The organism is Plantactinospora siamensis (assembly GCF_042434095.1).
Lineage (GTDB): Bacteria > Actinomycetota > Actinomycetes > Mycobacteriales > Micromonosporaceae > KBS50.
Map to the genome: position 1 here is coordinate 55,715 of NZ_JBHLUE010000008.1, position 54,933 is coordinate 110,647.

A 54,933-nucleotide genomic window follows, 5' to 3' on the forward strand; every position below is an offset into this window, starting at 1 on the left:
GTGACATCCGCGTGCAATCGCTATACCTCTGAGGCATAAAAATGCCGTAGAGGCATAGGGATTGCTGATCCACTGGCCCGCACTCAGGACATTCGGCGCCTGGTGCCCGGTTTGGCCCGCAGGCCTTGGGCGGGGTGCTGCGCCACCTCGACCAGGCGGTCACCGACGGCAAGGCGCGCGCCCCCAGCCCAGACACGGCACGGCACGCGTCCGTCTACCGGCACGTCCCGGACCGGCGCGCGTCCGTGTACCGGCACGTCCCCGGACCGGCGCGCGTCCGTGTACCGGCACGTCCCCGGACCGGCACGGCACGCGTCCGCAGCCCGGCACGGCACGCGTTGGTAGCGTCGGTGCCCGTGAGCACGCACAGCGGTGGCGATCCCGACGAGGTCTGGCGACGACCGTCGACCGGTCCCGGCGACCCGGTGACCCCGGTTGCCGGTCCCGGCGACCCGGTGGCCCCAAGTGGATCGGGCGAGGAGCCCCCCCGACCGGCCCCCGCCGATCCGGAAGGCGAAGGTAGCGGCCCGCTCCCCCCGACCGGAGACCCGACCCCGGCCCGACCCGCCGCACCGACCGGGGATTTGGCCGCACCGGACGGGACCGCCACCGCACCCGGCGGCCCATTCCCGCCACCACCAGCGACCACCGCCGCCGCACCCGGCGGCCCCTTCGCGCCACCACCGGCCACCACCGCCGCCGGACCGGGCGGGGCGGGCGGGCCGGGGTCTGCCGCACCGGACGCCTGGCGCGCTCCCGGGGGCTATGCCGGGCCGCCGGTGAGCACCCCGCCGCCGCCGGGCTGGCGGCCCCCCGTACACGTCGAGGCCGCCCCGCCGCGACCGCTTCCCCCGCAGGACGCCGCGGCGCTGGATGCCGAGGAGCGCGGCGCCAGGACGATCACCACCGGCGTCGCGCTGGTGGCGACCGCCATCCTGGTCGTGGTGGTCTGCCTGCTCTGCTCGCGGCTGCTGTTCTGACCGGCGCCGGCAAAGCCCAGTCCTCGCCTCCGCGCACGGTCGGCATGATGCCGTACCCGCTCGGTTTCTAGAGGACGCCCCGCCAGACCGCCTGGGCGCCGGAGTCACCCGTCAGGTAGACGTACACGGCGGCCGCCACGCCCAGCGCGACCACGGCGCCGGATAGCAGCCAGCCCAGCCAGCCCGGCACGGCCCGCGCCCGCGGACCGGTGGCGGCGAGCAGCAGCAGGGTCATCACGCCCAGCCCCAGCGTCCACCAGAACAGCTTGTCCGCGTACCCCTGGTGTTTGGCGACCTGGTCGAGGATCTCGGCCTGGTAGCCCCGCGCGACCAGGACCCGCTGGAGCTCCTCGCCGGATTCCTTGGCCAGATAGACGGCGCCCACCGCGCCCACCGCGAGGATCCCGGCCAGCCAGCCGACCCGGGGCCGGAACCGCGGCACGAGCGCGTACGCGATGGCGGCCAGCACCAGCAGCGGCACCGAGGCCACGGCGGCGTGCACCAGCAGGGCGTGCGCCGGAAGGCCCATGATCTCCCTGAACATTCGTACCTCCCGGCTGTGTGCGGCCGCCGGACGATGAACGGCGTACGACGGTTCGGGGCGCCTCGTTCGAGCACACGCAGCCGGGGCCGGTCCGGTTCACCGGCGTGTGGCCCTGGCCACCTCCGGGCTCGGGGAATCGAACCAGAGTGGTCGATCCGTGCTCCAATGGGAGCATGTCCAGCGAGGAGCTGCTCCGGTCCAGGGGGCTGCGGGTCACCCGCCCCCGGCTGGCCGTGCTGGACGTGCTGGCCGAGGGCGGCCACCTGGAGGTCGACGAGATCGCCCGGCGGGTACGCGGGCGCCTCGACTCGGTGTCCATCCAGGCCGTGTACGACGTGCTCGCCGCCCTCGCCCGGGCCGGCCTGTCCCGGCGGATCGAACCCGCCGGCAGCCCCGCCCGGTACGAGGCACGGGCGGGAGACAACCACCACCACATCGTGTGCCGCGGCTGCGGGTTGATCAGCGACGTGGACTGCGCGCACGGCGGCGCGCCCTGCCTGGATCCGGCCGACGGGCACGGCTTCGAGGTGGACGAGGCCGAGATCACCTTCTGGGGCCTCTGCCCGGACTGCCAGATGCGGCGCGCGGCCGACGACTGAGCGCGACCGCTCGGCCCGACCGCTCGGCCCGGCCGCTCCCGGCCGGCGCGTGGCACCCTAGACGGATGGACCGCGAGGACGATCTCGGACTGTTCGGCCCCGGCTCGGTGACCTGGAAGGTGCACGACGAGCCGGTGCTGCTGGTCGCCGGTCTGCGCTCGCTCTATCTCCAGGCGCTGCACCCCCGGGCGATGGCCGGGGTGGCGCAGAACAGCAACTACCGGGCCGACCCGTGGGGCCGGCTGCTGCGGACCGCGACCTACGTGGCCACCACGGTCTATGGCACGACCGCCGAGGCCGAGGAGGCCGGTCGGCGGCTGCGCGCCCTGCACGCCCGGATGCGGGCCCGGGACCCGTTCACCGGCGAGGAGTTCCGGATCGACGGGCCGGATCTGCTCCGCTGGGTACACGTGACCGAGGTGGAGTCGTTCATCGACACCGCTCGGCGGGCCGGGGTGGCGCTGACCGGCGCGGAGATCGACGCGTACTACGCCGAACAGCGCCGGACCGCCACGCTGGTCGGGCTGGACCCCGAGACCGTGCCCGGCTCGGCGGCCGAGGTGGAGGAGTTCTACCTGCGGGTCCGCCCGGAACTGCGGCTGACCCGCGCGGCCGCCGAGACCGGCTTCTTCCTGGCGGCGCCCCCGGCGCCGAAGACGCTCAGCCGGCCGTTGCGGCTCGGCCTGGACCTGGGACCGGCCCGGCTGGCCTATCTCGGGGTGGCCGGCACCGCGTTCGGGCTGCTGCCGGCCTGGGCCCGCCGGCTGTACGGCGCGCCGGGCCTGCCCACCACCGACCTCTCCGCCGGCCTGGGGATCCGTACCCTGCGGCTGGCCCTGAACTCGGTGCCGCGCCGGCTCGTCGAGGGGCCGCTCTACAAGGCCGCGATGGAGCGCGCGGCCTGGGCCGACCGCGCGGCGGCCCGGCTGAGCTGACCGTGCGACTGGCCGGGCCAGCCCGCCCCGGCCGGCTCAGCCCCCGGCCGGCTCAGCCCCCGGCCGGCTCAGCCCCCGGCCGGATCGGCGGCGCCCGGCTCGGCGGCGCCCGGGGCGGGCGTCAGGGCTCGGGCCACGGCCGCCCAGGGTTCCTCGCCGGGCGCCCGGGCACCGTCCGGACAGGTCCGCCGATAGTCGCACCAGGCGCACCGGCCGCCGGGCCGGGTCGGGAACGCCTCGTCGGGGTCGCCGCCGTCGGACACCGTCCGCTCGGCCGCGATGATGTCCCGGGCGGTCTCCTCGGCCCGGGTGACCTGGCGGGCCAGGGACTCCGGCGTGTGCTCGTGCGCCGCCACCGTGGCGGTGGGCAGGTGGTGCAGCTCGACCCGCCGGCAGGGGCGCCGGAAGACCCGTTCGGCCGCGAACGCGTACAGCGCCAGCGCCGACGAGCCGCGGGCGTCGTCGGCGTCCAGACCGGACCGGCCGGTCTTGTAGTCGACGATCACCGCCTCGGGACCCGTGGGGCCGGACCGGGCGTCGATCCGGTCGGCGCGGCCGTTGAAGGCCAGCACGGCCGTCTTGACCGCGACCACCCGTTCGACGCCGAGCGGGTCGGCCTCCGGGTCGAGCGTCGCCACATAGGACTCCAGCCAGCCCAGCGCCCGCCGGAACGCAAGCCGTTCCTGGTCGGGGTCGCGGTAGCCCTCACCCACCCAGGTGGCCCGCAGCAGCCGGGGCAGCGCCTCCGGACGGCGGTCGGACGCGGCGAGGGAGAACCAGTTCCGCAGGGCGGTGTGCACGCTCGCGCCGAGCGAGTTGTGGGCCCACGGTGGACCCTTCGGCGGCGCCGGCCGGTCGAGGTAGCCGTACCGGTAGCGGCGCGGACAGTCCTCGTACGCTCCCAGCTTGCTGGGCGTGCACACGAAGAGCCGCTCCGGCATGCCGGCGAAGCCCAACTGTTCCGGTTCGGCGCGGGGGCGTGGGGGGCGCCCACCCCCGGTGGAGGATCGTCGCACGTGACGATCCTGCCATCCGGCACCGACAGCCCCGCGCCCCCGCGCGGACCCCGGCGGCTCAGTCCGCGCCCCCGCGCGGACCCCGGCCGCTCAGCGGGCGTTGAGGTACGCGGTGACGAACGAGCCGATCGCGTCGGCGATCAGCTGCACCGCGATGGCCGCCAGCAACAGACCGGCGATCCGGGTGAGCACTTCGATGCCGCCCGGCCGGAGAATCTTCACGATCACCCCGGAGAACCGCAGCACCAACCAGACGGCCACCATCACCGCCACGATCGCCGCGCCGATCTGCAGGTAGTCGACCAGCCCGGTGGACCGCTGCACGAACAGCATGGTGGCGACGATCGCGCCCGGCCCGGCCAGCAGCGGCGTGCCGAGCGGGACCAGCGCGATGTTCGCGGTCGAGGACTGCTGCTCCGGGTCGTCCGCCTTGCCGGTCAGCAGCTCGAGGGCGACCAGGACGAGCAGCAGCCCGCCGGCGGCCTGCAGCGCGGGCAGCGAGACGTGCAGGTACGCCAGCAGCGTCTGGCCGGCCACCGCGAACACCACGATCACCCCGAGCGCGAGCGCCACCGCCTGCCAGGCGGCACGGTTGCGGTCCCGGGCCGACAGCGGCCCGGTCAGGGCCAGGAAGATCGGCATCATGCCCGGCGGGTCGGTGATGACGAGCAACGTCAGGAAGACCTCGCCGAACAGCTTGATACCCACCCGGACACGGTATCGGCGTGATCTGGCGCGCCGACGCGGATCAGCCGGAAGCGACCCCGGTCACGCCGCTGGCCGCGGCCACCAGCCGCTCGTACGCCGGCTCCGCGGTGGTCCAGGCGCCCAGGGCCACGCTCTTGTGACTGCCGTGGAAGTCCGACGAGCCGGTGACGAACAGCCCCAGCTCCGCGGCCAGGGCCCGGACGTGCGCCCGCTCGGTCGGGGAGTGGTCCTCGTGGTCGGCCTCCAGCCCGGCCAGGCCGGCCGCGGCCAGCTCGGCGATCAGCGTGTCCGGCACCACCCGCCCGCGCCGGGTGGCCCGCGGGTGGGCGAAGACCGGCACTCCGCCGGCCCGGCGGACCAGCTCGACGGCCCGGAATACGTCGATGTCGTCCTTGGGCAGCTGGTACCGCCCGCCCAGCCAGTTTCGCCCGAACGCCTCCCTGGTGGAGCCGACCAACCCGGCCCGGATCAGCGCCTGGGCGATGTGCGGCCGGCCGACGGCGCCACCGGCCGCCCGGTCCAGCACGTCGGGCCAGCTGATGTCGAATCCGTCGGCCCGGAGCAGGTCCACGATCCGCTCCCCGCGCAGCTCCCGGTCGGCCCGGACCCGGCGCAGCTCAGCCGCGAGCTCCGGCTCCGCCGGGTCGAACAGGTACGCGAGCAGGTGCAGCGGCACCGCCGGCCGGCCGCCGTGCCAGCGGCAGGACAGCTCGGCGCCGCGTACCAGGTCGAGACCGGGCGGTAGCGCGGCGAGCGCGGCGGCCCAGCCCTCGGTGGTGTCGTGGTCGGTGATGGCCAGCACGCTGAGGCCCGCCGTCGCCGCCGCGCCGACCAGCTCGGCCGGGGTGAGGGTGCCGTCGCTGGCCGTGGAATGGGTGTGCAGGTCGATGCGGCGCCCCCCGGCGGGCTGCCGGCCGTCCGGGCCGGCCCAGCGGAGCGCCGTTGATCCGTCGTCCGGGCCGGTCAACCGCCGACCGCCGGTGTGCCGGCCGGGGCCGCCGCGCCGGTGGCGCGGCCCACGAGCACGACGGGGGCGCTGCGCAGCGGCAGTTGGGCCACGGCCCGACCGTCGCTCACCTTCCCGACCGACACGACGTCGAGGCTGCCCTGGCCGTCCACGTGCACGGCCGTCCGGTCGTCGGTCCAGACCGGTTGGGCCCGCAGGGTCGGCCCGGCCGGCCACACCGACGGGATCGACCCGAAGGCGCCGTGCAGGTCGACCAGCAGCGCGCCGTCCGGCGTGCCGCCGCCGGCCCCCGGGCTGAGGGTCGTGCCGGGGTCGCCGCTCACCGTAACCGCCGGGTTGGCCAGCAGCCACCGGCCGTCCGGGGAGATCGCCGCCGGACCGGGTGCCAGCCGCACCTGGCAGGCGGTGCTGGTCGGCGCGAGGTCGCGGCCCAGGTCGAGCAGGGCCAGGCAGGGTACGTCGCGGGCGTCCCGGACCACGCCCACCGCCTGCCGACCGTCCGGAAGCGGCCCGTACACCGCCAGCGGGCCGGCCTGCCACCTCGGGCTCCGGTCGGCGGTCGGCCACCAGAGCCGGAAGCCGGCCGGCTCGGCACGGCGCAACAGCAGGGCGGCGCCGAGGAAGCGGACTGGTTCCGCCCCCGCGACCCGGATCTGCTCGGGCACCCCCAGCGTCCCTTCGGCCAGGCTGCCCATGAAGAGCCGATCGTCGAACCGCCAGGCCACCCGCCGGCCGTCGGGCGCGAGCACCAGGGCGCTCACCCCGTTGAGCAGCCGCCGGACCGCCCCGGAGCTCGTGCCGTACCAGAGCGCTGACCGGGCGGCCGTCCCGGTGACCAGCAACCAGCCGTCCCCGGTACGCAGCGCCGCGGTCACCGGCGAGTCGACCGCGAAGTCGATGCGCCCGGTGCCGATCAGGGTGTGCTCGTTGATCAGCTCGACGGTCGGCGGGGCGCCGGTGGGCAGGGCCAGCGGATCGGCGTCCGACGGGTCGGGGCCGAACGGCAACGTGGGCGCATCGGGCGAGTCGTCGAGCATCACCACGCCCGGTCCGGGCCCGGGCGCCGGCGTTCCCACCTGGACGATCCCGACGCTCACCAGGACGATGGCCAGTGCGGCCGAGGTGACCCCGCCGACCGCACGTAACCGGCGGGCCCGCCGGCCTCGGCGGATCGCCACGCCCGCCGGGTCCAACGGGGACCGGGCGGCGGCCACCCGCTGGGACAGGGTGTCCCGCAGGGCCCGCTCGAGCTCGTCCTGTTCCACGTTCGTCAGACGCCGGTGGCGGCGCGGAAGGTTGCCAGCCGGGCGGGTACGGACCGCGCCGGCCTCGGCATCTCAGACCTCCATCCGGGCCGCGCGGCCCGCCGGAACGGCCGAGGCGGGGACCGTCGCCACCGGGGCCGGTGGCACCGGCCGCAGGGCGGACGTCCTCGCCGGCTCGCCGCCAGCCACCGGCGCGGGCCGGCGTACCCGGGTCGGCGGACCGGCCGGCGGCGGACCCGCCGGGACGTGCGTCGGCCCGACCGGCGCGGGCGCCGTCGGCCGGACCAGCGCGGGCGCCGTCGGGCGGACCGGCGCGGACCCGACCGGCGTGGGCGCCGTCGGGCGGCCGGCCCGCGGGCCGGCGGCCGACCCGCGGGCCGTCCCGGTCGCCGCCGGTACGTCCCGGGCCCGCTCCACCGCCTCCTCGGCGGCGAGCCGCCGGCGCAGCGTGGCCAGCGCCCGGGAGGTCTGGCTCTTGACCGTGCCCGCCGAGATGTTCAGCAACGCCGCCGTCTGCGCCTCGGAAAGATCCTCGTAGAAGCGGAGCACCAGCACCGCGCGCTGCCGGGCCGGCAGGTCCTGTACGTGTCGCCAGAGCGCGTCCCGCTCCAGCTGCTCGTGGATCCGGTCCCGGGCCGGCTGCTCGGGCAGCACCTCGGTGGGCCGTTCCCCGTGCCACCGCCGCCGCCACCAGCTGGTGGCGGTGTTGACCAGGACCCGACGGGCGTACGGCTCGACCGCCTCGATGCCGCCCAGCCGCTTCCACGCCAGGTAGGTCTTGGTGAGCGCGGTCTGCAGCAGGTCCTCGGCGGTCGCCCAGTCCCCGGCGAGCAGGTAGGCGGTCCGCAGCAGGGCGCCGGAGCGAGCCGCGACGAACTCGCGGAACTCTTCCTCCAGAGCGTCGCTGGCCGCCACCGTCGGTCCTTCCTGCCGGTCGTGCCAACCGAGGCTGCCACAGCGGGCGCACAAGGTCCATGGCGCTTCGGTGCGGAATCGTCGATGTTTGGACAGAACCGCGCAGCCGCGACCGCGGCCCGGTCAGGCGCCGTCGTCCGCCTTGGCCTCGTCGGCCTCCTTGCCCAGCCGCGCCTCGACCGCCTGCGGCTCGTACATCTCCTCGACCACCCGCAGGTAGAGCTCGTTGGGGTTGGGCAGGTGCTTGACCTCGCGCAACGCCTGCTCCTGGCCGGCCGACTCCAGCACGAACGTGCCGTAGTTGAGGGTCCGGCCCAGCGGGGACTGCTCGTACTTCATGTCGGTGACCCGGGCCAGCGGCATCATCGCCACGTGCCGGGTGACGATGCCGTTGACCACCATCACCCGCTTGTTGGTGAGGATGAAGCGGTCGTGATACCAGTCGGCCACCCGCCAGGCCACCCAGCCGATCACGACAAACCAGAGGATCACCGCCACCGTGGTCAGCGCGCCGACGTTCTGGCCGGCGAGGAACCCGGAAAGGTAGCCGAGGATGAAGGTGGCCAGGATGCCGACCACCAGCGGCGTGGCCAGGTGCACCCAGTGCCGCTTCCACTCGCCGCGGTACCGCTCGGTGGGGAAGAGATAGCGGGCCACCAGCGGGGTCGGCTCGTCCTCCAGCGGCAGGACGCGCCGGGTGCCCAGCGGCATGCCCGAGGCGTCCACCCGGAGACCGGCCAGCTCGTCCTCGGTGATCCGCGGCGCCGAGCGGTAGCCCTCCTCGTCCCGGTAGCCCTCCGACCCCCAGGCGCCGGAGCCCGCCGCGCCGTAGCCCGCGGCCTCCGGATAGGGCGAGGATCCCGGGTACGGGCCATCGTCGGGCGGCGGCCCGTCCTCCGGTCGGATCCGCGGGATCGGTTCGGTGTCCCGCTCACGCCGGAAGCGATCGTCGTCTTCGGGATCGAGAGGTGGCGGGCCCGGCGGGGTGGTCATGGGGCGCTACGCGACGAGGTTGCTGAAGAACTCGCCGAACCCGGAGGCGATGTCGACCAGGCCACCGCCGAGCGACTTGAAGACGTCGGCCGCCGAGTTCGGTCGGAAGGCGACGAAGAAGATGAGAAATGCGACCCCAAGCCAGGTGAGAACCTTCTTGACCATGACGGGCCATCCCCTCCGTGCGGCTCCGCACCGGCACCGCAGCGATACCGAGAGTGTCAGTCAGACGCCTAACAGTGAACAGACTACCCATGCCCTACGGCACCGGCGCAAGCCCCGATCAGGCCTTGCCGTGCAGGTAGGGACAGGGCGCCCCGAACACGAGCTCGGGCGGTGTCCACTCGGCAAGGTCCTGCAGGACGACCTCGTCGGCGAGGACGTAGCCCGCGCTTGCCGGCCAGGTTATCGCATAGAGCCACATTCCCCGAGCTTCACCGACGTAGGCGCTCCGGTCTGTCGCGGATCCAACGGACCACAGTGGAGTTGGGTGGCCGCCAGCACGAATCTTCGCGTGTGCCGTGACCTCGGCGTGTCCCGGCGGCGGCTGGGTCATCACGTCGGCCAGCTCGGCGCCGGGATCCGGACCGGACAGTGCGGCGAACCGGTTGCCCAGGCCCACGCCCGGCTCCTCGGCCACCAGCACCAGGTCGGCCGGACCGCCGCCCAGCGGCGCCGGGCCGCTGCACGCCACGGCGGCGGCACGTACCCCGGTGCGATCGTCGCCCGCCCACGCCACGCCGGTCACCGTCCACCCGGGCAGCAGCGGCCACGGGCACCAGAGCGGCACGGCGGGCCGGCCCGCCTGCGCCGCGGTGACCGCGACCCGCTCGGCCGCCGCCGCCACGATCTCCGCACCGACATGCTCGGCCGTGTGCAGCGGGGGCACCGGCCCGCAGTCCGGACACCGCCACTCCGTATGCATCAGGTCCGGTTCACGTACCGGTCCACCACAGCGGGGGCAACTCACTGAAACACCCATGGCCTCTACGGTCTCGGCCGTGGCCGGCCGCGTCAACCGAACCGGCTCTTTTGGTCATCTTCCGGGAGCCCTAGGCCCGCGGACACGACCGACGTTCACCCGGCGGGCGGGGCCTCGGCGTGCGCGCGGATCCAGGCGTGCATGGCGATTCCGCTCGCCACCCCGGCGTTGATCGACCGGGTCGAGCCGTACTGGGCGATGGAGAAGACCTGGTCGCAGGACCGCCGGGCCGGCTGGGAGAGACCCGGTCCCTCCTGGCCGAACAGCAGCACGCAGCGCCGCGGCAGGGTCACCGTCTCCAGGGGACGCGCCCCGGGCAGGTTGTCGATGCCGACCAACGGCAGCCCGGCCGCGGCGGCCCAGGCCAGCAGGTCGGTGATCGTCTCGTGGTGCCGCACGTGCTGGTAGCGGTCGGTCACCATGGCGCCCCGGCGGTTCCACCGGCGCCGGCCGACGATGTGCACCTCGGCCGCCAGGAACGCGTTCGCGTTGCGGACCACGGTCCCGATGTTGAGGTCGTGCTGCCAGTTCTCGATCGCCACGTGGAACCCGTGCCGCCGCTCGTCCAGGTCGGCGACGATCGCCTCCCGCCGCCAGTAGCGGTACCGGTCCACCACGTTGCGCCGGTCGCCGGCCGCCAGCAACTCCGGGTCGTACCGCGGATCGGCGGGCGGCTCCCCCGGCCACGGACCGACCCCGACCTCCGGCTGCGCAGGCTCCACGAGCGGTCAGCGTACGGTCCGCGTCCCAGCCGGACCCGTCGACCCGGCCAGCATCGCGGTCAGCCCAGCGCCAGGGCGCGGCGGAGTTCGCCGAGGAAGCCGGTCCGCCGGACCGGGCCCAGGCGGGCGACCGGCGCCACGTCCTCGCCGGCCCGGCACACCCGGACGGCCACCGACTGCACCCACTGCCGGTACGCGGCCGAGTCGGCCGGGTCGGCGTGCTCGGCCAGGATCGCCACGGCGCGCCGGCAGGCCGACAGGGTCGCGGCGGCCCGCCGGGCCGGGTCCCGGCGATCGACCAGCGGATGCGGGTCGGCCGATTCGGCGTAGATGGCCGCGACGACGGCGCGGACCAGGTCGCTGTCGAAGGCCCGGCCGGCGGCGATGCCCTCGAGACCGGCCAGGCTCTCCCCGACCATCAACCGCGGATCGTCCGGTCCGGCCGACGCGGCGGCCACCATCACCTGGCCCGGCAGCCGGACCAGCAGTCCCCAGTCGGCCTCGGCAAAGGTCGCGGTGTCGGCGGGACCGGCACGCCGGCCCGTCGGCGGTTCTCCGGCAGCGGAGTGGCTCATCGGGACCTCCGAAATCAGCATAGGTCCCGGTGGTCGAAATGTGCCCCAGCCACCGGGATGAGCCGTCGTCAGTCGGTAAGCGGTCGCGGGAAGCTGGGCCGATCCGGGTCCACCCCGTCGGGCGTGTTGGCCATCACGTACTCGCGCTTCGGCACCATGACCCGGCGCTTGAAGACGCAGACCAGCGTCCCGTCCTGGTTGAATCCCCGGGTCTGCACGGAGACCACGCCCCGGTCCGGCTTGGACCCGGATTCCCGCTTGTCCAGCACGGTGGTCTCGCCGTAGATCGTGTCGCCGTGAAAGGTGGGCGCGACGTGCCGCAACGACTCGACCTCGAGGTTCGCGATGGCCCGGCCGCTCACGTCGGGCACGGACATGCCCAGCAGGAGCGAATAGATGTAGTTGCCAACCACCACGTTGCGGCGGAACTGGCTGGCCTGCTCGGCGTAGTGCGCGTCCAGGTGCAGCGGGTGGTGATTCATCGTGAGCAGGCAGAAGAGGTGGTCGTCGTACTCGGTGACCGTCTTGCCCGGCCAGTGCCGGTAGACCGCACCGACCTCGAACTCCTCGAAGTAGCGGCCGAACTGCATCCTTGAGCCCTTCGACGGACGGCGATGAAGTACGGCTCAGCATGCCCTACCGACGAGTAGCGTCGCGTCCGGGGCGATCGGCGGGTCGAATCCGCGGACCGGCCGTCGAGGGTTTCCGCGATGCGGATCAACCGGAGGCGGACGCAATGAGCGGCGGGGCCCTCCCCGGCACCCGCCGCCCACGCTTGATGGAAAAGATTCTGCCCCAGCGGCACCCGAACAGAAAGAGTCGGACCCGAGACGGAGGTCACAGTTATTAATTTGTTACCTCACGTTCCGTGAATCGGCGGAGAGCCGTAACCGACCGTCACTAACGCCATCCGCCCACGTCCGAGGGCAAGTTACCGATAAGTATGAATGGGACGCCGATGACACCGTGGGCACGCTCCCATCACTAACGGTGGTGGCCTGATCATGGTCGTCACGGACCGCAAGTCGATCAAATCCATCGACGGTCGCCACCTGCCGGTCGCCGGCCGCCGGGCGTTTCGGCTCACCGGGGCACGGGAATTCCCGAGGGACTGGCCGAGTTCTTCCAGATGTACGTGAGCCACTCAGATCGGAGACTTCAATGGCGACCGTTGAGCTGACCTCGACCAACTTCGACGAGGTGACGGGCCAGGACGGCATCGTGCTGGTGGACTTCTGGGCGAGCTGGTGCGGTCCGTGTCTGCGGTTCGCTCCGATTTACGAGCGCTCGTCCGAAAAGCACCAGGACATCACCTTCGGCAAGGTGGACACCGAGGCCCAGCAGGACCTGGCGGCGAAGTTCGACATCCGGTCGATCCCGACGATCATGGCCGTTCGGGATGGCGTCATCGTCTTTGCCCAGCCGGGCGCGCTGCCCGAGTCGGCCCTGGAGTCGCTCATCGAGCAGGTTCAGGCGCTGGACATGGACGAGGTGCGGACCCAGCTCGCCGGCCATCAGCACTGAGCCACGACCATTCACAGCGGCCGGACCCTCGCGGGGTCCGGCCGTTGCCGTTCCGTGGGTCGACTTGCCGCACCGTCGTACGCATGTTCGAATGGCACCGTGCGCTGGGACAACCTGTCGGCCGGGGGCGACGATCGGCCGGCCATGGACGCGGCGCCAGCGGCTCCACCCCTGCCGCTGGCGCTGCCCGGCGCGGTGACGCGCACCTTCGACACCCCGGCCTTCGCCGGGATGACCTTCTACGAGGTACGCGCCAAGTCGATCATCAACCGGGTGCCCGGCGCCTCCCGCGTGCCGTTCCAGTACACGATCAACCCCTACCGGGGCTGCACGCATGCCTGCAGCTACTGTTTTGCCCGCAACACCCACACCTACCTCGACTTCGACGCCGGGCGGGACTTCGACAGCCGGGTCGTCGTCAAGGTCAACGCCGGTGAGCTGGTCCGGCGTGAGCTGGCCGCCCCCCGGTGGCCCGGCGCGCACATCGCCATGGGCACCAACGTCGACTGTTACCAGCGGGCCGAGGGGCGCTACCGGCTGATGCCCGAGATCATCTCGGCGCTGCGCGACTTCGCCAACCCGTTCTCGATCCTCACCAAGGGCACGCTGATCCTGCGCGACCTGCCGCTGCTCCGGCAGGCCGCCGAGGTGACCGAGGTGGGCCTCTCCGTCTCGGTGGGCTTCGTCGACGAGGCGCTGTGGCGCTCCGTGGAACCGGGCACGCCGAGCCCGAGCCGCCGGCTGGACGCGGTCCGGGCGCTCAGCGACGCCGGCTTCGCCGTCGGAGTGCTGATGGCGCCGATTTTGCCCGGGCTGACCGACGACGGCCCCTCGATCGAGGCCACCATGGCGGCCGTCGCGGCGGCGGGCGCGGCGAGCGTGACGCCGCTGCCGCTGCACCTGCGACCCGGGGCTCGCCAGTGGTACGCCGCCTGGTTGACCCGGGAGCACCCCGCGCTGGTGCCCCGGTATCGGGAGCTGTTCGGCGCCGGTTCGTACTCGCCGCAGGCGTACCAGCGGGAGGTGACCGCGCGGGTCCGGATGGCCGCGCGCCGGCACGGCCTGTACCGGGCCGAGACCGGGGAGCACCGCCGGGCCGACACCGCCGCCGCACGCGACCGGGCCGAGACCGGGGAGCATCGCCGCGCCGACACCGCCGCGGCACGCGACCGGGCCGGGACCGGCGCGGAGCGCGGCCCGGCCGGGATCGGTGGACGCCGCCGGACCGGACCCGGATCCGTCGCCCCGGGCGAGCAGCTCTCGCTGCTGTAACGTGCCGCGGCGGTGTCCTGGGTGACCCGTCACACGTGGCCCCCGCGCACGGTCCGGGGCGCGTAAGTTGACCACGTGACCTCGGTACGGGTGCAACGGTCCGGAGACCACGACGCGGCCGTGGCGGCGCTGCGCCGGTCGTATTCGGCGGTGCCGCCGGGCGAGCCGGTCCGGCTGGCCAAGCGGACGTCCAATCTGTTCCGGCCGCGGACGCCGGTCCGGGTGCCCGGGCTGGATGTCACCGGGCTCACCGGCGTGCTGGCCGTGGACCCGGACGCGCGGACCGCCGACGTGCAGGGCATGTGCACCTATGAGGACCTGGTCGACGCCACCCTGCCGCACGGCCTCATGCCGCTGGTCGTGCCGCAGCTGCGCACGATCACGCTCGGCGGCGCCGTCACCGGCCTGGGCATCGAGTCGACCTCGTTCCGCAACGGGCTCCCGCACGAGTCGGTGCTGGAGATGGACGTGTTCACCGGCGCCGGTGAGCTGCTCACGGTGCGCCCCGAGGGCGAGCACGCCGAGCTGTTCGCGGCCTTCCCCAACTCGATGGGCAGCCTCGGCTACGCCACCCGGCTGCGGATCGAGTTGCAGCCGGTACGCCGGTTCATGGGGCTGCGCAACGTGCGATTCACCGACCTCGACGCGCTGGTCGAGGCCATCGGCACGGTCACCGCCACCGGGGAGTGGGAGGGCCAACCGGTCGACGCCATGGACGGCGTGATGTTCAGCCCGGGCGAGGCGTACCTGGTGCTCGGGAGCTTCACCGACGACGCGCCGGCGGTGAGCGACTACACCGGCCCGGAGATCTACTACCGCTCGCTGCCGCGGCGCACCTCCGACGCGCTGACCGCGTACGACTACCTCTGGCGCTGGGACACCGACTGGTTCTGGTGCTCGCGGGCCTTCGGGGTGCAGAACCCCGCGGTCCGCCGGGTGTGGCCGGCGCGGTACCGGCGCAGCGACGTCTACCACCGGCTGGTCCGGCTCGAGCAGCGGTACGGCGTGGCCGCCCGACTGGACCGCTGGCGGGGCCGCCCGGCCAGCGAGCGGGTCGTGCAGGACGTGGAGATCCCGCTCGACCGGACCGCCGAGTTCCTCCGCTGGTTCGACCGGAATGTGCCGATGTCGCCGGTCTGGCTCTGTCCGCTGCGGCTGCGCGAACCGGCGGGTCCCGGATCGGCCCGGACCTGGCCGCTATATCCCCTGCGACCCGGCGAGCTGTATGTGAACATCGGCTTCTGGGGGACGGTGCCCATCAGCCCGGGCGCCGCCGACGGGGACGTCAACCGCGCGGTGGAACGGGCAGTGTCCGAGACGGGTGGGCACAAGTCGCTGTACTCCGATGCGTACTACGACCGGGAGACCTTCGACCGGTTGTACGGCGGCCCGGCGTACCGGGCGGTAAAGGACCGTTACGACCCGGATCATCGGCTGACGGGTCTGTATGAAAAGGCGGTTGATCGACGATGAGCATCACCGAACGGAACACCGACACCACCGGCCCGGCCGCGCCGCCGCCGCCGGGCCGGTCCACGCCCACCGTGGCGTCGATCGTCCGCGCGGTCACCCGCGGCGAGCTGCCGGTCCGGGTCACCGCGTACGACGGCAGCGACATCGGCCCGGCCGACGCGCCCATCAGCCTCAACATCCGCACCGAACGCGGCCTGTCCTACCTGCTCACCGCGCCCGGCGACCTGGGCCTGGCCCGCGCCTACGTGTCGGGTGACCTCGCGGTCGGCGGGGTGCACCCGGGCGACCCGTACGAGGCGCTGCGGGTGCTCAAGGACGGGCTCCGGCTCAAGCCGCCGGCGGTGGCCGAGGCGGTGTCGCTGGTCCGCGGCCTCGGCTGGGAACGGCTGCGGCCGCCGCCCGTTCCGCCGCTGGAGGCCACCCCGCGGTGGCGCCGGGTGGTGTCGGGCCTGCGGCATTCCCGGACCCGCGACTCGAGCGCCATCCAGCACCACTACGACGTGTCGAACTCCTTCTACGAGAAGGTGCTCGGCCCGTCCATGACGTACACCTGCGCGGTGTTCCGGGACCCCACGGACAGCCTCGAGCAGGCGCAGGCCAACAAGTACGACCTGGTGGCCGGCAAGCTCGCGCTCAAGCCGGGGATGCGGCTGCTGGACGTCGGCTGCGGCTGGGGCGGCATGGTCCGGCACGCCGCCCGGGAGTACGGCGTCAAGGCGCTCGGCGTGACGCTGTCCCGGGCCCAGGCGGAGTGGGCGCAGGCGGCCATCGAGCGGGAGGGCCTGTCCGACCTGGCCGAGGTGCGGCACATGGACTACCGGGACGCGCCGCGGGAGCACTTCGACGCGGTCAGCTCGATCGGGCTCACCGAGCACATCGGGGTGCGCAACTACCCGGCATACTTCGGCGCGCTGCTGGACCGGCTTCGGCCCGACGGCCGGCTGCTCAACCACTGCATCACCCGGGCCGACAACCGGATGCCGGTCAACCCCGGCGCGTTCATCGACCGGTACGTCTTCCCGGACGGCGAGCTGGCCGGGCCGGGGCGGCTGATCACCGAGATGAACAACGCCGGCTTCGAGGTGCACCACGAGGAGAACCTGCGGCAGCACTACGCGCTGACGCTGACCGGCTGGTGCCGGAACCTCGTGGCGAACTGGGACGCCTGCGTGGCCGACGCGGGCGCGGCCCGGGCCCGGGTCTGGGGCCTCTACATGGCCGGTTCGCGGCTCGCGTTCGAGCGGAACGAGATCCAGCTGCACCAGGTGCTCGGGACCAAGACCGGGCCGCGCGGCGAGTCGAGCTATCCGCTCCGGCCCGACTGGACGGCCTGATGCGGGACGCCCAGCGGATCCTGGCCGGGGCGGCCACCATCGCCGTGGTGGGTGCCTCCCGGGATCCGCGCAAGCCGGCGCACACCGTGCCGGCCCAGATGCAGCGGTACGGCTGGCGGATCATCCCGGTGAACCCGATGGCCGAGGAGCTGTTCGGTGAGCGGGTGTACGGCTCGCTGGCCGACATCCCGCACCCGGTGGACCTGGTGGACGTGTTCCGGCCGGCCGCCGACGCGGTCGAGGTGGTCCGGCAGGCGGTCGCCATCGGCGCGCCGGCGGTCTGGCTGCAGCTCGGCATCGTCTCGGCGGAGGCCCGGCGGATCGCCGAGGAGGCCGGGATCGAGTACGTCGAGGACAGGTGCCTCGTCATCGAGCGCGCGGCCGGCGGCCTAACCCGGCTCGGCTGAAAGGAAGGGCCCCCTGTTATCGCTTTCTGCATAGCAGGGGGCCCCTCTTAACGGGTCAGACCCTGAGCAGGTCCACGCCGTACCGCGCGATCGACGCGTCCCGGGAGACCAGCGTCAGGCCCTCCGTGATCGCCTGGGCCACCAGCATCCGGTCGAACGGGTCGCGGTGGTGCGGTGGCAGACGGCCGGCGGCGATGGCGTGGGCGCTGGTCACGGGCAACTCACGAAAGCCCATGTCCCGCACCCGTTCGGCAAGGTCGGCTGGCCCGTCGAGCTTCCCGGCGGTCTGCTTGATGGTGATCTCCCACAGGCTCACCGGGGAGAGGAAAATCTCCGGGTCGTGCCGCAACCGGTCGAGGAAGTCCTCGCCGAGGGTGGCGTCGCCGGTGATGGCCCACAGCACGACATGGGTGTCCAGCAGCAGGCTCATCCGGCGACGCCGAAATCGGCGGCGATCTCGGCGTTGGTCTGCGGCGAGTCCCAGTCGCCAGACAGGTCCAGCTGACCTGCGAGCGAACCCACGGCGGTCCGATTGGCCCGACGTACCAGCGGCACGACCTTCGCCACCGGGGTGCCCGCCCGGTCGATGATGATCTCCTCGCCGCGCTCCACCCGCTCGATGATGCGCGAGAGATGCGTCTTGGCGTCGTGCATGTTGTAGTGCGCGGCCTCCGCAGACATCACGACCTCCTCGGGTTAGCTAACAGCTTAGCCCGCAGGGTTTGACGTCTCCATGCCTTCGTCAGAGCTGGTACTCCTTGAGCAGGCCGCGGGAGATGATCGTCTTCTGGATCTCCGAGGTGCCCTCGCCGATGAGCAGGAACGGCGCCTCCCGCATCAGCCGCTCGATCTCGTACTCGGTGGAGTAGCCGTAGCCGCCGTGGATCCGGAACGCCTCCTGGACCACCTCGGCGCAGTATTCGGAGGCGAGCAGCTTGGCCATCCCGGCCGCCACGTCGTTGCGCTGGCCGGCGTCCTTTCCCCGGGCGGCGTTGACCATGAGGGCGTGCGCCGCCTCGATCTTCGTGCCCATCTCGGCCAGCTTGAACGCCACGGCCTGGTGCCGGGCGAGCGGTTGACCGAAGGTGCGGCGCTGCTGCGCGTACGCGACGGCCAGCTCGAAGGCGCGCAGCGAGATGCCGCAGGCCCGGGCCGCCACGTTCACCCGGCCGACCTCGATGCCGTCCATCATCTGGTAGAAGCCGCGGCCCACCTTGTCGGCACCGCCCAGGACCACGCTGTCCTCGACGGTGACGCCATCGAGAATCATCTCGGTGGTCTCGACCCCCTTGTAACCCATCTTTTCGATCCTGCCCGGGATGGTCAGCCCGGGCGCCGTCTCGCCGAAGCCCGGCTCCTTCTCCAACAGAAAGGCGCTCATGTTGCCGTACACCGAGTCGGCGCCCACGTCGGTCCGGACCAGGGTGGCCACCACCGACGAGTACGCCCCGTTGGTGAGCCACATCTTCTGGCCGTGGAGCACGAACCGGTCGCCGTCCCGGACCGCCCGGGACTTGATGGCCGAGACGTCGGAGCCGCACTCCGGCTCGGACATGGAGAACGCGCCGCGTGCCTCGCCGGTCGCCATCCGCGGCAGCAGCCGGGCGCGCTGTTCGGCCGAGCCGTGCCGGGAGATCAGGTACGCGACGATGAAGTGGGTGTTGACGATGCCCGAGATCGACATCCAGCCCCGGGACAGCTCCTCCACCACCAGCGCGTACGTGAGGAGTGACTCGCCCAGGCCGCCGTACTCCTCGGCGATCGTGAGGCCGAACAGCCCCAGCTCCTTCATCCCCTCGAGGATGTCGGCGGGGTACTCGTCGGCGTGCTCCAGCCGCTGGGCGTGCGGGATGATCTCCTTGTTGACGAACTCCCGGACGGTCTCCAGGATCGACCGCTGCACATCCGTGAGGCCGGGGGTCTGCGCGAGTCTGGCCATGGTCCGCCTCCGGTGGGCCGTCCGATCGGGGTCCGCTGGACCGCTGGCTACCGACGAGTAACCGAACGTTCGGTCAGTATCGACCGCCGCTCCGGGCCCGCGCCAGGTCACGAGTCCACACATCCGCTGTGAAATGGTTCACCGGCCGCTAGCGTCGTCGGCAGGAGGGCGGCCGGCCGTGCGGAGGAGATCCGATGACACATCCACCACCGGGTGAGTCCCTGGAACCCGAGGAACCGGCCCCGGCAGCGCTGCCGCCCGACGATCCCACCAATCCGTACGGCCGGTACGGCCAGCACGACCAGCCCGAGTACCAGCCCGGCCCGGGGCCGTACGGGCAGCATCCCGGCGCTCCCGGCGCCGGCGGCGGACCCTGGCCCGGCGGCGGGCCCGGACCGGGCGCGGGCCCCGGACCGGGCGGCGGACCCGTTCCCGGCCTGGGCCCAGGACCGGGGTACCCGGGGCCGCCGGGCGGCCATCCCGGCTACCCGGGCAACCCGAACACCAACACGATGGCGATCCTGTCGCTGGTCTTCGCCTTCGTCTTCGCACCCGCCGGCATCGTGCTGGGCCACCTGGCCAAGAAGCAGATCCGGGAAACCCGGGAGCAGGGTGAGCAGCTGGCGAATTGGGGACTGGTGCTCAGCTACCTCTTCACGGTGCTCTACCTGGCCGGCTGCTGCGCCTGGATCGGCGTGCTGCTCTGGGCCACGAACAACAACGGCGGGTCGTACTGACGCCGGAGGTGGGGGACGCACGGGAGCGTGTGCGTCCCCCACCGGCCGCGGCCGCACTGTCGGAAATCCGCCACGGCGGGCGGCGGACCGGCCGCGGCAGGTTGTACTCATCAAGCAGACACCGACCGGGCCCGGGGCGTCGATCGGCAGGACCACCGATTCCGCCCCGGCAGCCGGCCGGAGATCCGTAGGAAGCCCATGGCAGATCCTCCGTCCGAGGCCACCTCCGTGGCCGCCGAACTCGCGCAGATCGCCTCGGCGTCGGCCCCGGTGGCCGACCGGGTGGACGCCATGCTGGGCGAGCTGCACCGGCTCGTTCCGTACAGCGGCGCCGATCTCGCGATCCTCGACAGCGACCGGCGGGAGTTCGAGACGCTGCGCATGATCGGCTGTTCCGACCGGATCCGCGACTACTTTCACCAACCCGCCTTCTACGCCGACATCGAGATCGCGGGCATGGACCGCAACCGACCGCCAATGTGCGTCCGCGACCTGCCGGTGCCGCGCGGCGAACTGCGGGTGTGGGCGGACTACCTGGAACCGGCCGGCTTCCGCGAGGGCGTGGGCGTCACCCTGTTCGCCCCGGACGGGCGGCATCTCGGGCTGCTCAGCCTGCTCACCGACGACCCTCGGGGACCCGACGACGCCACCCGCGACTTCATCGGCACGCTGGTCCCGTTGATCGCGAACGCCATCGACCCGATGCGGTCGGTCGGGGCGCTGGCCCGGATGGTGACCGACGCCCGGGCGGGTGTCCTGCTCACCCGCTCCGGCCACGTGGTCGCCCTGCCCGGGCTGTCGGTCGAGGACCCGCTGCTGCGGCCCGGCTCCCCGGTGCTGGCGGTGGCGGCCGCGGTGCTCGACGCCGGGCAGACGCACGTGCCGTTCCTCGCGCCGGACGGACCGGTCCACGTCCGAGTCACGGTGCTGGCCTGCCCGTCCGACGTACCGCGGCACCTCCAGGCGGTGGTGCTGGTGTCGCCCTCGGGCGACCTGCACGGGCTCACCCCGCGCGAGCTGGAGATGCTCGGCCTGGTGATCGAGGGGTGGACCAACGCGCGGATCGCCCGGCACGCCTACATCACCGAGCGGACCGTGGCCACCCACCTGGAGCACATCCTGGCCAAGCTCGCGGTCACGTCCCGGACGCTGGCCGCCGTCCGCGCCCTGCGACTCGGGCTCTACGTCCCCTACCGGCTCAGCCCGACGCGCTGAGACGGCGAGATGGATGCCAAGGCGGCCAACCTGGTCGTACGGGATATCGCCGCGGTGGGCCGGTCGGCCGCGCCGCTCCCCGAGCGGGCCTCGGCGCTGGTCGACACCGTGGGCAAGCTGTTCCCGGTCGACGGGGCATACCTGGCGCTGCTCGATCCGGCCGAGCGGCGCTACGCGCCCGCCCTGCACTGCTCCGGCTTCGATTCCGGCACCGAGGCGCACCTGGCCAGCGAGTTCTGGTACGCGGAGCTGGCCGGGGTCGGCCACAACGTGTACCGCCGCGCGCTGCTCACCCGCGACCTGCCGCGGCCCCGGATGGAGTACGCGCTCTGGGCCGAGCACCTCGAGCCGGCCGGTTACCAGCAGTGCCTGGGGGTCGCGCTCTACAGCGGGGTCGAGCGGATCGGCATGCTGCTGCTCGGCTCGGGCAGCACCGAGGCGCTGGACGAGCCCCTGCGAGACCTGTTGAACGCGCTCTCCCCCGCGATGGCCGCCGCGGTGGATCCGATCCGCTCGGCTGTGGCGCTGGCCCGGCTCGTGCAGAACGCCTCGGCCGGCGCCGTCGTCGACCGCGCCGGCGCGATCCATCCGCTCCCCGGACTGCCCGGTCACCGCCTGCTCGATCCCGGGTCGATCCTGGCCAGGGTGGCCCGGCACGAGCTGGCCGGCGGGCACCGGCACGCGGTGTTCCACTGGCCGGCCGGGCCGGACGATCCGGACCACCTGCTGCGGGTGACCGCGTTCGCCGGGGCGGAGGCGCCGGCCCGGGTCGCCGCGGTCCTCGTACTGGCCCCCGCGGGGGACCTCGCCGCGCTCACCCGTCCGGAGTTGGAGCTGCTCGGCCAGCTGGTCGCCGGGCACGCCGACGACGGCCTCGCGGCGCTGGCCGACCTGGCCGGCCGCCCCCGCGCCGAACTCCGGGACGCGGTGGCGAACCTGCGGGACAAGCTGGGCGCCACCAGCCGGACCGGGCTGGCCCTGCGCGCCGCCCGGGAGGGCCTCTACATCCCCTGGCATCCGGCCCGATAGCGGCGGGTCCCCACCGGGCCGCCGGCCACCCTGCCCGCCGGGCCGCCGGGCCGCCGGCCACCCTGCCCGCCGGGCCGCCGGGCCGCCGGGCCGCCGGCCACCCTGCCCGCCGGGCCGCCGGGCCGCCGGCCACCCTGCCCGCCGGGCCGCCGGGCACGCTGTCCGCCGGGCCGCCGGCCACGCTGGCCGCCGGGGCGCCGGCCGTGGGTCGGCCGCGCTCTCCGCCGTCAGTAGCGGAACTCGGCCTCCCGGACGCTGTTGCCGCCGTCCACCACCAACATCTGGCCGGTGATGTACGACGCCGCGGGCGAGCACAGGAAGCAGATGGCCGCCGCCACCTCGTCCGGGGTGCCGGGGCGGCCGACCGGCGTGCCGAGGCCCTGCTTGAGTTCGGCCATCGTGGACGCCGCGGTGTAGATCGTGCCGGGCGCCACGGCGTTGACCGTGACGCCGTCGGCCACCATCTCCATGGCCAGCGCCCGGGTCAGGCCCACCACCCCGGCCTTGGCGGCGGCGTACGCGGCCTCGGTGGGCAGCGCGTTCACCGGACCTGAGGTGGCCGCCAGGTTGACGATCCGGCCCCAGCCCCGCTCGGCCATGCCGCCGATGAAGGCGCGGCTGCACAGGAACGCGGTCGACAGGTTGCGCTCGATCTCCCGGTGCCACTCGTCGTAGCTGAGCTGGGCCACCGGCCGCAGCACCTCCGGGCTCGCCCGGCTGGCCAGCCCGGCGTTGTTGACCAGCACCTCCACCTCGTCGAGCTGGTCGGCGATGGCGTCGGCCAGCGCCGCCACCTCCGCCTCGTCGGTCAGATCGGCCACGAAGCCGGTGACGCCCAGCTCGGTGGCGCGCTCATGGATCCGGCGGGTGGTGGACACGATGGCCACCCGCGCGCCCAGGTCCCGCAGCCGGCGCGCGGTCGCGTACCCGATGCCGTCCGGGCTGCCGGCGCCGGTCACCAGGGCCACCCGACCGTCCAGCCGCAGGGTCACCGGCTCCTCGCGGGCGGCCCGGTCGAGATCCGGACCCGTACCGCCGGCGCCCGCGCCCGGACCGGTCCCCCGGCTGCGCCGGGCCAGCGCGGGACGGGTCGTGTCCCGGGGGGACCGACCGGAGCGATCTGCGGCGCGAGCGTCGAATGCCATGCCGTGATCCTGCCCGGTCCCGGCGGTGCGAGCAACGCGCCGCCCGGGCGCGCGGCGCGAGCCGTGCGGCGATCGACCCGCGCCGGGGCGTACGGCCGTTTCCCCCGGTGATTACCCTGAGCCCGCACGACCTACCGCGGACCGGAGATGAAGCGATGACCTACCCCTCCCAGCCGGGCGGCTCCGAGCAGCCATCCGGCGGCTGGACCGACCCGACCGAGCCCACCCGGCAGTTCAGCGGCCCGCCGGCCCAGCCGGGACCGGCGTACCCGGCCAGCGGGCCGGCGGCGCCCGGGTACCCGTCGAGCGGAGCCGCCGCGCCCGGATATCCGGCCGGCGCACCCGGGTACCAGACCGGCGCCCCCGGTTACCAGTACCCTGGCCAGCCGGCCGGGCCGACGCCGGGCTACCCGTACGGCTACGGCCAGCCCGTGCCGGCGCAGCGGCCGAACAACACGCTGGCGCTGGTCTCGATGATCCTGGCCCTGGTCGGCGTGGCCACCTGCATCACCGCGCCGGTCGGCGCCATCCTCGGCCACGTGGCCATGAAGCAGATCCGCGAGCGCGGCGAGGGCGGCGAGGGGATGGCCAAGACCGGCATCATCGTCGGCTGGATCCTCACCGGGCTGCTCGTCCTGCTGCTGATCGGCTACGGGATCGCGATCGCCTTCGCCATCAAGAACGGCGACACCTCGTCCGCGGACACGGGCTACTGAGCCGGGGCGGGTCGGCGGGTCAGGCGGGCGGGGTGAAGCTGGAGGTACGGCTCAGCCCGGCCGCCCGGCCCTTCGCCGCCACCACCAGCGCCATCTTGCGGGACGCCTCGTCGATCATCTCGTCGCCCAGCATCACGGCGCCGAGCCGGCCGCCGGCCTCGGAGGTGTAGTGCTGGTAGGCGTCGAGGATCAGCTCGGCGTGGTCGTAGTCCTCCTGGGCCGGCGAGTAGACCTCGTTGGCCGCCTCGATCTGGCCCGGGTGCAGCACCCACTTGCCGTCGAAGCCCAGCGCGGCCGACCGCTTGGCCACCTCGCGGAACCCGTCGACGTCCCGGATCTGCAGGAACGGGCCGTCGATGGCCTGCTGGTCGTGCATCCGGGCGGCCATCAGGATCCGCATGAGGATGTAGTGGTACGGGTCGCCCGGGTAGTCGGGAATGAGCGCCCCCACCACCAGGGACCTCATGTTGATCGAGGCCATGAAGTCGGCCGGCCCGAAGATGATCGTCTCGACCCGGGGCGAGGCCGCGGCGATGGCGTCCACGTTGACCAGGCCGGCCGCGTTCTCGATCTGGGCCTCGATGCCGATCCGGCCCACCTCGAGGCCCAGCGTCTTCTCGATCTGGGTGAGGGTGAGGTCGAGCCATTCCACGTGCGCCGCGCTCTGCACCTTGGGCAGCATCACGCAGTCCAGGTTGGCGCCCGCGCCCTCGACCACCTCCACGACGTCCCGGTAGGTCCACGGCGTGGTGAGGTCGTTGACCCGGACCACCCGGGTCTTGCCGGCCCAGTCGCCGTCGTTGAGCGCGGCCACGATGTTCTTCCGGGCGTCGGCCTTGGCCAGCGGTGCGACCGCGTCCTCAAGGTCGAGGAACACCTGGTCGGCCGGCAGTCCCTGCGCCTTGTCGAGCATCTTGAGGCTGGAGCCGGGCACGGCCAGACAGGACCGGCGGGGGCGACCAACAGCGACCATCAGACGCTCCTTCCGGGGTGGCTTCCGCCTGGCCCGGTCGCCGGATCTCCGCGCGGCGGCCGAGGTTGACGTCACGGTAACCTCATGCCATGACCGGGGAGAACCGCGCTGTGGAAGATGTCACTGGGCGCCGCCGGGTGGTCATCACCGGCGCGAGTTCCGGCATCGGTCTGGCGGCCGCCAGCGAGCTGGCCCGGCTGGGCGACGAGGTCGCGCTGGTCGGGCGGGATCCGGCCCGGCTCACCTCGGCCGCCGAGCGGATCCGCGGGATCACCGGCCGGTCCCCGGAACTGTTCCGCGCCGACTTCGCGGTCCTTGACGACGTACGCCGGCTGGCCGGCAACCTGCGCGACGCGTACGACCGGATCGACGTGCTGGCCAACAACGCCGGCGCGATCGCCGTGGAGCCGATCACCACGGTGGACGGCTTCGAGTGGAACATGCAGGCCAACCACCTGGCGCCGTTCCTGCTCACGAACCTGCTGGCCGATCGGCTGGGCCGGGTGGTGAACACCGCCTCGGACGCGCACCGGGCCGGCGCCCTGGACCCGGACGACCTGGCCAACCAGCTGCGCCGGTATCGGCCGATGCGCGCGTACGGCACCAGCAAGCAGGCGAACATCCTGTTCACCGCCGAGGCCGCCCGGCGCTGGCCGCAGTTTCCGTCGTACGCGTTCCACCCGGGCGTGGTGCGGACCCGGTTCGGCAGCGACAGCCGGCTGCTGGCCGTCGGGATGCGGCTCGCCTGGTTCCTGCGCAGCCCGGCGAAGGGCGCGCAGACCCTGGTGTGGCTCGCCCGGCAGGACCCGAGCACGTTGGTGAACGGCGGGTACTACCTCGACCAGCGGCCCCGCCGCCCGAATCCGGCGGCGGCCGACCCGCAACTGGCCGCCCGGCTGTGGGACGCCAGCGCCCGCGCCGTCGGCCTCTGACAGTCATCTGTCGCGCTGCCAGCGCGCCCGTGCCACCACTACGGCGATCGTGCCGGCGGCCCGGCGTGGGTCACTTCCGCAGCGGCGCGGTCTCGGGCGGGGCGCTGACCGGGGCGGGCCGGCGGGGCGTCCGGGCGTTGCCCAGGACGACCACGGCGACCCCCGCCATCAACAGCAGGAGCCCGGGCAGCGCCGCCGTCCGGGGCGTCTGGCCCAACCAGAGCCAGGCGATCAGCGCCGCACCGGGCGTCTCGAGCAGGATCAGCACGCTGATCGTGGTGGCGGAGATGCGCTGCAGCGCGTAGTTGAGCAGCGAGTGCCCGAGGAGCTGCGGCCCGAACACCAGGGCCAGGATGGCCAGCCAGGTCGCCGGGTTGAAGCCGGTCAACCGGACCCCGCCGGCCAGACACACCGCCAGCAGCAGCACCGAGCAGACGCCGTAGCAGACCGTGGTGTACGTGGTGGTGCTCGCGGTGCTGCGTACCCGCTCGCCGAAGGCCGTGTAGACGGCCGCGGCCATCCCGCCCAGCAGGGCCAGCACGTCGCCCAGCACGGCCCGGCCGGATCCGCCGCCCAGGTCGGCCCCCGTGGTGAGGACGGCGCCGGCGACGGCCAGCCCGATGCCGAGCCAGGACAGCGCCGACAGCCGGCGACCCTGACCGAGCGCGATGAGGCCCTGCCAGACCGGCTGCGAGGTGACCAGCGCGGTGGAGGCGGCCACCGAGGTGAGCTTGGTGCTGGGCGTCCACGCCGCGAAGTGGGCCGCCAGCGCCACCCCGGCCAGCACCGCGTACCAGCCGGTCCGCCGGCCCGCGCGGGCGAACAACCCGACCAGCTCGGCCCGCCGGCGGATCAGCGAGACGGGCGTCAGCAGGACCGTGGCGCCCGCGTTGCGCCAGAACGCCACGGCCAGCGCCGGCGCGGCGGCGTACGCGATCAGCGGGCCGGACGACGAGATCGCGAGCAGCGCCACCGCCACCGCGCCGGCGGTGCCGGGATCCACGGGGTAGCCGGGAGGTCGATTGGAGTAGCGGTGGGGCACAGCCGAGTATCTCCACACCGTTCGGGCGGCCCCACGGCCGCCCTAAGATCATTTGCACCGCCAACTCCCTGCTCAGAGCGACGTTCGGAGGTTCTGCCGCCATGGCCGTTTTCCGGGCGGTGCTGTTCGACTTCTTCGGCACCCTCACCGAGGCCGTGCAGCGCGGACCCTGGCACCGGGCCGTGGCCGAGGCGCTGGGATGCGACGAGGTCAACTTCATCGACGTACTCGACCGGTCGTTCCGGTTGCGCGCCTCCGGCGCCCTCGGCGATGCGGTGGCGACGCTGCGCTGGGCCGGCGAGCAGGCCGGCGGCCGGCCCAGCGACACGGCCGTACGCGCCGCCCGGGAGCACCGGATCGCGGCCCTGCGCGCCGACACCCGGCTGCGGCCCGAGGCCGTGGACGTGCTCCGCGCCCTGCGGCGGCGGGGCCTGCGTACCGCTCTGGTCAGCGACTGCACCCACGAGCTGCCGGCGCTGCTGCCCGGGCTGCCGATCGCGCCGCTGCTGGACGCGCAGATCCTGTCGGTGCAGTTCGGGCGCTGCAAGCCGGACCTGGCGCTGTTCCTGGCCGCCTGCGGCCGGCTCGGCGTCGAGCCGGCGGACTGCCTCTACGTCGGGGACGGCGGCGGCCGTGAGCTGACCGGGGCCGCCGCGGCCGGGCTGACGGCCGTCCGGCTGGCCGCCCCCGATCTGGACAACCACCTGGTCTTCGACGCCGACGTCGACTGGACCGGCCCCACCGTCACCTCGCTCAACGACATCCCCGCACTGGTGGAAAGGAAGGGCCCCCTGTTATCGCTTCCGGTATAGAAAGGGTCCCCTGTTAACGCCTGGGCCGGCAGGCTGCCCACCGGCCGTCCGGTGCGGCAGGATGGCCTGGTGACCGACGAGAGCGCCGAACCGGCCGCGCCCGGGGAGCCGGCGCAGCCGACCGCCGACAGGAATCCGGCGCCACCGACCGGCGCCGGGCGGCCGGGTCCGCCGGCGGCCGCCGGGGAGCCCGCGCCGGCGACCGCCCCCGGATCCCCGGTGCTGGCCGAGGCGGTCAGGAAGGCGAGCGTGGCCTGGATCGCGGTCGGCGACGGTCCGGCGTACGCGGTCTGGTGCGTGCCGGTCGACGACGCGCTCTACGTGGTGACCGGCCCCGGCGAGCAGTCGCTGCCCGGCCTGGCCGAGGCCGACGCGGCCGTGGTGACGCTGCGCGGCGACCACGGCGGCCGGATCGTGAGCTGGCCCGCCCAGGTGGGCCGGCTGACCCCGGCGGACGAGGCGTGGGCCGCGGTCGCCCCGCAGGTGGCGGCCAAGCGGCTCAACTCCCCCGAGCCGGCCCCCCGGCTCGTCGAGCGGTGGGCCGCCGAGTGTGTGCTGAGCCGGCTGACCCCGGCCGCGGCGCCGCCGACCACCGGCGACGCGCTGCCGGCGGGGTCGCTCGCGGCCACGCCCCGGGAAACCCCCGCGGTCAGGCGAACCCGCCGGCCGTTCCGGCTGCACCGGGTACGCCGACGCCGCTGAGCAGCGATCAGCCACCGGCCGGCGGCGGCCCGCGCGAGTCAGCCGATGAAGGGCGGGACGATGATCTCGCCGCGGGCCACCGGCACCACGTGACCGGCCACCGTCACGCCGACGGCCGCGCCGCCCGCCGCGGTCACCACGCACTCCAGCGTCGACGGGCGGTGGATCTCCGCGCCCTGCCGGATGGTGTACGCGGTGCTCCCGTCACCGGGCAGCAGGCCGGCCGCCACCAGCCACACCCCCAGACCGAGCGCCGCGGAGCCGGTGGCCGGATCCTCCGGAACCCCCAGCCCGACGCCGAACACCCGCACGTGCGCCGCGCGCTGCTCGGGATGCCAGCCCACCACGACCACGTCGCCGATCCCGTGCCGGCGGGCGGCCGCCACGTCGACGGCCGCCCGGGCCACCGCGTCGGGGCGTACCAGCAGGTAGGGAAAGTCGAGGCCGCAGCCGGCCATCCGCGGCGCCGGGCCGGCGAGGTCGGCCTCGGTCAGGCCGGCCATGGCCAGCAACGGCGCCGGATCCAGCTCGCCGCCGAGGGTCGGGGTGCCGCCGGTCAGGATCGCCCGGTCACCCGTCACGCTGACCGGCAGCAGGCCCGCGCCGCACTCCTGCACCAGGTCCCCGGCCGGGAAGGCGCCGCGCCGGCTGCCGGTGACCGCGGCGCCCACGCTCGGGTGCCCGGCGAACGGCAACTCGCGGTCGACCGTGCAGATCCGCGCCCGGTACGTCGCCCCGGCCCGGCTCGGCGGCAGCACGAAGACCGTTTCGGAGAGGTTGAACTCCCGGGTCAACGCCAGCAGCTGCGCCGCGGCCAGGGCCTCGGCGCCGAACACCACGGCCAGCGGATTGCCCGCGAACGGGCGGTCGGTGAAGACGTCCACGATCTCGTAGCTGAGGCTCGACATGGTCATTAACCCTAGGCCCGTAGGCTTGACAGGTGACCACGCCGACCCGGGTGTACATCGCCCGCCTCGCCGGGCTCACCGTCTTCGATCCGAACGGTGACCAGGTGGGGCGCGTCCGCGATGCGGTGGCCCGGCTGCGCAGCACCAACCGGCCGCCGCAGGTGGTCGGCCTGGTGGCGGAGATGCCGATGCGCCGGCGGATCTTCCTGTCCATCAACCGGATCACGTCCATCGACGGCGAGGCCGTGGCGCTCGGCAGCGGCACGCTCAACCTGCGCCGGTTCTCCCGGCGGCCCAACGAGCTGCTGGTGCTGGAGGACCTGCTGGACCGCCGGGTACGCGTCGAGCCCGCCGGCGTGTCGGGCTCGGTCGTCGACGTGGCCATGGAGTGCAGCCGCACCGGGGAGTGGACGCTGTCCCGGGTGGCCGTCCGGGAGGCGACCGGCCGGCTCAGCCGGCGCGGGCACCTGCACCAGGTGGCCTGGGAGGACGTCCGCGGCCTGCTGGGCACCCCGGACGGGGAACGAGGCACCGCCAACCTGCTCACCGTGCTCGGCGAGATGCGCCCGGCCGACCTGGCGAACGCCCTGCAGGATCTGCCCGACGCCCGCCGCAACGAGGTGGCGGCCGCGCTCGACGACGAACGGCTCGCGGATGTCCTCGGCGAGCTGCCCGAGCGGGACCAGGTGGAGATCCTCGCGGCCCTGGATCGGGAACGGGCCGCCGACATCCTCGAGGAGATGGATCCGGACGACGCGGCCGACCTGCTCAGCGAGCTGTCGCCGCCCGAGCAGGACATGCTGCTGGACCTGATGCAGCCCGACGAGGCCAACCCGGTCCGCCAGTTGCTGCAGTACACCCCCGGCACGGCCGGCAGCGTGATGACGTCCGAGCCGGTGATCATGCCGCCGGACGCCACCGTGGCCGAGGCGCTGGCCCGGATCCGGGAACCGCAGATGTCCCCCGCCGTGGCCGCGCAGGTGTTCGTCACTCGGGCGCCGCTGGCCACCCCCACGGGCCGCTACCTGGGCATCGTGCACTTCCAGCGGCTGCTCCGGGAGCCGCCGGCCGAGCTGCTCGGCGGGGTGGTCGACAACGACATCGATCCGCTCCAGCCGGCCACCCCGCTGCCGGAGATCACCCGCCGGATGGCCACGTACGACCTGGTGGCCATGCCGGTGGTGGACGCGGCCAACCGGCTGGTCGGCGCGGTGACCGTCGACGACGTGCTGGACCACTCGCTGCCGCGGAACTGGCGGGACCGGGACGCCATGGACGTGGTGGCGGCCGGGCCGCCCACCTGGGCTGCCATGGCCGGGGCCACACCGCCCGCACGAGGGTCGGCCGGTACGGCGGCCGGGCCGGCCGCGCTGGCCGGCGACCCCGGCGCGGGCCCGGTGACCGGGGCCGGGACGGCGCCCACCGCCGGCCGGAGCGGCGACGCGGCCCCGGAACGCGAGCTGGACCGGCCGCAGCCCGGGGAGGCCGGAAATGGTTGATCGTCGCCAGGTCCCCCGGCTCGATCAGCCCGCCCAGCCCGCCCGAATCAAGGTGCCCCGGTTCGACCCCGAGGCGTTCGGCCGGTGGTCCGAGGGCACCGCCCGCTACATGGGTACGGCGAACTTCATCGTCTGGATGACGCTGGTCATCGCCCTCTGGCTGGGCTGGAACACGCTCGCTCCCGACCGGTTGCGGTTCGACCCGTACACCTTCACCTTCCTCACCCTGCTGCTGTCGCTGCAGGCCTCGTACGCCGCGCCGCTGATCCTGCTCGCACAGAACCGGCAGGCCGACCGGGACCGGCTGGCCATGGAGGAGGACCGGCGGCGGGCCACCATGCAGAAGGCGGACACCGAATACCTCTCCCGGGAGATCGCGGCGCTGCGGATCGCCCTCGGCGAGGTGGCCACCCGGGACTTCGTCCGCTCGGAGCTCACCCGGCTGGTGGAGGAGTTGGACGAGCAGAGCCGGCGCCGGCAGCGGCTGGAGCGGCGGCACGCCCGCGAACGGGTCGGTGGCGGCGACCACATCCGGGGTGACCAGGGCGAGATCGAATCGATGGACGAGCCGCGGGACGAGCTGGACAGCGACTGACGGCACGGTGCGGCGACGCAACGCGCCTCCGGCACGGCGACGCCGCGCGCCTCAAGGGGCAGGGCGCGCGGCGTCGTAACGATCGTCGCACCGGCGGAGGTACGGCGTCCAGCAGCAAATCGCCGCTTTCTCCCGACAGCCGGAGAAAGACCCGCAAGCTGGGGCATCGACTCGCTCACATCCGGGCCGCTGCCCGCCGGCGGTCGAAACGCCCCGACGTAGCATTGCCGGCATGTCTGCACCTGCCAGCACCGTCGAGGACGCGGTACAGGCCGCCCTCGCCACCGTCGACGACCCGGAGATCCGCCGGCCGATCACCGAGCTGGGCATGGTCCGCTCCGCGGTCGTCGGCCCGGACGGCGTCGTCCGGGTGGAGCTGCTGCTGACCGTGGCCGGCTGCCCGCTGCGCGACAAGCTCCGTACCGACATCACCGCGGCCGTCGGGGCCGTGCCCAGCGTGACGGGAGTGGAGATCGATTTCGGGGTGATGAGCCCCGAGCAGCGGCAGGAGCTGCAGAGCCGGCTGCGCGGCGGCGCCACGCAGGAGCCGGTCATCCCCTTTGCCCAGCCCGGCTCGCGGACCCGGGTGTACGCGGTGGCCAGCGGCAAGGGCGGCGTGGGCAAGTCGAGCGTGACGGTGAACCTGGCCGCCGCGCTGGCTGCCAAGGGTCTCTCGGTGGGCGTGGTGGACGCGGACATCTACGGCCACTCCGTCCCGCGGATGCTCGGCGTCGACGCCCCGCCCACCCGGGTGGAAGACATGATCATGCCGCCGCAGGCGCACGGCGTGAAGGTCATCTCGATCGGCATGTTCACCGCCGGCAACGCCGCGGTGGTCTGGCGCGGGCCGATGTTGCACCGGGCGCTCCAGCAGTTCCTCGCCGACGTCTACTGGGGCGAGCTGGACGTGCTGCTGCTCGACCTGCCGCCCGGCACCGGCGACGTGGCGATCTCGCTCGCCCAGCTGCTGCCCAACGCGGAGATCCTCGTGGTGACCACCCCGCAGACCGCGGCCGCCGAGGTGGCCGAGCGGGCCGGGGCCATCGCGCTGCAGACCCACCAGCGCCTGGTCGGGGTGGTCGAGAACATGTCCTGGCTGGAGCTGCCGGACGGTTCCCGGATGGAGGTCTTCGGGGCCGGCGGCGGCGCCACGGTGGCCGAGTCGCTGACCCGGACCGTCGGCGCCCAGGTGCCGTTGCTGGGTCAGATCCCGCTGGACACCCGGGTACGGGAGGCCGGCGACGCCGGCGACCCGATCGTGCTGACCGAGCCGGCGGCGCCGGCCGCCCAGGCCCTGCACGCGGTGGCCGACCGGCTTGCGGTCCGCCGCGAATCGCTGCTCGGGAAGCCGCTGGGCCTCCGCCCTGCCGGTCGCTGACAACCGCCTGCACCGTCTAACCTGCCGCCGGAGGGGACAGCCCTTCGGCGGTCAGGTGGCGTCGATGTCGTACTCGCGGCGGCTGGCCGGCACGACGGGCCCGGCGCCCGTTGCGGACGACCCGGCCGCCGGCGCGGCGCCGTCGAGCGAGCCCGAGCCGTTGGTCGACCCCGAGCCGTTGGCCGGGCCCGAGCCGTTGGCCGCCGCGCCGCCGTTCGGCCGGATGGCCGACCGGAGGTCGGTAGCGGCCTTGATGTCCTTGAACTCGTTCTGCACGCCCGTGAGGTCGGACTTCAGGCTGTCGTACACCCCCTGAAGCGGCTTGCGCAGTTCCGCCTCCTCCTCCTCGCTGAGCAGGTGCTTGCGGATGAACGCCTTGGGGTGCAGATCCTCCAGCTTGATGTCCGTGCCCAGCTCGCGGCTGAGGTCGCTGGTGGCGTTGTTGGCCATCGCGCGCACGTTGCGGAGCAGGCGGAGCCCGTCGCTGATCACGTTGGGCAGCTTGTCCCCGAAGATCAGCAGCGCGAGGAGCAGCAGGAGACCGATCTCCCACCAGTTCAGGTTCTCGAACATGTTCAGCTCCCCTCGTCCGGCCCTCGGCAAGCGTACGCACCTGGCGGCCCCGGGCGGCAGGGGATGAGCGTCCGGTTACTTCGCATCGGCGGCCAACGTCACCGAGGCGGTCTGCCGGGCGGCGCCGCGCCGGTACTCCACGGACACCACCGAACCCGGCGCGTACTTGCGGACGAGCGCGATCAGGTCGGTGGGCTCGGTCAACGCCCGGCCACCAAGCTTGAGGAGGATGTCGCCGCTCTTCAGGCCCGCGCTCGCCGCCGGGCCGCCGGGCTCCACGCTCGACAGGCGTACGCCGGTGCCGGCGCCGGCCGCGCCGTCCGAGCCGACCTGGGCGCCGATCACCGTACGGCGGGCCCGGCCGGTGTCGATGATGTCGCTCGCGATCCGCTTGGCCTGGTTGATCGGGATGGCGAAGGCCAGCCCGATGTTGCCGGCCTGCTGCTCGTCGATGGCCAGTGATTTGATCACCGAGTTGACCCCGACGACCCGCCCGGCGCCGTCCACCAGCGGGCCGCCCGAGTTGCCCTGGTTGACCGCGGCGTCAGTCTGGATCGCCGCGTAGTACCGCACCGGGCCACCGGGCTCGCCGGCCCGGATGGTCCGGTCGAGCGCGCTCACGATGCCGGCCGTGACCGTGTTGGAGAGCGCCAGCGGCGACCCGAAGGCCAGCACGGGGTCGCCGACCGCGATGGCCTCGGAGTCGCCGAACTGCACGGGAGTCAGCCCCGAGCGGCGCGCCTTGATCACCGCGATGTCGGACTCGGCGTCCTGACCCACGATGTTGGCCGGCGTGGTGGAGCCGTCGCTGAACTCCACCGTGGCCGGCCCGTTGGCCCCCTCCACCACGTGCTGGTTGGTGATCACGTAGCCGTCCTCGGTGGCCACGAAGCCGGAGCCCACGCTGGTCCCCTCGGTGCTGCTGGTGCGCACCGTCACGACGCTGGGCAGCATCCGCTCGGCCACGCCGGCCAACGATTCCGGCGGGCGCTGGGCCGCGGCCGGCGCCGAGGCGTTCGGGGCGCCCAGTGCGGTGGGCCGGGCCACCCCGCCGCGCATGGCGAAGGCGAACCCCAGCGAGCCGCCGAGCGCGCCAGCCAGCAGCGCCGTGACGATCGAGATCAGGAACATCGTCCGCAGCCCCCGCGGCCGGGGCGCGTCCGGGTCCGTCACCGGCTCCGGTTCGGCCCCCGCGTCGGCGCCGGACGGGCGGAGCACGGTGGCCACCGGCGTCGACGGGTCCCGCCAGGGATCGTGCAGCGCATCCGACCACCAGGGCGACGGCTCGCCCGCACGATCGGCCGGCGATGGGCCGGCCCAGACCGGGCTGGGGACGGCCGGCGACGGGCCACCGGCGCCCGGGTACGCCGCGCCCGTACCGGGTGGCGGGCCGCCCCACGCACCCGAACCGGTCGGCGGCGGGCCGGCCCAGGCCGAGCCCGATCCGGCCGGTGGTGGGCCGCCCCAGCCGGAGGCCGATCCGGCCGGCGGGCCGCCCCAGGCCGAAGCGGGGCCGACCGGCGTACCCGGGTCGGGGCGAGGCGCCGGCTGCGGCGTCCCCGCGGGCTGGTGCCAGTTCCAGCCGTCGGTCACGATCGGTGCCTCCCAGTTCGGTCCCGGGTCACCGGCCGCGCCGGCCCGGCACGGCCGTCGGCCGCTCCGGTCGCGAAGTCCGGTTTCCGCATCCAGGATTACACGGATGCGGCCGGGGGTGTCCGGTGGATCTGCTCGAGAGCGTCAGTCCGGGCACCGACCGCTGCGGACGCGGCCCGAACGGCGAGGCCCTACGCTCGTACCCGCGACCCGCCCAACCGACCAGATGCCTGGAGGTGCCCCATCGGCACGCTCGACCGGTCCGTCCCCTCGACGACCTTACAGGCACTCCAGTTCGCCGACGCGTACGTCGCCGAGGACCTCGTGCTGCGCACGGCCCGCAGCCTCGCCCGGGAGATCGGCCTGGAGGCCGTGACCCCCGGCGTCGGCGCGACGCTGCGGATGCTCGCCGCGGCCGGGAACGCCCGCGCGGTGGTGGAGATCGGCACGGGCACCGGGGTGAGCGGCGTCTGGCTGCTGCGCGGCATGCGACCCGACGGCGTGCTCACGACGATCGACGTCGAGGCCGAGCACCAGCGGATCGCCCGGCGCGTCTTCGTGGAGGCGGGCTACCCGGCCGGGCGTACCCGGATCATCACCGGCCGCGCCCTCGACGTGCTGCCACGGCTCGCGGACGGCGTCTACGACCTGGTGTTCGTCGATGCGGATGTGGCCGAGTACCGGGCGTGCGTGGACGCGGCCCTGCGGCTACTGCGGCCCGGTGGCCTGCTGGCCATCGGCCGCGCCCTGGCCGGCGGCCGGATCGGGGACCCGGCGGCCCGCGACCCGGCCACGGTGACCGTGCGCGAGGTGGTGAAGGCCGTCCGGGAGTCCGAGGACTGGGTGCCCGCCCTGCTTCCCGCGGGCGACGGCCTGCTCACGGCGGTCCGCCGGGGCTGAGCCCGCGGGCGTTAAGAAGGGGCCCCTGCTATACCAAAAACGATAAGAAGGGGCCCTTCCTTACAGCCCGGCCAGCCAGCGCAGCAGGGTGCGTACGCCCCAGCCGGTCGCGCCCTTCGTCAGCTCCGCCGAGTCGGCGGCGGCCCAGGACGGCGCCGACATGTCCAGGTGCAGCCAGCGGTCCCGCAGTTCCCCGGCGAACTCGCGCAGGTAGAGCGCCGCGGTCACCGAACCGGCGCCGGCGGCCGGCGAGCTGTGCAGGTCGGCCAGGTCGCTGTGCAGGTACTCCAGGTAGTCGTCCGGCAGCGGCATTCGCCAGGCCCGCTCCCCGGCCGCGGCCGCCGCGTCCAGCACCGCCGTGGCGAGTTCGTCGTTGTCGCTGTACAGCGCCGCCGTCCGGGAACCGAGCGCCACCGCGTTCGCCCCGGTCAGCGTCGCCAGATCGACCAGTACGTCCGGCGCCAGCCGCTCCCGGGCATAGCTCAGGGCATCCGCCAGCACCAGCCGACCCTCGGCGTCGGAGTTGGTGCTCTCGCTGGTCAGCCCCCCGTAGTGCCGGATCACGTCACCGGGCCGGAACGCCGAGCCGCTCACCATGTTCTCGGCCAGCGGCGCCAGCGCGGTGATCCGGACCGGCAGCCGGAGCGCCGCGGCCCCCACGGTGGCGGCCAGGATCGCAGCGGCGCCGCCCATGTCCTTGCGCATCAGCTTCATCGCATCCCGCGGCTTGATGGACAGGCCGCCGGTGTCGAAGGTGATGCCCTTGCCGACCAGCACAACGTGCGTGGTGGCGCCCTCGGGCCGCCAGCTCAGCTCGACCAGCCGGGGCGGGTTGACGGAGCCGCCACCGACGGCGAGGACGCCGCCGAAGCCCTCGGCCGAGAGCCAGTCGGGCTCGCGTACCCGCGCCTCGAGGCCGGGATGCCCGGCCGCGGCCGCCACGATCTGGTCGGCGAGCCACTCGGGACTCTTCACCGACGAGGGCATGTTGGTCAGGTCCCGGGCCAGCCGGGTCGTCTCGGCGGTGATCCGGGCCGCGGTGAGCGCCTCCTGCACCCCGACCGGGTCGGACACCACGAGCCACACGGCCGGCTCGCCGGTCCCGCCCGGGTCGTCGCCCCCGGCCGCGTCCGCGCCGCCGGTCGCGTCGTGGCCGCCGGCCGCGTCCGCGCCGCCGGTCGTTCCCGGCCCGGCCGGCACGCCGGTCGTTCCCCGCCCGGCCGCCGCGTCCGCGCCGTCCGGCCGCCCGCCGCCGTTTTGCGGCGGGACCCGGAACCGGTACGACGCCAGCCACAGCCCCTCGGCCATGCCGCGCGCCTCGGCCACCCCGGCATCGCCCGGCAGCACGAGCGCCACCGTGCCGTCGAGGGCGCCGGAGCGGGCCAGCGCCGCGCCCGCGGTCCGCCAGTCCGCCTCGGTGCCGCCACCCACCCCGAGCAGGACCAGCCGGCCGACCGGGTTGCCCGGACGGACCCCCACATACGTCTCGCCCGGGCCGCCGGAGTGCCGCACCGCCGGGAGCAGCGCCGTGGCCTCCGACCGGACGTCCGCCGGCGGCGCCCAGCTCCCCGGCGCCAACTCCGCGCCGCCCGGACCGCCGGCGCCGGGCCGGACGGGCAGGACGAGCACGTCGTACCGGGTTGGTTCGGCGACGGGGTGGATGTGCAGCACCCGGGATACCTCCGGAAGTAGAAAGGGGCGGATGGTCCCGCCTACGGCGAACGGCCCGGTCGCGGGGTGCGGCCGGGCCGTTCGCCATTCAATCAGCCGACGGCGGCCTTCAGCGCGTCGCCGAGCGCGTTGGCCTCGTCCGGTGTCATCTCAACGACGAGCCGGCCGCCACCCTCCAGCGGCACCCGCATGACGATGCCCCGGCCCTCCTTGGTGACCTCCAGCGGACCGTCGCCCGTCCGCGGCTTCATCGCCGCCATGTCGTCTCCCCTCAGACCTTCATCAGGGTCCGTGGGTTGCCCCACAGCCACTTCGCCAGCACTTGCCGCGGGAAGCCCACGGCGTCGAGCAACGATTTTCCCTGATGAACACCGCCGGACCCAAACCGAGCCGGTCTCGATATAACAGCATCTAGCATATATCGCAAATGACTGTCACAATATGCGGTCATGCAGGCACGGTCGGCGCTCTTCGACCTATACGGCGACTACCTACGTCCACGGGGTGGCCGCGCGCCGGTGGCCGCCCTGGTCAGACTACTGACTCCGCTCGGCATCGCGGCACCGGCCGTCCGCACGGCGGTCTCCCGGATGGTTCGACAGGGGTGGCTTGACCCGCTCCGGCTGGCCAACGGACCGGGCTATTCGATCACACCAAAGGCGGCGCGCCGGCTGGACGAGGCGGCGGCCCGGATCTACCGCACCGGCCGGAGCGGCTGGGACGGGCGGTTCGATCTGCTCGTCCTGGACGGGCCCGCCAACCGGCGAGACCGGCAGCGGCTCGGATCCAACCTCAGCTTCATGGGGTACGGGATGCTCGACGAACGCACCTGGGTGGCCACCCGGCCCGGCGTTGACATCGACGGGCTGCTGGCCGAGGCCGGCGTTCGGCACGAGCGCTTCACCGCCAGCCACGCCGGCGGCACCCAGGGCGCCATGGGCGTGGTCCGGCGCGCGTGGGACCTCGGCGAGATCGGTGAGGCGTACGAACGGTTCGTGGCCGAGCAGCGACCGCTGGTCACCGGCGTGACGGCCCGCAGCAGCGACGAGGACGCGTACGCGGCCCGGTTCCGGCTGGTGCACGCATGGCGTACCTTCCTGTTCCGGGATCCGCAACTGCCTCCGGCCCTGCTGCCCGACCGGTGGCCGGGCACCGGCGCGGCCTCCTTCTTCGACCGGCACGCGGCTCGGCTGCGGCCGGCCGCCGACCGGTTCGTGGACCACTGCCTCGGTAACGGACCCGCGGTGACCCCCACCCGGGGCCGCGGCGCCGGGACCGGGACCGGGACCGGGACCGGGCGACGACAACAGAAGGGCCTGAACCAGTGAGCGCGAGGAGTGAGCCGGGTCTGCGAGCCCCGCAGTCGCGAACGGAGGAGCAACCAGTGAACGACGAGCCGCTGCTCGTGGACCGAACCGACGCCGTGGTGACGCTGACCCTCAACCGGCCCGCGGCGCTGAACTCCCTCGACGTACGGCTCAAGGAGGCGCTCCGGGACACGCTCGCCGAGCTGGAGCAGGACCGCTCGTGCCGGGCCGTGGTGCTCGCCGGGGCCGGTCGGGCCTTCAGCGCCGGCCAGGATCTGCGGGAACACATCGCCACCCTGGAAGCGGGCGCCGCCGATCCGCTGGAGACCGTACGGAAGCACTACAACCCGATCGCCGCGCGGCTCGGCGACCTGCCAAAGCCGGTGGTGGCCGCGGTCCGCGGGATGGCCGCGGGCGCGGGCGCGTCGCTCGCCTTCCTCGCCGACTTCCGCATCGGCGGCCCGGCCACCAGCTTCCTGATGGCGTTCGCCCAGGTCGGCCTCGCCGGCGACACCGGCGTCTCCTGGTCGCTGCCCCGGCTGGTCGGGCACGCCAAGGCCGTGGAGCTGCTGATGCTGGCCGAGCCGGTACGGGCCGAGGAGGCGCTCCGGCTCGGCCTGCTCACCCGGCTGGTGAGCGATGACGAGCAGGTGCTGCCGGTGGCGCAGGAGCTCGCGGCCCGGCTCGCGGCCGGCCCGACGGTCGCGTACGGGGCGATCAAGCGGCAGCTGTCGGTGGGCGACGCCGGCACCCTCTCCGAGGCGCTCGCGGCCGAGGCCCAGGCGCAGACCATCTGCGGCGCGACCAGCGACCACCGGTCCGCCACGGCCGCCTTCGTGGCCAAGCGCAAGCCGGAGTTCGAGGGCCACTGATCCGGATCGGGCCCGGACGTCGGGCTTACCTGACTCGTACAGTCGAGTCGTAGCGTCGCGGGCATGGCCAATCGGGACATGCTCGCGCATCTGCTGCGCCGGGCCACCTTCGGGCCGACCGCCGCCGAGGTCGACGCGGCCGTTCGGGACGGCCTGGACGCCACCCTGGACCGGCTGCTCCGGCCGGTCGGCAGCGACCGGGGCGCCGCCGCCACTCCGCCGCCGCGACTCGGGCCGGACCCGGCCGCGAGCCTGGGCCGCAAGCCGGCGCGGGAACAGCGGCAAGAGGCCAACCAGCAGCGCGGCGCGCAGGTCCGCCAGGTCCTGGAGTGGTGGCTGGACCGGATGGTGGCGGCCGATCACCAGCTCGGCGAGAAGCTGCTGTTCTTCTGGCACGGCCACTGGGCCACGAGTGTCAAGAAGGTGAAGTCGGCTCAGCTCATGCTCGGGCAGCTGAACACGCTGCGCCGGTACGGGCCCGGCCCGTTCGGCGACCTGGTGACCGCGATGGTGCGCGACCCCGCGCTGATCGTCTGGTTGGACGGTCAGAAGAACACCCGGCAGGCGCCGAACGAGAACCTCGCCCGCGAGCTGATGGAGCTGTTCACCCTCGGCATCGGGAACTACACCGAGGCCGATGTGAAGGCCGGCGCCCGGGCGCTCACCGGCTGGACGATCGACCGCGGCACCGGCGCCGCCACCTTCGTGCCGCGCCGGCACGATCCCGGGGACAAGACCATCCTGGGCCGGACGGCGGCCTTCGACGCGGAGTCGTACGCCCGGTTGCTGGCGGACCGGCCGGAGGCGGCCGCCTTCGTGGCGACCCGGCTGTGGTTCCGGTTCGCCGGCGGCGCCACGCCGGCGCAACCGACCGCCGCGCCCGGCCAGCCTGCGCATCCGGACAGCACGGCGGTCCTGCGGGCCGTGCTGACCTCGCCCGCGTTCGGCGCCACGGCCGGTCAGCTGGTGAAGCAGCCCGTGGAGTGGGCCGTGGGCGCCATGCGGCAGCTCGGCATCCGCCCGTCGGCGCTGCCCGAGCAGCAGCGCCGGCAGCTCGTGTCCGGCCTCGACGGGCTGGATCAGGTGCCGCTCCGCCCGCCCAGCGTCGGCGGCTGGCCGGCCGGCACGGCCTGGCTGACCACGGGCGCGCTGCAGGCCCGGATGCGGCTGGCCCAGCTCTTCGCGGCCCGGATGGCCCCGACGGTCGGTCGGGCTCTCGCGGCCGCGCCGCAGCCGGGCCGGCTCGATGCGCTGGCCCGGCTGCTGGTGGTGGACGCGTGGACCCAGCGCAGCAGGGCGGCGCTGGCCCCGCTGGCCGCCGACCCACCCAGGCTGGTCGCGGCGGCGCTGGTCAGCCCGGAATACACGGTGAGTTGAGGGGGACGGCATGGATCTGCTCACCCGACGGAGGTTCCTGATCGGCAGCGGTGTGGCCGGCGCGGCCGCGCTCGCGGCCGGCGGGTCGGCGTACGCCCTCACCGACCTGCTGGCCACGGCCGGCGACCGGGACCCGGACGCCCGCACGCTGGTCCTGGTCACCCTGTACGGCGGCAACGACGGGCTGAACACCGTCATCCCGTACGCCGACCCCGCCTACCACGACGCCCGAGCCGAGATGGCCTACCGGCCCGAGGAGGTCAAGCGGCTGGACGACCGGCTCGGGCTCAATCCGGCGCTCGGCGGCCTGCACGGGCTGTGGACGCAGCACCGGCTGGCCGTCGTTCGCGGGGTCGGTTACCCCAAGCCGGACCGCAGCCACTTCCGCTCGATGGACATCTGGCAGACCGCCCAGCCCGATCGGCCGGGCACCACCGGCTGGCTGGGCCGCTGGCTCGACGGCGCCGGGGCCGATCCCCGGCTGGCGGTGTCGTTCGAGCCGGCCCTGCCGCCGTTGCTGGCCGGTGCGCGCAGCGCCGGCGCGGCCGTACCGGTCACCCAGCGTGGGGCCGGCGGGCTTCGCGACGCGACCCTGGCCGCGTTCGCGGCGCCGGCCGACGAACCGCCGGCCCGGGCCCGCGCCGCCGCCTGCTTCGCGGACCTGCGCGCGGTGACGGCCATGATCACAGCGGTACGCGAGGGGACCCCCAGCCCGGGCGACGGCGACGACGGCGAGAGCCCGGCCACGGCCACCGGGGGTGGGCACAGCCCGTTGGAGGCCCAGCTCGACCTGGTGGCGCAGTGTGTCGAGGCCGGCGTCTCCAGCCGGGTCTTCTCGGTGTCGCTCGGCGGCTTCGACACCCACGCCGACGAGAAGCAACTGCAGGCGGTGCTGCTGGGTGAGTTCGACCAGGCACTGAGCCGCTTCGTCGACCGGATGAGCCGGACCGACGCCGGCCGGCGGGTGGTGGTGGCGGTCTACTCGGAGTTCGGCCGGCGGGTACGCGCCAACGCCTCCCAGGGCACCGACCACGGAACCGCGTCGGACATCCTGCTGCTGGGCACCGGCGTGCGCGGCGGCCTCTACGGCGAGCAACCCAGCCTCACCGACCTGGACGACGGCGACCTGAAATGCACCACCGACTTCCGGGACGTCTATGCCACGCTGCTGGAACGGGTCCTGGACGCCGATCCCGGGCCGGTGCTCGGCGGGTGGCGCGGCCGGCTGTCCGGCGTGCTCACCTGACCCGGTCGGTCAGTCGTCCTCCTCCGGGTCCTGGTTGGCCTCGGCGCCGAGCACGAAGGCCTGCATGGCCAGCTCGTTCCGGCTCGGCGCCACAAAGGCCGGCAGCTCCCGCGGGCCCAGCTCGAGGACGTACGACCAGAAGACCCGGGCCGCCTCGGCGGCCGACGCGGCCTCGATCGGCAGGTCGAGGCTGACCAGCCAGCGCTGCCGGTCGCCGGCCGGCGCCACCCGGCCCGACCAGCGACGGAAGGTCTCCTCGTCGATGGGGGTGACCGGGCCGCCCAGCGCCAGGCCCGGGGCCGGGACCGGCCGGTCGAGCGCGCGGCGCAGATAGGAGACCACCAGCGGACCGCCGTCGGCGGCCTGCGGGTCGTCCGGGTCCCGCTCGTCGGTGCCGCTGGCGGGGCTGACCCGGCCCACCGCCACCACGAGCGGCGTCTGCTCGTCGCGAACCACCAGCACGTCGTCGCCCGGACCCGGGCCCGGCCGGCCGGCCAGGTCGACCAACTCCAGCGTGTCGTGCTGCACCAGCCGCTCGGCCTCGAAGCGCTCGACCGGGATCACCACGGCCCAGGCGCTCACCGGGACACCTCGCCGACAACCGCCCCGGCCGGAGCGCCGACGGGCACGTGGCAGCCGGCGAGGTGGTCGTCCACCATCCCGGTGGCCTGCATCAGCGCGTACGCCGTCGTCGGGCCCACGAAGCGGAAGCCGGCCTTCTTGAGCGCCTTGGCCATCGCGGTGGACTCGGCCGTCACGGTCGGCACGGCCGCGAAGCTGGCCGGCCGGCTCGGCCGGGCCGCGGGCGCGAAGCCCCACAGCAGCTCGGCCAGGCCGACCGGCAGGTCCAGGGCGGCCCGGGCGTTCGCGATGGCCGCCTCGATCTTGGCCCGGTTGCGCACGATCCCGGCGTCCGCGAGCAGCCGCTGGACGTCGTCGTCGCCGAAGGACGCCACGGTGGCGATCCGGAACCCGCCGAACGCCCGCCGGAACGCCTCCCGCTTGCGCAGGATCGTGATCCAGGCGAGGCCGGACTGGAACGCCTCCAGGCAGAGCCGCTCGAAGAGGCCGTCGTCGTCGCGTACCGGCCGGCCCCACTCACCGTCGTGGTAGGCCGCGTAGTCGGGGGTGGCGGACCCCCACGCACACCGTGGCAGCCCGTCCGCCCCCGTCACCAGATCAGTCACGGCACAACGGTAGGCCACGGCACCGACGGTCTCCGAGACACCGCCGGAACGGCGGCCCGGCACGGCGATCGCGGTACGGCGATCGGGTACGGCCGCCTGAGCGGCCGGCGAGGCTCGGTCGTCCTTGCCAGGGCAGCGACGGTTGCCTATCGTCTGAGGTTACCGACCGGTAGGACGGAGGTACGCGGTGCGCGAGCTGCCGAACGTCATCGCCTGGTCGATCCCGGCCTTCCTGCTGTTGATCGTGCTGGAGCGGGTCTCGTACCTGATGCACCGGGACGACGACGAGCTCGGCTACGCGGCCGCGGACACCGCCACCAGCCTCGCCATGGGCCTGGGCAGCGTCGGCGCGGACATCCTGTGGAAGATTCCGATCGCGGCGGCGTACGCGGTGCTCTACGCCGGCACCCCGTTACGGGTGCCGACGGCGTGGTGGGTCTGGCCGGTGCTGCTGGTCGCGCAGGACTTCTGCTACTACTGGTCGCACCGCAGCCATCACGTGATCCGCATCCTCTGGGCGTGCCACGTGGTGCACCACTCGTCGCGACGGTTCAACCTGTCCACCGCGCTGCGCCAGCCGTGGACCGGGCTGACCTCGTGGATCTTCTATATCCCGCTGATCCTGCTCGGCGTGCACCCGGCCGTGCTGGCGTTCCTCAGCTCGGTGAACCTGCTCTACCAGTTCTGGATCCACACCGAGCGCATCGACCGGCTGCCCCGGCCCGTCGAGGCCGTGCTCAACACGCCGTCGCACCATCGCGTCCACCACGCCTCCCAGGGCGGCTACCTGGATCGCAACTTCGGCGGCATCCTGATCGTCTGGGACCGGCTGTTCGGCTCGTTCGCCCCCGAGCGGGACCGCTGCGTGTACGGGTTGACCACGAACATCGGCACGTACAACCCGGTCCGGGTGGCGTTCCACGAGTACGCGGCCATCGGCCGGGACCTGCGGGCCGCCTCCTGGCGGCAGTGGCCCGGCTACCTGTTCCGGCCCCCCGGTTGGCGCCCGGCCGCCGCCGAACTCACGGCAGTTGCCCCTGCTCCACCAGCCGGCCCAGCCGCTTCAACGCGCTCGTGAGGCTGAACTTCGACCCGGGCCACAGCACCGGCCAGGCCATCCGGCCGGCCACCCCGCCCGGCAGGTGAAACCACTCGTGCCAGACCACCTGGGTGCGATCGCGGTCCATCTGGGTGCACCGCAGCACGCCCGGTCCGCGCAGCAGCGCGCCGGTGTGCACCACCCGTACCTCGTACGGCGGGTCCAGCCGGACCACCCGCATCTCGTCCCGGAGCACGGCAGGACCGACGCTGGTGACCGCCTCGATCCGGCTGCCCTCGCCGCCGTCGCCGGCGACCACCCGCACCCGGGTGAAGGGGATCCACTCCCCCTGCCGCTCCCAGGCGGTGAACGCGGCGAAGACCCGCTCGGCCGGCGCCCGCACGATGACAGTCGCCGTCACCTCGCCCGAGCCGGGACGGGCCGCCGCGCGCAGTTCGTCGGCATCGGCGGGGTCGGTCATGCGCGCTCCGACCGTGCGGGCGTGTCCGGCGGGATCGTCCCCACCGCGCCCGCCTCGGAGGCCGGGCCGTCGGTCGGCACGACGTTCCCCATCGGGACGGCGCTGCCGACCGGTCGGGCGGATGCGTCCGGTGCCGCCGCGCCGACCGCCCGGGTCGAGGCGTCCGGGTCGGTGCCGACCGCCCCGCTCCCGGCGTCCGGGTCGGCCGTGCCGACCGGCCGGGTCGGGGCGTCCGGGTCGGCGGTGGCGACCGCCGCGGCCGGCTGGGTCCCGGCGGCGACCAGCGCCGGCTCGCCCTCGGGCCGGTCGCCGTCCCGGCCCGTGACCGGCCGCGCCGCACCGCCCGCCACGTCTTCGGGCGCCTCGTCGGCCGCCGCGCCCGCGGCGGTCTCCCGGTCGACCGGCGCGGCGGCGGCCAGCGCCAGCTCCCGGGAACGCCGGAGGCTGTCGGCGTCGTCCGTACGGCCGTCCCGCAACGCGGCGACCTCCGCTTCCAGCACGCTGATCAGCTCGTCCTTGTAACCGATGTCGTACGCGGCCCGCCGCATCGCGTCGTCGACCTGGCCCATCCGGTACCCCCGGACAGCGGTGTCAAAACGGACATCACCGATGTCACCCTCGCGCAACGGGCGGCTGCTCGGCAAGGGCACGGATCGGCCGTCCGGCTCGGCGGGCGCCAGCCCGGGATCGCCGCCGGTCACCAGCACGGCCACGCCGAACACGACCGCCGCGACGGTGACCGCCGCGACCAGAATGAGCAAAAGCTGACCCATGGCCCCGATCGTGGCATGCCGGACGGTGTCGGGGTAGCCCGCCACTCCTCGAAACAATGTTTACCCGGCGATCCGGGACCGCCCGCCGCAGGTCGAGGGCGACATCGAACGCTTCACGACCAGCGAAGGACGTTCTTCCGCCAGGCGTACAGGATGCCGAGCGCGAGGACCGCCACGAAGATCGCCATCTCCACCACGGTGGCGGCGCCGAAGCCCGGCCGGTCGAAGATCACCGCCCAGGGGAACAGGAACACCGCCTCGACCGCGAACAGGACGTAGAGGTAGGCATAGACGTAGTAGCGGATCTGCATCTGCGCCCAGTCCTCGCCGACCGGGTCCAACCCGCACTCGTAGCTGGCCCGCTTCCCCGGCGGGTCGGCGGGCGCGGCCGGTCGCAACAGCCGGTTGGCCCCGAACGCCGCCACGAACAGCGCGGCGCCGACCAGCAGGAGCAACCCGAGCGTCGCGTACGAGCCGAGATAGCCGGTCATGCCCGGCAGCCTACCGGCGGCGCCGGCCGGCGTCCCGGGCCCGCGGCGGCCGATTCGGTGACGCTGCGGAGTTCCTCGCTGACCTGACCTCCGCCGTTACGAACTTGTTTCCTCGGTTGACTAGTGGCACATGGCAAGTACCTGCGAATAATGGACAGCCAACCTGCGCTGACCCCCGGAGGGACGATGGCGCGCGACGAACCCGGACGGCCGCTGCCGGCACATCAGCGGCAGTTCCGCGTTCGCGCGGCACTCCTGGCCGGCGGCCTATCCGCCCTGCTCGGCGCGGGCGGAAGCCTGCTGCTCGCTCCGGCGTCCGCCTCGGCCGGACCGGCCGGCGCGACCCGACTCGGATCCACGACGGCCCGGCAGTTCGCGGCCACCCTGGCGCGCGGCGCCGACGCCTCGCCGTCACCCGGGTCCGAGGGGGATCCGCCGCCCACCGAGTCCCCCGGCCCGGACCCCACCGCCACGGACACCACGCCGCCGGCGCCCCCGGACCCGCCGAGCCCGTCCGAGAGCACGACGACCCAGGCGCCGACCCCGATCGACCCGGCGCCCACCACGGCCGGACCACCCCCGCCGCCGCCCCCAGCCGGATCGCCCACCCCGCCGCCGGCGCCACCGCCGCCGCCACCCGGCACGACGCCCGGCCACCCCGGGCCGCAGGAGCCGGGCGCGCCCCGCCGCGGCGTGTACGTCACGACGAGCGACATCACCCTGCCGGAGTCGTACTGGTCGGCCCGCAGCACGGTGGCCGACCTGCGGGTGACGATCGCCAACACGGGCGAGGTGAGCGAGCTCGTGCAGCTGTCGTACACCCTCCCGGCCGGTCTCACCGACGCCGGGACGCCCGGCTGCCGGACCGCGGACGGCGGCGGCCGGTGTACGGCCTGGACCGTCGCGGCCGGCGCCCGGTTCAGCACCCACCTGCGGCTCCGGGTCGACGGGGACGCCTGGCGGCGCATGCCGCTGAGCGGCTCGGTCCAGGTCTCGGCCAGCCGGCCGAACGCGCCGGCGGTGCTGGACAACCAGGGCTTCGCGGTGCTCTTCCCGGCCGGGCCGCCGGTCCCCGGCATATCGCTGTCGGCCAGCGACGTCAGCTTCGACATCACCGGCCAGGCCACCACCCTGGACGTACGGCTGGGTAACACCGGGCATACGGACGCGGGCGGCACCGTCGAGGTGGTCCTGCCGGCCGGGGTGACCGTGCCGACCCCACCGCCCGGCTGCGTGGCCCTGGCCCCGGACCGGACCCGGTGCGACCTCGGCCGGCTGGCCGCGGGGCAGGTCGGCACGGCCCGGCTCCCGGTGGCGGCCACGCCGGAAGCCCAGCGCAACGCGCCGCTTGCGGGCGCCGCGAGCGGCACCCTGACGCCCCGGGCCGGCAAGCCGAAGACGATCCATCTCAGCTTCCGGATCGTGGCCGTGGCCGCCCTGGCCACCCCCGCCGCCCTGACCGACCCGATGGCCACCGGCTCGCAGGGGGCGCTTCCGGGGCTGGCCGGCGCGGCGCACGACACCGGGCTGTCCCGGGTGCAGAAAACGGCGATCGCCCTGATCGGCGCCTCGCTGCTGCTGGTGGTCCTGGCGCTGGCCCTGGCCACCGGCTCACTGCGCCGGATCGGGCGGCCGAAGCCGGCCGAGGGGACGGGCGGCCCGCCCGGGCCGTGATCTGAGTTACCCCTGGGGGGAATGGGGCAAAATTTGTCCCATTCGTCCCGGTGGCCTCGAGTCATCCTCTACCCCTTGCCGACGGATCGGTGGCCGATCCGACGTAGGCTCAGAGGTGACAGGGAGGGTGCCGGCGATGTCGCCGGGCGCCCGTCGCCGGATCAGGGAAGTCCCGCGACCGGGAGGCGACGTCACCGGCGGCTCGACGGGCCGGCCGGCGGTTCGGCCCGGCACGGAGTCGAGCGAAGCGAGGTACGACCGTGAACAAGCAGGTCCGGCAGCTGGACCGGGTCGTGATCCGGTTCGCCGGAGACTCGGGCGACGGTATGCAGCTGACCGGTGACCGGTTCACCTCGGAGACGGCGCAGCTGGGCAACGACATCTCCACCCTGCCCAACTTCCCGGCCGAGATCCGGGCACCGGCCGGCACGCTGCCCGGGGTCTCGAGCTTCCAGGTCCACTTCGCCGACTACGACATCCTCACCCCGGGTGACTCGCCAAACGTGCTGGTGGCGATGAACCCGGCGGCGTTGAAGGCCAACCTGGGCGATCTCCCGCGCGGCGCGGACATCATCGTCAACACCGACGAGTTCACCAAGCGCAACCTGGCAAAGGTCGGCTATCAGAGCGACCCCGTCTCCGATGGCACGCTGGACGGCTACGCCCTGCACCCGGTCGCGCTCACCTCGATGACCGTCCGCGCGCTGGCCGAGCAGGCCGTGTCCAAGAAGGACGCCGAGCGGGCCAAGAACATGTTCGCCCTCGGCCTGCTCTCCTGGATGTACTCCCGCCCTTACGCCTCGACGCTGCGCTTCCTGGAGCGCAAGTTCGCGGCGCGGCCGGAGCTGGTGGCCGCCAACGTGGCGGCGTTCAAGGCCGGCTGGAACTTCGGCGAGACCACCGAGGACTTCGGGGTCCGCTACCAGGTCAAGCCCGCCCGGATGACCCCGGGGACATACCGCAACATCACCGGGAACGCGGCGCTGGCGCTGGGCCTGGTGGCCGCCGGCGTCCGGTCCGGGCTGCCGCTGTTCCTCGGCGCCTACCCGATCACCCCGGCCTCCGACATCCTGCACGAGCTGAGCAAGCACAAGCGGTTCGGCGTGACCACCATGCAGGCCGAGGATGAGATCGCCGCGATCGGCGCGGCGCTGGGCGCCTCGTACGGGGGCTCGCTCGGGGTGACCACGACGAGCGGCCCGGGCGTGGCCCTCAAGGGGGAGACGATCTCGCTGGCGGTCGCCCTCGAGCTGCCGCTGCTGATCGTGGACGTGCAGCGGGCCGGCCCCTCGACCGGGATGCCCACCAAGACCGAGCAGGCCGACCTGAACATGGCGCTGTTCGGCCGGCACGGCGAGGCGCCCGTTGCGGTGGTCGCGCCGCGCTCGCCGTCCGACTGCTTCTTCGCGGCCCTGGAGGCGGCCCGGATCGCGCTCACCTACCGCACGCCGGTGATCCTGCTCTCCGACAACTACGTGGCGAACGGCTCCGAGCCGTGGCTGCTGCCCGACGTGGACTCGCTGCCGGACCTGCGGGTGGACTTCGCCACCGAGCCGAACGGCTCGGACGGGACCTTCCTGCCCTACCTGCGCGACCCGGCCACCCTGGCCCGGCCGTGGGCCATCCCCGGCACGCCGGGGCTGGAGCACCGGATCGGCGGTCTGGAAAAGGCCGACAAGACCGGCGACATCTCGTACGACCCGACCAACCACGACTTCATGGTGCGGACCCGGGCGGCGCGGATCGAGGGCATCCCGGTGCCCGACGTCGAGGTGGAGGACCCGGACAGCGACGCCCGGGTGCTGGTGCTCGGCTGGGGCTCGACGTACGGGCCGATCGGCGCCGCGTGCCGGGCCCTACGCCAACGCGGGCTGCCGGTGGCCCAGGCCCACCTGCGGCACCTCTCACCGCTGCCGGTCAACCTCGGCGAGGTGCTGCGCCGGTACGAGCGGGTGGTGATCCCGGAGATGAACCTCGGCCAACTCGCCCACCTGATCCGGGCCCGCTATCTCGTCGACGCCATCGGCTACAACCAGGTCCGCGGCCTGCCGTTCACCGCGGCGGAGCTGGAGACCATGCTGGAAGAGGTCATCAAGAATGCCTGAGCCCGTCAGCCTGAAGCTCACCGCCAAGGACTTCAAGTCCGATCAGGAGGTGCGCTGGTGCCCCGGCTGCGGTGACTACGCGATCCTGGCCGCGGTCCAGGGTTTCATGCCGGAACTCAACATCCCGCGCGAGCGGATCGTCTTCATCTCGGGGATCGGCTGCTCGTCCCGCTTCCCGTACTACATGAACACGTACGGGATGCACTCGATCCACGGACGGGCGCCGGCCATCGCCACCGGGCTGTCGACCAGCCGGCCCGACCTGTCGGTGTGGGTGGTGACCGGCGACGGCGACGCGCTGTCGATCGGCGGCAACCACCTGATCCACGCCCTCCGGCGGAACGTCAACCTCAAGATCCTGCTCTTCAACAACCGGATCTACGGGCTGACCAAGGGTCAGTATTCCCCCACCTCGGAACTCGGCAAGATCACGAAGTCGACCCCGGTCGGCTCGGCCGATTCGCCGTTCAACCCGCTGTCGCTGGCCCTGGGCGCCGAGGCCACGTTCGTGGCCCGGACGATCGACTCCGACCGCAAGCACCTCCAGTCGGTGTTGCGGGCCGCGGCCGAGCACTCCGGGTCCGCCTTCGTGGAGATCTACCAGAACTGCAACATCTTCAACGACGGCGCGTTCGACCCGCTGAAGGAGCCGGCGACCCGGGACGACTACCTGATCCGGCTCGAGCACGGGCAGCCGGTGACCTTCGGCAAGGACGGCCAGTTCTGCGTGGTGCACCCGCCCGGCGGCTTCGGCCTGGAGGTCCGGGAGACCGCGTCGGTGGCAGCCGAGGACATCGTCGTGCACGACGCGGGAGTGGCCGAGCCGGCGTACGCCTTCGCGCTCTCTCGGCTGCCCGGGTTCGACCTGCGGAACACCCCGATCGGCGTGTTCCGGAACGTCGACCGGCCCTCCTACGACAGCATCGTGCAGGAGCAGGTGGCGGAGGCGCAGGCGAAGGAGACCGGCACGCCGGACGAACGGCTGAGCGCCCTGCTCAACGCCGGCGACACCTGGACGATCCTCTGACCCGCTGCTAACCCGGCGCTCCCGGGGCCGCCGCGCGCGCTCCCGGGGCCGCCGCGCGCGCTCCCGGGGCCGCCGCGCGCGCTCCCGGGGCCGCCGCGCGCGCTCCCGGGAGCGGCTCCGCTTTCCGGAGCCGCCCTGATGTCCGATTTACGCTCGGCTCAGCGGGTGGTGCCCGATCCGCCGCCCGGGGGCGCGGCCGCGGGTCCCGGGCCACCGCCCGGGGTCGAGGGCGAGGGCGAAGGCGAGGGCGCCCGATCGTCGCGGACATAGACCAGCATGTCGCCGGTCTCCACCCGGGCGCCCTCCGAGTCGGCCACCGGAACGATCTTGCCGCGCCGGACCAGCGCGATGACCAGCACGTCGAGTTGTCGGGGCCCCAGTCCCACCTCGGCGCGCTCGGCCGAGCGCATCGCCAGGGCCATGCCCTGGCCGGGGGTCAGCAGGTCCTCCACCACGTCGATGAGCGGCGGCGCCGAGGTCGACAGCCCGAGCAGCCGACCGGCGGTCGCCGACGAGACGATGACGTGGTGCGCCCCGCTCTGCTTGAGCAGCGGCGCGTTCTCGGCTTCCCGTACGGCCGCGATGATCCGGACCTGGCCGGCGGTCATCTGCCGCACGGTGAGCGTGACCAGCACCGACGCGTCGTCGCTGTCGGTGGCGATGATGACCGACTTGGCCGAGGTCACGTGGGCCTGCTTGAGCACCACGGACCGGGTGGCCGATCCCTCGACGGTGACCAGGCCGGCCGAGGTGGCCTGCCGGATGGCCGTCGGGTTGCGTTCCACCACGACGATCCGCGACTTGTCGAGGCCGGTCTCCAGCAGCGCCGACACGGCGCTGCGGCCCTTGGTCCCGTAGCCGCAGATGATGACGTGACCCTTCACGGTTCTCCTCCACCGGGACAGCCGCAGACCGGTGCGGTACTGCTCGGTCAACACCTCGAGGGTGGTGCCGACCAGGATGATCAGGAAGAGCACCCGGGCCGGCGTGATGATCAGAACATTGACCAGCCGGGCGCCATCCGCGACCGGCGTGATGTCGCCGTATCCGGTGGTCGAGAGCGACACCACCGCGTAGTAGAAGCAGTCGAGCAGGCTCACCCCGTCGGCGTTGACGTCCCGGTAGCCGTTCCGGTCGGCGTACACCACCGCGACGACGAGCAGCACCAGGAGCACCGCGGCGAACAGCCGCAGGCTGATGGCCCGGAGCGGACCGCGGCGCACGGCCGGAAAATGGATCACCGTCTACCCTGCTCAACCTCGACCGGCGGCTGCACGCCCACACCATAGTCGGTGTCCGGACGGCCGCACCGACCCGGCAGAATAATCCACGTCCTTCAATTTGGACTGTCGAGTTTCGGCACCTGAAATCTTGCTTAGGGGGATTGTGCCGACCAGCGGTGGGCGGCGAGGCTGGAAAGCCGGACGTCAGTCGGACAGGCTCCCCGGCGCACGCCCCTCCCTCCCCGCTTTCCTGTCCGGAGGTGCCGGTGAACGGCCAACTCCAGGTCCCGCCCGGGACCGTTCTCACGCTGCGCAAGGGCGACTGGCAGTGTGGCGAGCATCCGCTGTCGCTGCGGGTGGAACAGCTGCGCCACGACCTGTCGCGCTACTACGACAATCGATGGATCTGGGTGATCGGCCAGTCCCTGGACGGCCAGGGCAGCCCGCTCGGCCGGGTCAAGGTGCTGGTCCGGGTGGAGGCGCTCGACCGCGGGCGCGGCTGACCCGATTCGCGCTCGGGTCTTGCGCCCGGCGTGCGGGTTGTGAAACTTTCCTTCTAACCATGCGTATCGCATCGGCGAATGTTGCCGCTCTGCGGTCCGCTGGCCCGACGAAGGGACGCACCCGCATGAAGGCACTCCGCCTGCCCGTCGCCACCCTCGCCCTCGCCCTGCTCGGCGCCCTCGCCGCACCGACCGGGGCGGCCGCCGAGCCGCCGAGCCGACCGGGCGCCGCGCCCGTCACCGGGGCGGCCGCAGCCACCACGGCCGGAGCCCCCGTGGCCGGCGCCACCGCGGCCGGCGCCACCGCGGCCGGTTGCGTCGTCGACCCGGCCGCGCCCAAGCGGCAGTTCCGGGCCATGTGGATCGCCTCGGTCGTCAACATCGACTGGCCCAGCAAGGCGTCGTGGACCGATCCCGACCGGATCGCCGCCCAGCAGGCCGAGTACCGCGGCTGGTTGGACCTCGCCCAGCGACTGCACCACAACGCCGTGGTGGTGCAGGTGCGGCCCACCGCCGACGCGTTCTGGCCGTCGCCGTACGAGCCCTGGTCGGAGTACCTCACCGGGGTGCGCGGCAAGGACCCCGGCTGGGACCCACTGGCGTTCCTGGTGAGCGAGGCGCACAAGCGGAACCTCGAATTTCACGCCTGGTTCAACCCGTACCGGATCTCCATGCCGGACGGCGCCGGCGCCGACATCGACAAGCTGGCCCCCGGCCACCCGGTCCGGGAACACCGCGACTGGGCGGTCGCCTACCCGGCGAACGCGCCCGGCTCGCGGCTCTACTACAACCCCGGCATCCCCGCGGTCCGCACGTTCGTCGAGACCGCGATCATGGACGCCGTCCAGCGGTACGACATCGACGGCGTGCACTTCGACGACTACTTCTACCCATACCCGGCCGCCGGGCAGGACTTCCCGGACGACGCCACGTTCGCGACGTACGGGGCCGGCTACGCCAGCCGGGCCGACTGGCGGCGACACAACATCGACCTGCTCATTCAGGAGATGAACCAGCGGATCAAGGCCGCCAAGCCGTGGGTGAAGTTCGGCGTGAGCCCGTTCGGCATCTGGCGGAACGCCTCGGCCGACCCGCTCGGCTCGGCCACCGCCGGCACCCAGTCGTACGACGCCAACTATGCCGACACCCGCAAGTGGGTGAAGCAGGAGTGGATCGACTACGTGGTGCCGCAGGTGTACTGGAACATCGGTCTCCCGGTGGCCGACTACGCCAAGCTGGTGCCCTGGTGGGCCGACGTGGTGAGCGGCACCCACGTGCAGCTCTACATCGGGCAGGCCGACTACAAGATCGGTGACCCGGCCCAGCCGGCGGCCTGGCAGGACCCGGCCGAGATGTCCCGGCACCTGACCTTCAACCGGGACTACCCGCGGGTGCAGGGCAACATCCACTTCAGCGCCACCCAGGTACGCGCCAACAAGCTCGGCGCCACCGACATCTACGCGGCCGAGCACTACTCCCGGCCGGCGCTGGTGCCCACGATGACCCACCTGCCGCACAAGCCGCTGCTGTTCCCGCTGGTCACGGGCGCGACCCGGGAGGCGACCGGGGTACGCCTGCGCTGGCACCCGCTGCTCGACGGGGTCGGTCCGCTGGGCCGGGCCACGTCGTACGCGATCTACCGGTTCGACGGCGCGCAGCTGCCCGGGCCGTGCGGCTATGCCGACGCCCGGCACCTGGTGGCCACCGTGCGCGGCGACGATCCCGGCTACCTCGACACCACCGCCGAGCCGGGGCGGACGTACACCTATGCGGTGACGGCCCTCGACCGGCTGGCCAACGAGAGCCTGCCGAGCCCGCCCCGCGTGGTCCGCTGATCCGCCGAGTCAGCCGGGCGGAGGTCCCGGGCGGGCCGCCGCCGCGGACGACAGTTGGGTGACGAACCAGTCGCCGGCCTGCCGAGCAACCTCCTCGAGCGCCCCCGGCTCCTCGAACAGGTGGGTGGCGCCGGGCACGATCCGCAGCTCCACGAGGCCGGGCAGCGCGGCCGCGGCCTGCTCGTTGAGCCGGACCACCTCGCCGTCCAGCTCCCCCACCAGC

55 protein-coding genes and 4 pseudogenes (1 of these 59 running past the window's edge) are annotated in these 54,933 nt (G+C 73.7%); 29 read left to right on the forward strand and 30 right to left on the reverse strand.

Going from position 1 to position 54,933, the window contains the following annotated elements:
• Positions 1-779 precede the first annotated feature (779 nt).
• A complete protein-coding gene (locus ACFFHU_RS11140; protein ID WP_377337898.1) occupies positions 780-980 on the forward strand; it encodes a hypothetical protein in 201 nt (66 codons plus the stop codon).
• A 67-nt stretch (positions 981-1,047) separates the two neighbouring features.
• Here ACFFHU_RS11140 and ACFFHU_RS11145 read toward each other — a convergent pair whose 3' ends face one another.
• Complete coding sequence (locus ACFFHU_RS11145) at positions 1,048-1,524, reverse strand: DUF2231 domain-containing protein (RefSeq protein ID WP_377337900.1); 477 nt, start codon at positions 1,522-1,524, stop codon at positions 1,048-1,050.
• 173 nt (positions 1,525-1,697) lie between these two features.
• Between ACFFHU_RS11145 and ACFFHU_RS11150 the strand changes: the two genes are divergently transcribed.
• Together ACFFHU_RS11150 and ACFFHU_RS11155 are read left to right on the forward strand one after the other, a co-directional pair.
• Positions 1,698-2,123: a Fur family transcriptional regulator gene (locus ACFFHU_RS11150; protein WP_377337902.1), complete on the forward strand. Its 426-nt coding sequence runs from the start codon at positions 1,698-1,700 to the stop codon at positions 2,121-2,123.
• Between the two features lie 65 nt (positions 2,124-2,188).
• A complete protein-coding gene (locus ACFFHU_RS11155; RefSeq protein WP_377337903.1) occupies positions 2,189-3,058 on the forward strand; it encodes an oxygenase MpaB family protein in 870 nt (289 codons plus the stop codon).
• A 68-nt stretch (positions 3,059-3,126) separates the two neighbouring features.
• On the opposite strand, the gene ACFFHU_RS11160 is transcribed toward ACFFHU_RS11155, so the two are convergent.
• The 11 genes from ACFFHU_RS11160 to ACFFHU_RS11210 all read right to left on the reverse strand — a co-directional run bounded on the left by ACFFHU_RS11160 (position 3,127) and on the right by ACFFHU_RS11210 (position 11,791).
• Positions 3,127-3,999, reverse strand: a complete 873-nt coding sequence (locus tag ACFFHU_RS11160) for a RecB family exonuclease (RefSeq protein WP_377338250.1) — start codon at positions 3,997-3,999, stop codon at positions 3,127-3,129.
• 165 nt (positions 4,000-4,164) lie between these two features.
• Positions 4,165-4,782 (reverse strand): MarC family protein, encoded by a 618-nt coding sequence (locus tag ACFFHU_RS11165; protein WP_377337905.1) that lies wholly within the window; start codon positions 4,780-4,782, stop codon positions 4,165-4,167.
• A gap of 40 nt (positions 4,783-4,822) precedes the next feature.
• The gene (locus ACFFHU_RS11170; protein WP_377338252.1) at positions 4,823-5,671 is read right to left on the reverse strand and encodes a PHP domain-containing protein; all 849 of its coding nucleotides are present in this window, start codon (positions 5,669-5,671) and stop codon (positions 4,823-4,825) included.
• Between the two features lie 74 nt (positions 5,672-5,745).
• Positions 5,746-7,014: a hypothetical protein gene (locus ACFFHU_RS11175; RefSeq protein WP_377337906.1), complete on the reverse strand. Its 1,269-nt coding sequence runs from the start codon at positions 7,012-7,014 to the stop codon at positions 5,746-5,748.
• A gap of 72 nt (positions 7,015-7,086) precedes the next feature.
• Positions 7,087-7,929 carry a SigE family RNA polymerase sigma factor gene (locus tag ACFFHU_RS11180; RefSeq protein WP_377337908.1) on the reverse strand — a complete coding sequence of 281 codons (843 nt, stop codon included), beginning with the start codon at positions 7,927-7,929 and terminating at the stop codon, positions 7,087-7,089.
• Between the two features lie 123 nt (positions 7,930-8,052).
• On the reverse strand, positions 8,053-8,922 hold the full coding sequence (locus ACFFHU_RS11185) for a PH domain-containing protein (protein WP_377337910.1): 870 nt from the start codon (positions 8,920-8,922) through the stop codon (positions 8,053-8,055).
• A gap of 6 nt (positions 8,923-8,928) precedes the next feature.
• Positions 8,929-9,087 carry a hypothetical protein gene (locus tag ACFFHU_RS11190; protein WP_198348085.1) on the reverse strand — a complete coding sequence of 53 codons (159 nt, stop codon included), beginning with the start codon at positions 9,085-9,087 and terminating at the stop codon, positions 8,929-8,931.
• A 118-nt stretch (positions 9,088-9,205) separates the two neighbouring features.
• Positions 9,206-9,904 carry a DUF6758 family protein gene (locus ACFFHU_RS11195; RefSeq protein ID WP_377337912.1) on the reverse strand — a complete coding sequence of 233 codons (699 nt, stop codon included), beginning with the start codon at positions 9,902-9,904 and terminating at the stop codon, positions 9,206-9,208.
• Between the two features lie 95 nt (positions 9,905-9,999).
• Complete coding sequence (locus ACFFHU_RS11200; RefSeq protein ID WP_377337914.1) at positions 10,000-10,626, reverse strand: TrmH family RNA methyltransferase; 627 nt, start codon at positions 10,624-10,626, stop codon at positions 10,000-10,002.
• 59 nt (positions 10,627-10,685) lie between these two features.
• Positions 10,686-11,201 carry a hypothetical protein gene (locus ACFFHU_RS11205; protein ID WP_377337916.1) on the reverse strand — a complete coding sequence of 172 codons (516 nt, stop codon included), beginning with the start codon at positions 11,199-11,201 and terminating at the stop codon, positions 10,686-10,688.
• Positions 11,202-11,269: 68 nt separating this feature from the next.
• Positions 11,270-11,791, reverse strand: a complete 522-nt coding sequence (locus ACFFHU_RS11210) for a MaoC family dehydratase (protein WP_377337918.1) — start codon at positions 11,789-11,791, stop codon at positions 11,270-11,272.
• A 571-nt stretch (positions 11,792-12,362) separates the two neighbouring features.
• Between ACFFHU_RS11210 and trxA the strand changes: the two genes are divergently transcribed.
• From trxA to ACFFHU_RS11235, 5 genes are all read left to right on the forward strand, one after another.
• A complete protein-coding gene (gene trxA, locus ACFFHU_RS11215; protein ID WP_377337920.1) occupies positions 12,363-12,725 on the forward strand; it encodes a thioredoxin in 363 nt (120 codons plus the stop codon).
• Positions 12,726-12,824: 99 nt separating this feature from the next.
• Complete coding sequence (locus ACFFHU_RS11220; RefSeq protein WP_377337922.1) at positions 12,825-13,997, forward strand: Rv2578c family radical SAM protein; 1,173 nt, start codon at positions 12,825-12,827, stop codon at positions 13,995-13,997.
• A 90-nt stretch (positions 13,998-14,087) separates the two neighbouring features.
• The gene (locus ACFFHU_RS11225) at positions 14,088-15,470 is read left to right on the forward strand and encodes an FAD-binding oxidoreductase (RefSeq protein WP_377338254.1); all 1,383 of its coding nucleotides are present in this window, start codon (positions 14,088-14,090) and stop codon (positions 15,468-15,470) included.
• Positions 15,467-16,804, forward strand: a complete 1,338-nt coding sequence (locus ACFFHU_RS11230) for a class I SAM-dependent methyltransferase (protein ID WP_377337924.1) — start codon at positions 15,467-15,469, stop codon at positions 16,802-16,804. The genes ACFFHU_RS11225 and ACFFHU_RS11230 overlap by 4 nt, the downstream gene beginning before the upstream one ends.
• Positions 16,804-17,211, forward strand: coding sequence for a CoA-binding protein (locus ACFFHU_RS11235; RefSeq protein ID WP_377337926.1), 408 nt, complete (start codon positions 16,804-16,806; stop codon positions 17,209-17,211). Before ACFFHU_RS11230 ends, ACFFHU_RS11235 begins: the two co-directional genes overlap by 1 nt.
• A gap of 55 nt (positions 17,212-17,266) precedes the next feature.
• Here the strand turns inward: ACFFHU_RS11235 and ACFFHU_RS11240 are convergent, their stop codons facing one another.
• The 3 genes from ACFFHU_RS11240 to ACFFHU_RS11250 form a co-directional block, all read right to left on the reverse strand.
• Positions 17,267-17,641, reverse strand: a complete 375-nt coding sequence (locus tag ACFFHU_RS11240; protein ID WP_377337928.1) for a type II toxin-antitoxin system VapC family toxin — start codon at positions 17,639-17,641, stop codon at positions 17,267-17,269.
• Positions 17,638-17,892 carry a type II toxin-antitoxin system Phd/YefM family antitoxin gene (locus tag ACFFHU_RS11245; RefSeq protein ID WP_377337929.1) on the reverse strand — a complete coding sequence of 85 codons (255 nt, stop codon included), beginning with the start codon at positions 17,890-17,892 and terminating at the stop codon, positions 17,638-17,640. Before ACFFHU_RS11245 ends, ACFFHU_RS11240 begins: the two co-directional genes overlap by 4 nt.
• A 61-nt stretch (positions 17,893-17,953) precedes the next feature.
• A complete protein-coding gene (locus ACFFHU_RS11250; protein ID WP_377337931.1) occupies positions 17,954-19,150 on the reverse strand; it encodes an acyl-CoA dehydrogenase family protein in 1,197 nt (398 codons plus the stop codon).
• Positions 19,151-19,344: 194 nt separating this feature from the next.
• Between ACFFHU_RS11250 and ACFFHU_RS11255 the strand changes: the two genes are divergently transcribed.
• The 3 genes from ACFFHU_RS11255 (at position 19,345) to ACFFHU_RS11265 (ending at position 22,131) form a co-directional block, all read left to right on the forward strand.
• Complete coding sequence (locus tag ACFFHU_RS11255; RefSeq protein WP_377337933.1) at positions 19,345-19,887, forward strand: DUF4190 domain-containing protein; 543 nt, start codon at positions 19,345-19,347, stop codon at positions 19,885-19,887.
• A 198-nt stretch (positions 19,888-20,085) separates the two neighbouring features.
• A complete protein-coding gene (locus tag ACFFHU_RS11260; RefSeq protein WP_377337935.1) occupies positions 20,086-21,102 on the forward strand; it encodes a helix-turn-helix transcriptional regulator in 1,017 nt (338 codons plus the stop codon).
• A gap of 9 nt (positions 21,103-21,111) precedes the next feature.
• Positions 21,112-22,131, forward strand: a complete 1,020-nt coding sequence (locus ACFFHU_RS11265; protein WP_377337937.1) for a GAF domain-containing protein — start codon at positions 21,112-21,114, stop codon at positions 22,129-22,131.
• Positions 22,132-22,358: 227 nt separating this feature from the next.
• Here ACFFHU_RS11265 and ACFFHU_RS11270 read toward each other — a convergent pair whose 3' ends face one another.
• On the reverse strand, positions 22,359-23,276 hold the full coding sequence (locus ACFFHU_RS11270) for an SDR family NAD(P)-dependent oxidoreductase (RefSeq protein WP_377337938.1): 918 nt from the start codon (positions 23,274-23,276) through the stop codon (positions 22,359-22,361).
• 155 nt (positions 23,277-23,431) lie between these two features.
• Here ACFFHU_RS11270 and ACFFHU_RS11275 point away from each other — a divergent pair, with 155 nt between their 5' ends.
• Positions 23,432-23,992, forward strand: a complete 561-nt coding sequence (locus ACFFHU_RS11275) for a DUF4190 domain-containing protein (protein ID WP_377337940.1) — start codon at positions 23,432-23,434, stop codon at positions 23,990-23,992.
• Between the two features lie 19 nt (positions 23,993-24,011).
• Here the strand turns inward: ACFFHU_RS11275 and ACFFHU_RS11280 are convergent, their stop codons facing one another.
• Positions 24,012-24,965, reverse strand: a complete 954-nt coding sequence (locus ACFFHU_RS11280; RefSeq protein WP_377337941.1) for an HpcH/HpaI aldolase/citrate lyase family protein — start codon at positions 24,963-24,965, stop codon at positions 24,012-24,014.
• Positions 24,966-25,075: 110 nt separating this feature from the next.
• Between ACFFHU_RS11280 and ACFFHU_RS11285 the strand changes: the two genes are divergently transcribed.
• Positions 25,076-25,897 (forward strand): SDR family NAD(P)-dependent oxidoreductase, encoded by an 822-nt coding sequence (locus ACFFHU_RS11285; protein WP_377338255.1) that lies wholly within the window; start codon positions 25,076-25,078, stop codon positions 25,895-25,897.
• Between the two features lie 70 nt (positions 25,898-25,967).
• On the opposite strand, the gene ACFFHU_RS11290 is transcribed toward ACFFHU_RS11285, so the two are convergent.
• Positions 25,968-26,900, reverse strand: a complete 933-nt coding sequence (locus tag ACFFHU_RS11290) for a DMT family transporter (protein WP_377337942.1) — start codon at positions 26,898-26,900, stop codon at positions 25,968-25,970.
• Positions 26,901-27,040: 140 nt separating this feature from the next.
• Between ACFFHU_RS11290 and ACFFHU_RS11295 the strand changes: the two genes are divergently transcribed.
• Positions 27,041-27,751 carry an HAD family hydrolase gene (locus ACFFHU_RS11295; protein WP_377337944.1) on the forward strand — a complete coding sequence of 237 codons (711 nt, stop codon included), beginning with the start codon at positions 27,041-27,043 and terminating at the stop codon, positions 27,749-27,751.
• Positions 27,752-27,970: 219 nt separating this feature from the next.
• Positions 27,971-28,453, forward strand: a complete 483-nt coding sequence (locus ACFFHU_RS11300; RefSeq protein WP_377338256.1) for a hypothetical protein — start codon at positions 27,971-27,973, stop codon at positions 28,451-28,453.
• 38 nt (positions 28,454-28,491) lie between these two features.
• Here ACFFHU_RS11300 and ACFFHU_RS11305 read toward each other — a convergent pair whose 3' ends face one another.
• Complete coding sequence (locus ACFFHU_RS11305; RefSeq protein WP_377337946.1) at positions 28,492-29,361, reverse strand: PhzF family protein; 870 nt, start codon at positions 29,359-29,361, stop codon at positions 28,492-28,494.
• A 32-nt stretch (positions 29,362-29,393) separates the two neighbouring features.
• Between ACFFHU_RS11305 and ACFFHU_RS11310 the strand changes: the two are divergent.
• The 3 genes and pseudogenes from ACFFHU_RS11310 to ACFFHU_RS11320 all read left to right on the forward strand — a co-directional run.
• Positions 29,394-30,650, forward strand: a pseudogene (locus ACFFHU_RS11310) (magnesium transporter MgtE N-terminal domain-containing protein); the annotation flags it as partial.
• Positions 30,651-30,852: 202 nt separating this feature from the next.
• Positions 30,853-31,455 (forward strand): DUF1003 domain-containing protein, encoded by a 603-nt coding sequence (locus ACFFHU_RS11315; RefSeq protein ID WP_377337948.1) that lies wholly within the window; start codon positions 30,853-30,855, stop codon positions 31,453-31,455.
• A 232-nt stretch (positions 31,456-31,687) separates the two neighbouring features.
• Positions 31,688-32,833: an Mrp/NBP35 family ATP-binding protein gene (locus tag ACFFHU_RS11320; RefSeq protein ID WP_377337950.1), complete on the forward strand. Its 1,146-nt coding sequence runs from the start codon at positions 31,688-31,690 to the stop codon at positions 32,831-32,833.
• 201 nt (positions 32,834-33,034) lie between these two features.
• On the opposite strand, the pseudogene ACFFHU_RS11325 reads toward ACFFHU_RS11320, so the two are convergent.
• Positions 33,035-33,406 (reverse strand): annotated as a pseudogene (locus ACFFHU_RS11325) (twin-arginine translocase TatA/TatE family subunit); the annotation flags it as partial.
• Between the two features lie 75 nt (positions 33,407-33,481).
• Entirely contained in the window at positions 33,482-34,999 is a 1,518-nt protein-coding gene (locus tag ACFFHU_RS11330) for a S1C family serine protease (RefSeq protein WP_377337952.1), read from the reverse strand.
• A 324-nt stretch (positions 35,000-35,323) separates the two neighbouring features.
• On the opposite strand from ACFFHU_RS11330, the gene ACFFHU_RS11335 reads away from it, so the two are divergent.
• Positions 35,324-35,899: an O-methyltransferase gene (locus ACFFHU_RS11335; RefSeq protein WP_377337954.1), complete on the forward strand. Its 576-nt coding sequence runs from the start codon at positions 35,324-35,326 to the stop codon at positions 35,897-35,899.
• Positions 35,900-35,959: 60 nt separating this feature from the next.
• Here ACFFHU_RS11335 and ACFFHU_RS11340 read toward each other — a convergent pair whose 3' ends face one another.
• Positions 35,960-37,528, reverse strand: coding sequence for a leucyl aminopeptidase family protein (locus tag ACFFHU_RS11340; RefSeq protein ID WP_446686799.1), 1,569 nt, complete (start codon positions 37,526-37,528; stop codon positions 35,960-35,962).
• Between the two features lie 134 nt (positions 37,529-37,662).
• A complete protein-coding gene (locus ACFFHU_RS11345; protein WP_095563524.1) occupies positions 37,663-37,830 on the reverse strand; it encodes a DUF3117 domain-containing protein in 168 nt (55 codons plus the stop codon).
• 189 nt (positions 37,831-38,019) lie between these two features.
• Between ACFFHU_RS11345 and ACFFHU_RS11350 the strand changes: the two genes are divergently transcribed.
• The 4 genes from ACFFHU_RS11350 to ACFFHU_RS11365 all read left to right on the forward strand — a co-directional run bounded on the left by ACFFHU_RS11350 (position 38,020) and on the right by ACFFHU_RS11365 (position 42,372).
• Positions 38,020-38,898, forward strand: coding sequence for a PaaX family transcriptional regulator (locus ACFFHU_RS11350; protein WP_377337958.1), 879 nt, complete (start codon positions 38,020-38,022; stop codon positions 38,896-38,898).
• 56 nt (positions 38,899-38,954) lie between these two features.
• Positions 38,955-39,749: an enoyl-CoA hydratase-related protein gene (locus ACFFHU_RS11355; protein ID WP_377337960.1), complete on the forward strand. Its 795-nt coding sequence runs from the start codon at positions 38,955-38,957 to the stop codon at positions 39,747-39,749.
• A 63-nt stretch (positions 39,750-39,812) separates the two neighbouring features.
• On the forward strand, positions 39,813-41,126 hold the full coding sequence (locus tag ACFFHU_RS11360) for a DUF1800 domain-containing protein (protein WP_377337962.1): 1,314 nt from the start codon (positions 39,813-39,815) through the stop codon (positions 41,124-41,126).
• A 10-nt stretch (positions 41,127-41,136) separates the two neighbouring features.
• Positions 41,137-42,372 carry a DUF1501 domain-containing protein gene (locus tag ACFFHU_RS11365; protein ID WP_377337963.1) on the forward strand — a complete coding sequence of 412 codons (1,236 nt, stop codon included), beginning with the start codon at positions 41,137-41,139 and terminating at the stop codon, positions 42,370-42,372.
• A gap of 9 nt (positions 42,373-42,381) precedes the next feature.
• Here the strand turns inward: ACFFHU_RS11365 and ACFFHU_RS11370 are convergent, their stop codons facing one another.
• Together ACFFHU_RS11370 and ACFFHU_RS11375 are read right to left on the reverse strand one after the other, a co-directional pair.
• Positions 42,382-42,954, reverse strand: coding sequence for a hypothetical protein (locus ACFFHU_RS11370; RefSeq protein ID WP_377337965.1), 573 nt, complete (start codon positions 42,952-42,954; stop codon positions 42,382-42,384).
• Positions 42,951-43,559, reverse strand: a complete 609-nt coding sequence (locus tag ACFFHU_RS11375; protein WP_377337967.1) for a DNA-3-methyladenine glycosylase I — start codon at positions 43,557-43,559, stop codon at positions 42,951-42,953. The genes ACFFHU_RS11370 and ACFFHU_RS11375 overlap by 4 nt, the downstream gene beginning before the upstream one ends.
• Before the next feature lie 187 nt (positions 43,560-43,746).
• On the opposite strand from ACFFHU_RS11375, the gene ACFFHU_RS11380 reads away from it, so the two are divergent.
• Positions 43,747-44,637 (forward strand): sterol desaturase family protein, encoded by an 891-nt coding sequence (locus ACFFHU_RS11380; RefSeq protein ID WP_377337969.1) that lies wholly within the window; start codon positions 43,747-43,749, stop codon positions 44,635-44,637.
• Here the strand turns inward: ACFFHU_RS11380 and ACFFHU_RS11385 are convergent.
• The 3 genes and pseudogenes from ACFFHU_RS11385 to ndhC form a co-directional block, all read right to left on the reverse strand.
• Positions 44,582-45,079: an SRPBCC family protein gene (locus ACFFHU_RS11385; RefSeq protein ID WP_377337971.1), complete on the reverse strand. Its 498-nt coding sequence runs from the start codon at positions 45,077-45,079 to the stop codon at positions 44,582-44,584. The two genes, ACFFHU_RS11380 and ACFFHU_RS11385, sit on opposite strands and share 56 nt — an antisense overlap.
• A gap of 176 nt (positions 45,080-45,255) precedes the next feature.
• Positions 45,256-45,852, reverse strand: a pseudogene (locus ACFFHU_RS11390) (DivIVA domain-containing protein); the annotation flags it as partial.
• 113 nt (positions 45,853-45,965) lie between these two features.
• Complete coding sequence (ndhC, locus tag ACFFHU_RS11395; RefSeq protein WP_377337975.1) at positions 45,966-46,343, reverse strand: NADH-quinone oxidoreductase subunit A; 378 nt, start codon at positions 46,341-46,343, stop codon at positions 45,966-45,968.
• Positions 46,344-46,529: 186 nt separating this feature from the next.
• Here ndhC and ACFFHU_RS11400 point away from each other — a divergent pair, with 186 nt between their 5' ends.
• From ACFFHU_RS11400 to ACFFHU_RS11410, 3 genes are all read left to right on the forward strand, one after another.
• Entirely contained in the window at positions 46,530-48,017 is a 1,488-nt protein-coding gene (locus ACFFHU_RS11400) for a hypothetical protein (protein ID WP_377337977.1), read from the forward strand.
• A gap of 260 nt (positions 48,018-48,277) precedes the next feature.
• Positions 48,278-50,122 (forward strand): 2-oxoacid:acceptor oxidoreductase subunit alpha, encoded by a 1,845-nt coding sequence (locus ACFFHU_RS11405; protein ID WP_377337979.1) that lies wholly within the window; start codon positions 48,278-48,280, stop codon positions 50,120-50,122.
• On the forward strand, positions 50,115-51,149 hold the full coding sequence (locus tag ACFFHU_RS11410) for a 2-oxoacid:ferredoxin oxidoreductase subunit beta (RefSeq protein WP_377337981.1): 1,035 nt from the start codon (positions 50,115-50,117) through the stop codon (positions 51,147-51,149). The genes ACFFHU_RS11405 and ACFFHU_RS11410 overlap by 8 nt, the downstream gene beginning before the upstream one ends.
• 242 nt (positions 51,150-51,391) lie before the next feature.
• On the opposite strand, the pseudogene ACFFHU_RS11415 reads toward ACFFHU_RS11410, so the two are convergent.
• Positions 51,392-52,390 (reverse strand): annotated as a pseudogene (locus tag ACFFHU_RS11415) (potassium channel family protein); the annotation flags it as partial.
• 248 nt (positions 52,391-52,638) lie between these two features.
• On the opposite strand from ACFFHU_RS11415, the gene ACFFHU_RS11420 reads away from it, so the two are divergent.
• Positions 52,639-52,875 (forward strand): hypothetical protein, encoded by a 237-nt coding sequence (locus ACFFHU_RS11420; protein WP_377337984.1) that lies wholly within the window; start codon positions 52,639-52,641, stop codon positions 52,873-52,875.
• A gap of 125 nt (positions 52,876-53,000) precedes the next feature.
• Positions 53,001-54,710 carry a glycoside hydrolase family 10-like protein gene (locus ACFFHU_RS11425; RefSeq protein WP_377337985.1) on the forward strand — a complete coding sequence of 570 codons (1,710 nt, stop codon included), beginning with the start codon at positions 53,001-53,003 and terminating at the stop codon, positions 54,708-54,710.
• A 9-nt stretch (positions 54,711-54,719) separates the two neighbouring features.
• Here ACFFHU_RS11425 and ACFFHU_RS11430 read toward each other — a convergent pair whose 3' ends face one another.
• Positions 54,720-54,933 carry the 3' portion of a dienelactone hydrolase family protein gene (locus ACFFHU_RS11430; RefSeq protein ID WP_377337987.1) on the reverse strand. It continues 473 nt past the right edge of the window, so 214 of the gene's 687 nt are visible here — the last part of the coding sequence; the start codon falls outside the window, past its right edge; the stop codon is at positions 54,720-54,722.

Excerpts from the sequence above, each read along its gene's own strand:
- ACFFHU_RS11145 (WP_377337900.1), bottom strand. The coding sequence starts at position 1,524 with ATGTTCAGGGAGATCATGGGCCTTCCGGCGCACGCCCTGCTGGTGCAC.
- ACFFHU_RS11150 (WP_377337902.1), top strand. The coding sequence starts at position 1,698 with ATGTCCAGCGAGGAGCTGCTCCGGTCCAGGGGGCTGCGGGTCACCCGC.
- ACFFHU_RS11155 (WP_377337903.1), top strand. The coding sequence starts at position 2,189 with ATGGACCGCGAGGACGATCTCGGACTGTTCGGCCCCGGCTCGGTGACC.
- ACFFHU_RS11160 (WP_377338250.1), bottom strand. The coding sequence starts at position 3,999 with ATGCCGGAGCGGCTCTTCGTGTGCACGCCCAGCAAGCTGGGAGCGTAC.
- ACFFHU_RS11185 (WP_377337910.1), bottom strand. The coding sequence starts at position 8,922 with ATGACCACCCCGCCGGGCCCGCCACCTCTCGATCCCGAAGACGACGAT.
- ACFFHU_RS11190 (WP_198348085.1), bottom strand. The coding sequence starts at position 9,087 with ATGGTCAAGAAGGTTCTCACCTGGCTTGGGGTCGCATTTCTCATCTTC.
- ACFFHU_RS11195 (WP_377337912.1), bottom strand. The coding sequence starts at position 9,904 with ATGGGTGTTTCAGTGAGTTGCCCCCGCTGTGGTGGACCGGTACGTGAA.
- ACFFHU_RS11205 (WP_377337916.1), bottom strand. The coding sequence starts at position 11,201 with ATGAGCCACTCCGCTGCCGGAGAACCGCCGACGGGCCGGCGTGCCGGT.
- ACFFHU_RS11210 (WP_377337918.1), bottom strand. The coding sequence starts at position 11,791 with ATGCAGTTCGGCCGCTACTTCGAGGAGTTCGAGGTCGGTGCGGTCTAC.
- trxA (WP_377337920.1), top strand. The coding sequence starts at position 12,363 with ATGGCGACCGTTGAGCTGACCTCGACCAACTTCGACGAGGTGACGGGC.
- ACFFHU_RS11230 (WP_377337924.1), top strand. The coding sequence starts at position 15,467 with ATGAGCATCACCGAACGGAACACCGACACCACCGGCCCGGCCGCGCCG.
- ACFFHU_RS11235 (WP_377337926.1), top strand. The coding sequence starts at position 16,804 with ATGCGGGACGCCCAGCGGATCCTGGCCGGGGCGGCCACCATCGCCGTG.
- ACFFHU_RS11240 (WP_377337928.1), bottom strand. The coding sequence starts at position 17,641 with ATGAGCCTGCTGCTGGACACCCATGTCGTGCTGTGGGCCATCACCGGC.
- ACFFHU_RS11245 (WP_377337929.1), bottom strand. The coding sequence starts at position 17,892 with ATGTCTGCGGAGGCCGCGCACTACAACATGCACGACGCCAAGACGCAT.
- ACFFHU_RS11250 (WP_377337931.1), bottom strand. The coding sequence starts at position 19,150 with ATGGCCAGACTCGCGCAGACCCCCGGCCTCACGGATGTGCAGCGGTCG.
- ACFFHU_RS11255 (WP_377337933.1), top strand. The coding sequence starts at position 19,345 with ATGACACATCCACCACCGGGTGAGTCCCTGGAACCCGAGGAACCGGCC.
- ACFFHU_RS11260 (WP_377337935.1), top strand. The coding sequence starts at position 20,086 with ATGGCAGATCCTCCGTCCGAGGCCACCTCCGTGGCCGCCGAACTCGCG.
- ACFFHU_RS11265 (WP_377337937.1), top strand. The coding sequence starts at position 21,112 with ATGGATGCCAAGGCGGCCAACCTGGTCGTACGGGATATCGCCGCGGTG.
- ACFFHU_RS11270 (WP_377337938.1), bottom strand. The coding sequence starts at position 23,276 with ATGGCATTCGACGCTCGCGCCGCAGATCGCTCCGGTCGGTCCCCCCGG.
- ACFFHU_RS11275 (WP_377337940.1), top strand. The coding sequence starts at position 23,432 with ATGACCTACCCCTCCCAGCCGGGCGGCTCCGAGCAGCCATCCGGCGGC.
- ACFFHU_RS11280 (WP_377337941.1), bottom strand. The coding sequence starts at position 24,965 with ATGGTCGCTGTTGGTCGCCCCCGCCGGTCCTGTCTGGCCGTGCCCGGC.
- ACFFHU_RS11295 (WP_377337944.1), top strand. The coding sequence starts at position 27,041 with ATGGCCGTTTTCCGGGCGGTGCTGTTCGACTTCTTCGGCACCCTCACC.
- ACFFHU_RS11305 (WP_377337946.1), bottom strand. The coding sequence starts at position 29,361 with ATGTCGAGCCTCAGCTACGAGATCGTGGACGTCTTCACCGACCGCCCG.
- ACFFHU_RS11315 (WP_377337948.1), top strand. The coding sequence starts at position 30,853 with ATGGTTGATCGTCGCCAGGTCCCCCGGCTCGATCAGCCCGCCCAGCCC.
- ACFFHU_RS11320 (WP_377337950.1), top strand. The coding sequence starts at position 31,688 with ATGTCTGCACCTGCCAGCACCGTCGAGGACGCGGTACAGGCCGCCCTC.
- ACFFHU_RS11345 (WP_095563524.1), bottom strand. The coding sequence starts at position 37,830 with ATGGCGGCGATGAAGCCGCGGACGGGCGACGGTCCGCTGGAGGTCACC.
- ACFFHU_RS11350 (WP_377337958.1), top strand. The coding sequence starts at position 38,020 with ATGCAGGCACGGTCGGCGCTCTTCGACCTATACGGCGACTACCTACGT.
- ACFFHU_RS11360 (WP_377337962.1), top strand. The coding sequence starts at position 39,813 with ATGGCCAATCGGGACATGCTCGCGCATCTGCTGCGCCGGGCCACCTTC.
- ACFFHU_RS11365 (WP_377337963.1), top strand. The coding sequence starts at position 41,137 with ATGGATCTGCTCACCCGACGGAGGTTCCTGATCGGCAGCGGTGTGGCC.
- ACFFHU_RS11385 (WP_377337971.1), bottom strand. The coding sequence starts at position 45,079 with ATGACCGACCCCGCCGATGCCGACGAACTGCGCGCGGCGGCCCGTCCC.
- ndhC (WP_377337975.1), bottom strand. The coding sequence starts at position 46,343 with ATGACCGGCTATCTCGGCTCGTACGCGACGCTCGGGTTGCTCCTGCTG.
- ACFFHU_RS11400 (WP_377337977.1), top strand. The coding sequence starts at position 46,530 with ATGGCGCGCGACGAACCCGGACGGCCGCTGCCGGCACATCAGCGGCAG.
- ACFFHU_RS11410 (WP_377337981.1), top strand. The coding sequence starts at position 50,115 with ATGCCTGAGCCCGTCAGCCTGAAGCTCACCGCCAAGGACTTCAAGTCC.
- ACFFHU_RS11425 (WP_377337985.1), top strand. The coding sequence starts at position 53,001 with ATGAAGGCACTCCGCCTGCCCGTCGCCACCCTCGCCCTCGCCCTGCTC.